Raw genomic sequence first — 57,671 nt, forward strand, 5'->3', positions numbered from 1 at the left:
TGGAAACTTCATCACAAATATGGTTTCCGGACTCATTGCATATGCCTTTTACCCAACAAAACCAAACATCAATATAGACAACCTTCAAAGAATTGGATAGTCCTTATATCGAACTCACGTTATTTATAATATATTTTGCACCAAAGAAGGAGCCTATTATTAGGAGAGCTCCAATAATAGATAATGCAATTTTTCTAGAATTCATAAAGGGTCTATAAGTTGGTTTGACTGCAAAACTATCTATTAGTTTAAGGGATTCTTGTTAAATGTATCTTAAAGTTCCGAAATACGGGGATAATCAAAAAACAAAACAAAAAAGGAATACAATTTGTATTCCTTTTAACCAAACCAACTTATTTTTAAACAATTACTAGTCTTCCTTTTCATCCTCAAACTTCGTATCTGCCATCCTTGATTTAACAGCATCAAAATCTTTGTATTGATTGTCTTTTTTTATTTCTTCCCTATCATAATCAAAAACAAGGAACTGACCTGAGTCCAAGCCTTCCATATTATCGAAAGAAAAGATATTGTTATTCTGAATTTGAAGTACTTTAAGGCTTGCCAATTGTCCAAACTCTTTTGGAATTTCCCCGCCAAGTTCATTGTTCGCCAGTACCAACTCCTTTAAATTTCCCAATTTTCCCAATTCTCCAGGAATAGAACCATACAATTTATTTTCAAAAAGTCCCAAACTCTCCAATCTTGAAAGCTCCCCTAAGGAATTTGGAATACGACCCGTAAGATTATTACTGGATAGGTTAAGCTCCTTTAAAGTTTGAATGTTTCCAAGACTTTCAGGTATTTTCCCACTTAGGAAGTTATTGAATGCCGAAAGTTTTACCAATGATTCCATATTCCCTATTTCTGAGGGTATCTCACCTTCCAGCCTATTCATTTCCAATTTCAACACCTCCAATTTGCTTAACTGGGCTATAGTTTTCGGAATTTCTCCGCTTATGGTGTTGAAGGCAAGGTTTAGACTTACCAAATGCTTTAGATCCCCTATGTTTTCGGGTATACTACCCACAAGGTTGTTCCTAAACAGGTTAATCTCCACAACATGCCCATTATACACTTTTACTCCAAACCAACTGTCTACAGGGGCATCAACATCCCATGTATTATTCCATTTTTGACCTTGGGTACTTTTATAAAGTTCCAATAGTACGTTTTTTTCGCTTTTTGGAACCATGGCATTTACCGTTGCAGTAAATACAAAACAAAATACAAACACCAATAAAATGCAAGCTCTTGTTAATTTCTGTAGTATCATATACGCGTTCATTTAATTAAAACTATCCTCAAATCTGGTATCGGCCGTTCTTACGTCCTTATTACTATTAATTTTGTTAAAATCAAAATTTCTATGATTACTGCCATCATAATCAAAAAGGGCAAACTTACTACTCCCGGCATCAGCACTGAAATCACTTTTACCGAATCTATTGTTTTGAAGTTGCACCAATTTTAGGTTGGGAAGATCCAAGATATCGCCAGGGAATTCTCCCCTAAATCTGTTTTCCGCCAAAACAAGCATTTTAAGGTTGGTCAAATTATCCAGACTGTCTGGCACCACACCACCAAAATTATTATCACCCAATTCCAGACGCTCTAAATTTTTTAAATTTCCAAAGGTCAAAGGAATTGAGCCACTTAAGCCATTATGGGAAAGCAAAATTACCCTTAACCCTTTAATCCCGCCCATGCTTTGTGGCAATTCGCCAGAAAGGTCGTTGTAAAAAAGATCCAATACAAGTAGCTTTTCCATGCTCCCGATATTTTTGGGAATTGAACCTGTCATCTTATTTTTCCCCAACCTAAGTACAGCCAATTCTTTCAAATCCGTAATACTTTCCGGAATATACCCTCCAATATTATTTAGGGCCAGGTTCAATACTTTTAAATTCTTTAGATCTCCTATGGAATTTGGTATGCTCCCCCCAAGGTTATTGTTCATTAGGTTAATGGAAACTACCTTATTGTTCTCCAGGGTAACACCTTCCCAGGTAGAAACCGGGGCATTTAGATCCCAACTTTTTATCCAAGACTCGCCCTTGGTATTGTTATAAAGGTCTATAAGCACATTCTTTTCCAGGTCGGTAACCTGCCCTGACAAAAGTTGTCCAATTAAAACCACAAATAGCATAAGTATGCTTTTTTTCATAATTTTCACTTTTTACCCTAATTTAAGGAATAAGAATTACCTTACAAAATAAGATTATTGTTCGATAAACAGCAAAAATAATCGATGAAAAACGTTCAAGAACCCCGTATTTGTTGTGAAAGTGTAAAAAGTTGTGGTGAAAGAAATTTAAATTCCCTGGTTTTTTTCCTACAAAGAGAATCCTTCCAGTTCCAAAGTAATATTTTCCCAAGTTTTCATTAGGCTTTCCAGGTTCTTTTTTTTCTTCTGATAAGAGTCGAAAAAATTGGCCTTTGCAATCGTTGCATCGTAATTCATTAGTAGGTCATGATCAATTCCGGCTATCTCCTTTTCCAAGCGGGCAATATCGCTTTCCGTTGAACTGAGCTTATTTTTTAGGGATTTAATCCTTTTTTGATCTTCGAAATCGATATGTTTCTCCTGTTTTTTTTCTTTCTTCTGGACTACCGTTTGCTTCTTTTCTATGGCTCGGAAATCTTCCACTTTCCGCTGTTCCAAATAGAAATCTATATCCCCAAGATATTCTTTAATGCCACCATCCTTAAATTCATATACCTTGTTGGTCAGTCCCTGTAAAAAATCCCGGTCGTGACTCACCAATATCAAGGTTCCATCAAAATTTTGAAGGGCCTGCTTAAGGACGTTCTTGGATTTGATGTCCAAATGGTTTGTTGGCTCATCCATTACCAACACATTAAAAGGCTGTAGTAACATTTTGGCAAGGGCCAATCTGTTCCGTTCACCTCCGGACAGTACCTTCACATATTTCTCAACCTCGTCGCCCCTGAATAAAAAAGAACCCAATATATCCCTAACCTTACTTCTGTTCTTTTCATTGGCTGCATCTATCATGGTGTCCAAAATAGTCTTTTCACCGTCCAAATATTCTGCCTGATTTTGCGCGAAATAACCAATTTGTACATTATGCCCTAATTTTAGATGCCCCTTATGGTCCAAATCTCCCACTATTATTTTTGCCAGAGTGGATTTCCCTTGACCATTTTGTCCTACGAAAGCGGTCTTGGAGTCCCGTTCTATTAACAGGTCTATTTTCTTTAGCACATGATTATCCCCATAGCTCTTGGATAAACCTTCTATTTCGGTTACAACCTTGCCCGGCGTAACCGAAATTTGAAATCTCAAGTTCATTACGCTATTGTCGTCCTCGTCCACCTCAATCCGCTCCATTTTATCGAGCTTCTTGATCAGCGATTGTGCCATGGAGGCTTTGGTGGATTTGGCCCTGAACTTTTCAATCAATCTTTCGGCCTGCTGAATCTCCTTTTCTTGATTTTTTTGGGCATTCAATTGCTGTTGCTTTATTTCGTTCCGCAGTACCAGGTATTTGGAATAGGGTTTATTGTAATCATATATTCTTCCCAGGGATATTTCAATAGTCCTATTGGTAACATTATCCAAAAACATTTTATCATGGGAAACAATCATTACCCCCCCTGGGTAATTCTTCAGGAAATTCTCCAACCAAATTATTGATTCGATATCCAGGTGGTTTGTTGGTTCATCCAACAAAAGCACGTCATTGCTCTGCAACAATAGCTTTGCCAATTCTATCCGCATTCGCCAACCACCGGAAAAGGTTTCGGTTTTCCTATCAAAATCCTCGCGTTTAAAACCCAGTCCCAATAATACTTTTTCCGTTTCGCCCTGATAATTGTAACCTCCCAATATTTCATAATGGTGGGTTACATCATTCAAGTCTATGATCAATTGATTATAGGCCTCACTTTCATAATCGGTGCGTTCCGCTAGCTGATGGTTAATTTCGTCCAACCTCAATTCCAAGGCCTTGATCTCCTCAAAGGCCTGATGTGCTTCCTCAAGGACCGTCCTGCCCAAATCAAAATCGATATCCTGTCGTAGGAACCCCATTTTAATATCTTTGTCCGAGGCAATAGTTCCCGAATCTATGGGCATATCTTTCGATAAAATTTTCAAAAGAGTAGATTTACCCGCTCCGTTTTTTCCTATTAGACCAACCCGATCCCCGGAATTTAAACGGAAGGATATTTCTTCAAACAGATATTCTCCTCCAAAAGAAACGGAGAGATTGTGGATATTAAGCATATTTGGTGACTAATGTTACACTAATTAATGCTACAAAAATGTAATTTTGTAGAAACTTTTTGCAAATGTTAAAAAAAGGAAACAAACTCTACAGCATTTTAACAGGAACTTGTCCTAAATGTCATGAAGAGAGTATGTATCAGGACAAAAACCCATACCATCTGGGCAATATCTTTAAAATGAACGAGCGTTGTTCCCATTGTGGAACCAAATACAAAATAGAACCCTCTTTTTTTTACGGTGCCATGTATGTTAGTTATGGCGTAGGTGTAGCCTTTGCCGTAGCCACTTTCGTAATTGCCTTTTTATTTTTCAAAGCCACTTTGATAAACACTTTTATTGCCATTATTGTGACAATGATCGTATTTATGCCTTTTATTATTAGGGTTTCGCGAAATATATGGATTAATTTCTTTATAAAATACGATCCCAAGGCCAGTACTAAGATAGGTTCCTAAAATGCTTCTTGGTAAAACGGGATAGGTCCATTGCGGGCACTAGCGCCTCTTTTTTTTCAATTAGGGCATATAGCTGCATGGAAGCCATTGGTGCGATCATGACCCCTCGGGAACCCAAACCATTGAGTAAATACATGTTTTCATGCTCTGGGTGCCTGCCTACAAGTGGTTTCCTATCACTTACCGTTGGCCTAATCCCCGCTACGTGGTCAACAACTTCATAAGGACATTTTAAAAAGGTGTCCAATTTTTGCAGGAGCTCCTGTTTGCATTCTTCAGTGGGCGTATTACTCTTGTCCTTCCATTTGTAGGTTGCTCCTACCCTATATAGATCCTCGCCTAAAGGAATAATAAAAACAGAGGATTTTATAACCCTTTCCTCCTTTAAGCTTGGGGACTTGATAGTCAACAATTCTCCTTTTGTACCGTTGAGTGGCAAATAATTGAAATACGGATTATTTTTTAGGCCATACCCTGTAGCAAAAACTATATTTTTAGCCTTTAAACCACGGTATTCCACAAATCCGCCCTGTAGTTTCAGCGCTTCAAAATCAAAGGATTCCCGAAGTATTAAATTGTGTTCTGCCAGATACCTTTTGTACTGCGATACCAAAACAGAGGTATCTATCCTACCCGTATGCAACACTTCCCCATAGCCAAAGGGAGCATCAATGTGCGGATTATCATTTGGAAGTAATTTTGGCCCCATAAAACGACTTAAATTAGGCTTGTCCGAAGCCTCGAACCAAAGATTCTGTTCGTTGATACTGGCAAAACGCCTTAGGATAGGAATCTTGTAATCCAATTGGATATTTAATTTACTTTCCAATTCGGAATAGAAGGGAATGGCCAGGTCCAATTGTTCTTTGGCATTCCATGCCATTGTAAATCGCTTAAGGGTAACGGGGTTGTATAGCCCCCCTGCTACCACGGAAGAAGTTTGGGATTCATCACTGATTACTTTAAACGACTTTTTATTTCTCTCCAATACCTCACCAAAGGAAATACCGGCCAAGCCCAGCCCCACAATTAGATAATCTACCATTTTACAAAAGTAGAGAAGGAATTTTGAATCTTCATCAAATTGAAATAATAATCCTAATCGTCCAAATAATATTACTACACAATAAGGCCAAATGACAAAACCTTCCGCGAAACCATTTAAAAAAAGAGCGCCACATCCTAGGATGTGGCGCATAACTTTATATGTGAATTGGAATATTATTAAGGCTAGTAGGCCCACATATCTTGTTCCCTATCTCGGATAACCTCCTTAATTCGTTTGGATTCCAATAATTGAAACAAGGCATTATCAGCTATATAGTCCTTAACCTCACGGTCTCCATGCACATTATCCTCTTTGTAGATCGTTGCATTGAATCTTCTTGCGTTCAGCAACATATCAAAAGAAATAGGCTGTGCGGAATTACGTTGGTTAAACACTTTGGCTTCATGTAATATTTGTCTTGCACTAGGATACCAAACCCAGAACAATGGAACTTTTGCCTCTGCCAAATCCATAGACTCATCATCTATGAAGTTAACATCCGGAGCAACAGGTGCAATACCCAACAATCGGTATTTTAATTCGCCCAATCTTTTATCGAAATACCATATTCCTTTAATAAGGTACTCCTCCAAATCGGCAGCGGTAAGGTTCCTACGGTTAATATATTCTGGAGAAATAGGCTCCCCGGCATTATATTGCTCATATCCGTAGTCTGTTGTATCCACTTTCTGCAAAGTTGCAGCCAAATCGCTAAACTTTCTTTTTTCGGTAAAATAGGAGTCCACATAAACATCCTCCAATTTTCCATTTTTAATGTTTTTGATCAACACATCGTATAAGGACCTTCTATCCGGGCCTATATCAATGGTGTCCAAAGGATAATAGAGTGGAAAGTTAACACGCTCGTCCAAATCGATTACCTCCCAAACGGTTTTGGACCAGAGAATATCCCTGTCGTCCACATAGGCGTAAGGTAAAGGAGCATCATTATCTTTCTCGATCTGCGCCTGGGTCTTCTTACCTATCTCTTCCGGTAATTTGGCATTTAAAATATTTGCCTGGGCGGAAATAGACAATGGCAACAGGACCACTACTCCAATTAATAAAACATTTTTCCAATTCATCTGTTTAAATTTATTTTTTTAGTCTTCAGTCCCACTAAAGTCGGACTGGTGAATCGGCCATGGCAAACATTCCAATTTACCACGGCCATTCACTACATTTTTACTAGTTTGTTATCTCCACAACAACAGGAGATACCTTTTTAAGCTTATAGCTTTTATTGTTTGTAATATAAGCTTCGATATCAAAAATCTGAACGGCATCACCACGGCTTGCTCTTTTAAGGGCAGACTTGGCTCTAGCATCCAATTTGTTACCTTTTACATCTACAGTTGGCTGTCCTGGCACTTTAAATTTGAATCCACTAACCGCAAGGTTAAGGTCAAAATCAAAGTCTTCCAACAAAGCTCCAATAGTAGAGATCTCCAAGTTGTTTTTACCCATTCTAGCACTTCCGGATTCTCCTCTTACAGATCCCGAAGGTCTTGGAATATCCTTAATTCTGAACTCAGAAGAAGTTTTGATCATTTGTCCATCGGGCAACTTACCTGAAGCAGTAATGGAAACCGTTCTTCCTTTACCAGGATTCATAGCGTATTTACTTCCACTTTGCTTACTAAGCCCTGGAGCGGATGCAGTAACATTATTATCCGGAATACCAGGAATGGAAATGGTTATAGGATTGGAAACACCACGATAAACAACGTTCATCTTATCAGCTGAAATAACTGCGGCATTTGGTTTGGTAATAGTGGCAAATGTAGAGGATACTGGCACTTCTGTACGCTCTCCATCCTGCATAAACACCAAGTTACCTTCAATCTTATGATCACCAGCACTTCCAGCACTTACGGTCAACCTTACCTTACCGTCCTCGATTACATAATCGGTTCCTTCACTTAACTTTCTTCCATCTAGGGTCAAGTTAACTTCATTAGGTTTTGTAGTGGCATCTTTACGACCCAACACAATATTTCCTGCAAATTTTTCACCTGCATAAAAAGCAGATTTTTCCTGCTCCAACAAAGTGGTATAATTGGTCATGGAAACCTCACTGCTCAACTGACCTTGCAACATTGCCTTTAAGGCATCTTCCTCAGTAGCTTTTACGTCTGCCTGAAGCGAAGTAATCTTGGTTAAGGAGGCTACCAAAGGATATCCTTCAAAGTTATAGTTTAACCAATCTTGCTTGGTCCCGTCCCTCTTTTCAACCTTGCCATTCTCATCACCGGTTTCGAACCTAGATTTTACGGAAGACTTTACAGACTCCAATTCTTTAGGCATAACAGCGGTAATCTGAGTACGATAGTTGACCAAGCGGTCCAAAAACTCTTTTCCATCCGCACCAAGTTGGTCTCCCTGGAAAAAACGCTGATCCAAATAATCGGTCTTGTCCATTACTTGATAATCTTTAGGATCCTCAACATCGGCCATCATCTCCTTTTTCAAGTTTTCCAAATATTGGTAATACTCTGCAGACAATTCCTTTATTTTCTTGGCATCCTCCAAAAGAGGGCCAAATTTTTCAGCATTTTCAGATGCTTTAGTTTCAAGACCACTTAGGAAAGCCATATTGTTTTCCGTGGTTTTTATGTTAGAAGCTTCTAACTTTTCGTTCATAAGACCGAAAGCCGATAGAACTTCTTTTCCCATATTTAAGGCCAACATCGCGATGAAGATCAAGTACATTAGGTTGATCATCTTCTGACGTGGTGTTGCTTTTCCTCCTGCCATTTTTCTAATTAGTTTTAATTATTAATTGATTTGGGTTTGGTTATTGAATGGTAACTAATTAGTTTCTATTCATTGCAGATAACATACCACCGTATACTCCGTTCAAAGAAGAAAGGTTGGTTGCCAAAGACTCCATCTGCTCTTTAAGGGCACTTGAATTCTGTACTACTTCCTCATTGATGGATGCTTGTCTGCTTGCGCTTTCCAATTGTACTTTGTAAAGACTGTTCAAAGATTCCATTTGAGCGGCAGCTTGTACCATTTCATCGGAATACTTTTTGGTAGATTCCATAGCATCAACAGTTGGAGCTATACCCTTGGCTGCACCTTCAAAGTTTCTAATGCTAGATCCAAGACTTTCCATAAGGCTGGCATCTACACCGGCTTCTTTTAACAATTCATCCAATTTTTTGGACAAAGAAGCTTCTGCCTCCTTTATTTCAGCTTTGGAATTTGATTTTCCCGAAGAAGCACCTCCGTTTAATTCTGGGTATACCAATGACCAATCGTACTCGTCATCTACTGGTTCAAATGCACTGATAGCAAAAATTAATGCCTCGGTAATAAGTCCGATTGCCAATAACAATCCTCCCGTAAGTGGGCCAAATTGCCAGTGAAGAATCTTGAATAATGCTCCTATAATTACTACAGATGCACCAAGCCCATAGGCCATGTTAAATAATTTCTTAGTTGATTTTGACTGTGCCATAATTTTAAATTTAATTAAGTAATGTTAATAATAAGTATTTGGTTTATCGTTTGATTCAAATATAAAGGTCTTCTTTATTTTATATCCTAATTGGTAGAGTCTTCCTCTCCCATGTAATCCTGTACGGTTCTAAAACCGATATAACTACGTGCCGAATCCTGGTATTCATAATCCCTGGTACTTACCTGTAGGAAATAAGCAACATCTTTCCAAGATCCACCTCTAATAACTTTTCTTGCATTTTGGGTAGATTCCGCATTTGGGTTCATGGTAGACACATATTCATATGAATTTGGGTCATAGCTACTATTGGTCCATTCGGAAACGTTACCCGCCATATTATAAAGGTTATAATCGTTGGGCTCATAGGCTTTGGCCTCTACCGTGTACAACGCTTGATCCGCCGCATAATCCCCACGCTGTGGTTTAAAGTTGGCCATAAAACAACCCGTATCGCTGATCACATAAGGACCACCCCATGGGTATGTACCACCTTCTATACCCCCTCTGGCCGCATATTCCCATTCCGCTTCTGTTGGCAATCTAAAGCGGTTGACAAATTGCTTGCCCCTACTTTTTTGATCGTCGTTCTTGAATTTTGTTCTCCAGTTACAAAAAGCCTGGGCCTGTTGCCACGTAACCCCAACAACAGGATAATCACTATAGGCATCATGCCAGAAGTAATCGTTGTGCATTGGTTCATTATAAGAATATGAAAAATCTTTTATCCATACCGTAGTATCCGGATATATTTCCAATTCTTCCTGTTTTATGAAATCTTTTCTACTCCCCTTTTTGGCACGGGCCGCAGCCTCAATATCCATCCAGGTATATTTGTATTTCAATTTGGTTACATCTATATGACGTTGGCCATTATAGGATTCCTCCTGAGAGATATACAATGAATCCATTACCTCGGCATAATACTCATCCGGATATTTGGAAGTATCCCAAGTTAGGTCTTGTTTCCTGTCCAATGCCCTGCCTTCGTAGCCTGTTTCTCCCATACCTGCATAATTGTTCAGCATGTACTTATCGTAGGCAGACAATCTTGTAGTATCGGCATCCTTAAAGGCATAATCACCTATGCCTCCATCTTCAGGTCCCAATCCCAACTCATCGGCCAAAATAGCCAAACGGGTTCTTGCAATGGAATCCTTTACCCATTCTACAAATTGACGATATTCACTATTCGTAATTTCGGTATCATCCATGTAGAAAGATCGAACAGTTACAGTCTTTGTCGGGGCATTTAGTACCTTAGCCTGATCTTCCTCACTCTTACCCATGATGAATGCTCCTCTAGGGATCAATTCCATACCATAGGGTTTTTCGGGATACCACTTTTTTCCTTGAGCTCCGACCAGCTCTCCTTTTGTTTTGGACCCACAACTTGAGAGTAAAAAAACAAATGCTATAGATGACAACAATAGCTTCTTCATACGTTAGGTTAAATTTCGATTATGATTATAAATGCAAACACAAGTATTATTCTCTAAAACTTATTTTTAAATAATTTATTGTATAAAATTTGTTTTTATACCCTAAATTTATTATTTCAATTAAACCCTTTTTTGTAGGCTTTAAACCACCGCTCAGGAATATTTTGATTACATGCATCCAGATAATCCAACTCAGTGCATGGTAATAACGCGGGTGAATTTGTTTTAGTATGTGAAGTTAAAATTGAAGGTACCTCTACCCACCATCTTTCGCTGAGATGACTTTTATAAAAGACAAGGGACTCATCTTCTGTAGGTACGGTATACTTGGTGAAGTCGTTACTATTACTATTGGGGGTCTCTTTAATCCTAAAGTTTAGGCCCTCTATAAAATACCATATTATTTGGGCAACAAGTTGAAAGGCCTGATTGCTATTCTCGCATTCGTAAATCCCAAATACGGATACATTGTCGCTAATTCCGGCATATCTTGCGATGGCACATATTTCCCTTCCATTAAAACCGTTGGGAGAAAAGTTTCGGGAATATCCTATATCCGCAGCACGTATGGCACGGGCATCCAAACTAACCACATGGGCATTTCTTAGTACAGGTTCTGCCAGGGTAATATTGGAAATTAATTCGCCCAACCTATAGGAATCAAAGAAAAGTCGCTCCATAAGGTCCAATTCTTCCTGGGAATTAAAATAACTTTGATAACCAATATTGGAGAAATTGAAAAGATTGTTGGGCTTGTCGGTAATTATTTTACTCATATAGGAATGGGAGGAAATAAGGTCTTCATCCATCCCAAAGTCGAACCTACTATCTATGGAAACCAGATTAACCATATTCTTAAGTCCGTCAAAAGCCCTATATGTAGGATAGGTAAGGTCTTGGGTTGCTCCAATGACAATAGGGATAATATTTTCTTCCAGCAAGCCGGCAACTATTTCCTTGACCACAAAATAAGTGTCCTCTACGGTCTCTCCTTCCTCTATATCTCCCAAATCCACGATGGAGGAATTCCAGTTCCCCATCATTAAATTATACAATTGTAGCCTTATTTCGGAAATATCCAGGCGCTCCGGTTTTTTTTCAAAAGCATTTCTAGATTCATTGACCCCTAGTATAGCTACACTTACATTGGCCAGCACCGGAAGACCATGCCGGGCAGTGTGCATGTAAACGTGTTTCCCCAATGCTTGGGCCGGAAGTAATTCGCAGTGGGCCAATACCCTGTCACTTACGGGTACTAAAAAATCGAATGCCATATTATTTCTTAGCCTTAGGTTTTGCTTTTGTTTTTTTCTTAGGTGTCTTTTTCTCAATTAATTCCTGAGCAGCTTTAAGGGAAATCTTGGTGGCATCCACATCTTTGGAGACCTCCACCTTAACCTTGCCCTTAATTATGGTATGCCTTCCCCATCTCGCTTTTTCTATTCGTATACCTTCTTCTGGCCATTCCTGGATCAACTTATCAATTTCCTTTTGTTTTTTGGCCTCTATAATCTCTTCAATATCCTGTTTTGACAGGGTATCAAAATCGTATTTCTTACTAACATTAATAAACATTCCGTTCCATTTTATAAATGGACCAAATCTTCCAACCCCTTTGGTAACCTCCTTATCCTCATAAATTGCAATAGGGGCATCGGCCTTTTGTTTTTCCTTGATAAGTTCCACTGCCCGATCCATATCTATCTCCATGGCATTTTCGTCCTTGCCCAGGGACACAAACTTTTTACCAAACCTTATATAGGGACCAAAGCGACCCACGTTGGCCTCCACGTCCTCCCCTTCATAAACACCTAGCTTTCGCGGTAATTTAAACAGGTCCATAGCCTCTTCGTAGCTAATGGTATTTAAGGACTGGTCCGGTAACAGGCTTGCAAACAAGGGTTTTTCCTCATCATCTACGGTACCCACCTGTACCATAGGCCCAAAGCGGCCCAACCTAACCGAAACCTGTCTTCCCGACTTAGGGTCGGTACCCAAAATACGTTCTCCACTGGCCCTGTCCGCATTTTCCTCCACATCCAAGACCTTGGGGTGAAAATCCCCATAAAAATCCTTCAAAACCTTTTGCCAATCCTCATCACCTGAAGCGATCTCATCAAAATCCTCTTCCACTTTGGCAGTGAAATGATAATCCAAAATTGTTTCAAAATGTCCTACCAAAAAATCGGTTACAATAATTCCTATATCCGTAGGCACCATTTTCCCCTTATCGGAGCCTACATTTTCCTTTAAATCCTTAGTGGTCAGTTTATCGGATTTCAGAAGTAGCTGTACATAATTTCTTTCGGTGCCTTCTATGGTGCCCTTTTCCACATAGCCTCTATTCTGGATCGTGGAAATTGTAGGCGCATAGGTAGAAGGTCTTCCTATTCCAAGCTCCTCCAGTTTTTTTACCAAAGAGGCTTCCGTAAACCTATAAGGTGCCCTGGAAAAACGCTCTGTTGCAGTTATATAATTGTTAATGAGCTTTTCGCCTTCCTTCATTGCGGGAAGCATCCCTTCCTGTTCTTCACTTATATCTTCTTCATCCGTGCCTTCCAAATATACCTTTAGGAAGCCATCAAATTTGATTACCTCCCCGTTAGCGGTAAATTCTTCCTTATGTGTATTGGTCTTTATTTTGACATTGGTACGCTCCAATTCCGCATCACTCATTTGTGAGGCCAGGGTACGCTTCCAGATAAGCTCGTAGAGTTTGGATTGATCCCTTTCCAATGAAGGGGACTGATTGGTCATTTCCGTAGGGCGGATGGCCTCATGGGCCTCCTGCGCTCCTTTGGATTTTCCGGTAAAATTCCTAACCTTACTGTACTCCTTGCCGTAGTTACTAATAATGGCATCCTTTGCCGCATCTATAGCATCCTTGGATAGGTTAACACTATCCGTTCTCATATAGGTAATTAACCCCGCCTCGTACAAGCGTTGTGCCACCTGCATGGTCCTTGAAACCGAAAAATACAATTTCCTTGACGCTTCCTGCTGTAGTGTTGAAGTTGTAAATGGGGCCGCCGGCGATTTTTTGGCCGGTTTCTTATCCAGGGAAGCAACGGAAAAATTAGCTCCTATATTTTCCTTTAAGAAAGCTTCCGCCTCCTTCTGGCTGGCATAGGTCTTATTTAATTTGGCCGTGAATATACTTCCTTCATTGGTTTTGAACTCGGCCGATATCCTAAAAGCCGCTTCCGGCTTAAAAGCTTCTATTTCCCGCTCCCTTTCCACAATCAATCTCACCGCAACGGATTGAACCCTACCTGCAGATAATCCAGGTTTAATCTTTTTCCATAAGACTGGAGAAAGTTCATACCCCACCAATCTATCCAAAACCCTCCTTGCTTGTTGGGCGTTTACCAAATCATAATTAATTTCCCTAGGATTCTCAATAGCCTTCTGAATGGCCGATTTGGTTATGGAGTTAAAAACTATCCGCTTCGTTTTATTCTTGTCCAATTTCAACTCCTCTGCCAAATGCCAGGAAATTGCCTCCCCTTCGCGGTCCTCATCACTGGCCAACCATATGGTATCTGCCTTGTCCGCCAAATCCTTGAGTTTTTTAACAAGGGCCTTTTTATCTTTGTCAACAATATATTTAGGGGCAAAATTATTCTCCACATCCACTCCTAATTCCTTGGAAGGCAAATCGGCAATATGTCCAAAACTGGACTCTACCTTATAATCCTTTCCTAAAAATTTTTCAATTGTTTTTGCTTTAGCCGGGGACTCTACGATTACTAAATTCTTTGCCATTAACTAGTTTTTGGTGACACAAAAGTATACCAATTTTTTTATTTAATGGGCTTTCATTTGTGCCACCATAAAAAAACACCCCTAATTTAAGGGGTGTTTTAAAGTATTTCGGTAGCATTAATTAAGCTTAAATGTGCTGATCAGCTTTATTTTATTTTCCAAATATTCATATTGATATATAATTTCCTCCCCTATCATCAATAAATTATCCTCCATAGGAATAACGTCAAAGGTATCTACATCCTTAATATGGTTAAGCTGTACCAAGTCCCGAACATTCGTCTTGTCATAGACCTTTAGTCCAGAAGCCCCATCGCACACAAATAATTTTTCATCCTTTACCCCCAGGCCGTAGGGGCCATCCATCGGATAGGTCTTTACCAACTCGGGCTTGGTGATATCTGAAATGTCCACTATAAAAAGTCCACTTTCCGTAGCACCGCACATATTACCGCCCCTCAAGGTTACATAGGCATAATCCCCATCAACAACCACGGGATCACAGGCCGTACCATGCTCAAATTCAGAAATCAAAGTAGGCGTGGCCGGAGCGGAAATATCATATATATACATCCCCCTCATACTCCCCAAAAACAATTGATCCCCCCTGTTAAAAATAGTTTCAATATCGAAACCGGCGTACACGTCTTCCAAATCCTTAGGGTTTTCCAGATCCTGAATGTTGAATACATTGATAGTGTGACTGTCTACGGCATATAAATAGTCATTTACGATCTTAAAACGTGCCAAGGACCCTCCCTGGCCTGTAGAGGTCGTATTTTGGGCGGCATTGGAAAGCATTACATCAAATTCACGTGAAAAATCCACCTGCACTTCCTCTATCAACCTTCTTTCCTTAACAGTTTCCCATCCTATCACAATATCATTTTCATAATCTATATCCTGCCACGCATAAATATCTGCCTCGAAAGGAAAAACCACATTGTCCCTCAGTACATTTTCCAAGCGGTTGACTGTTTTGATATTGTTGATATCGGAAATATCCAGAACGATCAAATCCATAATGCTATCGGCATAGAGGTAATTGCCTTTTACGGAAACATCTACGTTGCCGGGTATTTTTATAAATGCAATCTTTTTGGGAGCCCTTGGATCCGAATTATCAATTACATGCACCCCTTTGTATTTCTCGTTGACAAATATATATTCCCCATAGACATAAATTTTACCGGATTCCTCCAAGGGAATTGGAGCAATGATATCTATAGCCTGTTTAAATTCGGCCTTGCCCATCGTTAAGGGTTTGGCCACCAAGTACTCCGCATATTTGCCATCATCCCCATCATTGCAAGAAACCAGCGCTAAAGCAGCCAACATAAATAAAAACAGATTCATCCTTTGCATACCTATATAATTTTATGGGGTCGTTTTTTACTAGATACCCTGTAACCCATAAAGTTGCGTTGATTTTTGACAAATATTTAACTGTCAATATGTCATATTTAGGCATATAGTACTATCTTTGCACACTCTTAAAGATGAGGTTGAATGCACAATAAAATGGAGAAGATTATAGATGAATCCGTACAAGGAACTGCCATAACCCTTGAGGGAAAAGAAAATAGCACTAGAAAATTATACATAGAAAGCTATGGCTGCGCCATGAATTTTTCGGATAGTGAAATTGTAGCCTCCATATTGTCCAACGAAGGGTTTAGTACTACCCATGAACTGGAAGACGCCGACCTGGTATTGGTCAATACCTGTTCCATTCGCGAAAAGGCAGAGCTTACCATACGCAAGAGACTGGAAAAATTTAATGCCGTAAAACGGCATAGGCCACATATGAAAGTGGGGGTGCTTGGGTGCATGGCCGAAAGGCTAAAAACCAAGTTACTGGAAGAAGAAAAAATTGTGGACATGGTAGTAGGCCCGGATGCCTACAAGGACCTGCCCAATCTTATCCAAGAAATAGATGATGGCAGAAATGCAGTAAACGTACTCCTATCCAAAGAAGAAACTTATGGGGATATTTCCCCTGTACGTCTCAACTCCAATGGCGTTACTGCCTTTGTATCCATTACCCGTGGTTGCGACAATATGTGCACCTTTTGCGTAGTACCCTTTACACGGGGCAGGGAACGCAGCAGGGATCCACAATCCATACTGGAAGAAGTAAACAACCTTGCCCATAAAGGATTTAAGGAGATTACCCTTTTGGGGCAAAATGTGGACAGCTACCTTTGGTATGGTGGCGGATTAAAAAAGGGATTCGAAAAAGCCTCCGAAATGCAAAAAGCCACAGCCGTAAATTTCTCGAACTTATTGGAAATGGTGGCCTTGGCACAACCAAAATTGCGCATTCGATTTTCCACTTCCAATCCACAGGACATGACCTTGGATGTGGTTCGGGTAGTAGCAAAATATCCAAATATCTGCAACTATATACATTTACCTGTGCAAAGTGGCAGTAATAGGATCCTAAAGGCAATGAACAGATTGCACACTAGGGAGGAATACCTGGAACTGGTGAGGAACATTAAGGAAATAATTCCAGATTGCACCGTCTCACAAGACATGATCACAGGATTTCCGACCGAAACAGAAGAAGATCATCAGGACACCCTTTCCTTAATGAAAGAGATTAAGTATGATTATGGTTATATGTATGCCTATTCCGAAAGGCCCGGGACGGCTGCGGCAAGGAATATGGAAGATGATGTGCCACAAGAGGTGAAAAACAGAAGACTAACTGAAATCATTGCCCTTCAAAGGGAGCATAGCCATTATAGAAGCAAACAACAGCTAGGAAAAACAGTTGAAGTCCTGATCGAGGGTTCCTCCAAAAAATCGGATTTGGATTGGATGGGAAGGAATTCCCAAAGTTTTGTAGTGGTTTTTCCAAAGGAAAACTACAAAATAGGAGATTTTGTGAATGTCGAAATTACCGATTGCACCTCCGGCACCTTAATAGGAAGGCCATTGGGACTATCCAATAACAATTAAACAATGGAATCGATTCAATCAATAAAACAGCGGTTTGAAATCATTGGCAACGATGTAAAACTTAATCGTGCCATTGAAAAGGCCATTCAAGTGGCCCCTACGGACATCTCCGTGTTGGTTACAGGGGAAAGCGGTGTTGGTAAAGAGGCTATTCCAAAAATTATACACTCCCTTTCCCATAGAAAACACGCCAAATACATTGCGGTCAACTGTGGGGCCATACCGGAAGGCACTATAGACAGCGAACTGTTTGGTCATGAAAAAGGGGCTTTTACAGGCGCAACAGCTACCAGAAGTGGTTATTTTGAGGTAGCCGATGGCGGTACCATTTTTTTGGATGAGGTAGGGGAACTTCCCCTAACCACCCAGGTACGTCTCTTGAGGGTTTTGGAAAACGGGGAATTTTTAAAAGTAGGTTCTTCACAGGTCCAAAAAACCGATGTCAGAATTGTGGCCGCCACCAATGTTAATATGTTCGAGGCCATAAAAAAGGAAAAGTTTAGGGAAGACCTGTATTACAGGTTAAGTACGGTAGAAATCAACATCCCCCCATTGCGGGAGCGCAAGGAGGACATCCATCTATTATTTCGGAAATTTGCATCGGATTTTGGGCAGAAATATAAAATGCCAACGATCCGCCTGGAGGACGATGCCGTACAATTGCTATTAAAATATAGATGGCCGGGAAACATTAGACAATTGAGGAATATTGCCGAACAGGTTTCCGTCTTGGAGGAAAGCAGACTTATTACCTTGGCCACTCTAAACAGTTACCTGCCCAATTCCAGCAATAGCAATTTACCCGCCATTGTTGGAAAGGAAAAAAAAGAGAGCGACTTTAGCACGGAAAGGGAGATATTGTACAAGGTGCTTTTTGACATGAAAGGCGACCTTAACGATCTTAAGAAATTAACACTGGAGCTGCTCAAACACAACGACAGCGAGAAAGTACAGGAAGAAAATGAAAATCTTATCCGCAAAATCTACGGGGATGACGAGGAGGAATATGCCGAGCAAGAGGAAAGTCCCAGTGAAATTTTACAACTTCCCGAACCCTATATAGAAAAACCGATAATTAAATCTCCCCAACAAGAGGACAAGTATCATTTTGCAGAGGAAATACAAGAGGAAGAAACCCTATCTTTACAGGACAAGGAAATAGAACTCATTAAAAAATCCTTGGAACGCAACAAAGGCAAAAGAAAAGCTGCTTCCGCAGAATTGGGCATCTCGGAACGCACCCTGTACAGAAAAATAAAACAGTACGACCTTTAACGGTAGGCAGTAGGCAGTAGGCAGTAGGCAAAAAATAAAAGAATTTAGAAAAAAACGAATGAATGATTAAAGCAAAAAATCTTATAATTCTATTGGTATTAACCAGCTGTGTTGCTGGTTGTGGCATATATAACTTTACCGGGGGCGATGTAGGGACGGCGAAAACCTTTCAGGTCAATTATTTTCAAAACTATGCATCCCAGAACCCAGGGTCTACTTTCGAGCCCGGAATGGATAGGGATTTTACACTTGCCCTACAGGATCTAATATTGAACCAGACCAGTTTGGACCTTGTTAAATCCAACGGGGATTTGCTCTACGAAGGCGAGATCGTGGAATATAGAATATCCCCCATGTCGGCCACCTCACAACAAACCGCAGCACAGAACAGACTGAGTATTGGTGTAAACGTAAGGTTTTTCAACAACACCAAGGAAGATGTAGACTTTGAACAACGATTCTCCTTCTTTTACGATTATCCAGCCAATTCCCAATTGGCCAGTGTTAAGGATGAGGCCCACCAGGTAATATTTGAACGTATTACCCAGGACATTTTTAATAAATCATTGGCAGATTGGTAATTTATGAACGTACAGGACTTTACATATTTATTACAAAATCCGGATGAAGTGGTTTCCCCTGTGCAGACCAACCAACTGGAAGATGTATTGGCAGAGTACCCATACTTTCAAGCAGCAAGGGCCATGCACCTTAAAGGCCTTAAGAACCTCAACAGTTTTAAATACAACAATGCCCTTAAATTGACCGCCGCCTATACAGCGGATAGGGATATTCTTTTTGATTTCATCACCTCCGTTGACTTTTTACAAAATACCATTGCCGATTCAATTCTGGGCAAGTCCACCACTTTAAACGATACACCCACCATATCCGAAGAGATCGTATCCGATTTTAAAAAAGAAAGTTCACTGATAGAAGAATCGGATGACGAACCCTTACCAAGGACTGTAAAGGATGCCGACAACATTTTGGACCCCTCACTGTTTTCTTCCAAAGACCCCAAAATAGACAAGTCCATTTCGGACGATAAAAAAAAAGCTGAGGAAACACTGGAAATCGGGAAACCGTTAAATTTCACCAAGAAAGAAAAATATTCCTTTGGGGAATGGCTTCAATTAACCTCAAATAAGGTAGAAAAGAAAAAATCCGAACCCGATACCCCCAAAAAAGGGGCCGCTAAGACCGAGGCGAAACCAATTCCAAAAGAAAATAAATTAAAAAAGAAAAAATTTGATCTAATTGATAAATTCATCGAAGCCAACCCAAAAATTGTACCCAAGGAAAATACGGTCAAAGTGACCATCAAGGATTCCCTTAGCTTCGACAAAAATGAATTGATGACAGCCACTTTGGCCAAAGTCTATTTAGAACAAAAGAAGTACAAAAAGGCTATTCAGGCCTACAAAATTTTAAGTTTGAAATATCCAGAAAAAAGTAGTTTCTTTGCAGACCGAATAAAAGCGGTAGAAAAGATACAACAAGAAAATAATTAAATAATGAATACAACATTTACAATATTCTTGGTCCTGATCATCCTAGTTTGCATCCTATTGATGCTTGTTATTATGGTGCAAAACCCTAAAGGTGGAGGATTGTCCTCATCCTTTGGTGGCAGCGGCAACCAAGTTGTAGGGGGCGTAAAGAAAACAGGGGACTTTTTGGATAAGAGTACTTGGACGTTGGCGGCCATACTGGTTGTCTTAATATTGCTTTCCAATGTAGCATTAAAGGGAAGTTTCAGTGATTCCGATTCAAAATTGCTTAATGGCGACCCTATTGAAACAACTGCGCCGGATGCTTTGCCAGAAACTCCAATTTCTGCACCTGCCACTAATGGTACAAACACCACTGAAGGTGACCAATAACAGGAGAAAACGACTTTAAAATATAAAAAATGCCAGCTTAAGTGACAAGCTGGCATTTTTATTTAACAAAGTGTCAGTTTTTAGGCAATGGCATAATTTCTGCCTATTAAAATCAAACTTAAAAACATAAAATCTAAATAATATGGCTAAAGTTAGCATTAAACCATTAGCAGATAGAGTTCTAATAGAACCTATGGCTGCTGAAACAAAGACTGCATCTGGTCTTTACATCCCTGATACCGCAAAGGAAAAACCACAAAAAGGCAAGGTAGTTGCCGTTGGACCTGGTACAAAAGATGAAAAAGTGACAGTTAAAGTTGGAGATACGGTGCTATACGGCAAGTATGCCGGTACTGAGCTAAAGCTTGAAGGTACCGAATATCTTATGATGCGCGAGAGCGACATTTTAGCAATTATATAATATTGCACTTTTTCCCCGCATACTGGGAAAATTCCAAACTACAAACTAAAGAGTATAACTAATTTCATTCCGTTTTATTTGGAATGACAAATGAAATTAAATTATGGCAAAAGATATAAAATTTGATATCGATGCAAGAGATGGCCTGAAGAGAGGTGTCGATGCATTGGCTAACGCAGTAAAAGTTACTTTGGGACCTAAAGGTAGAAATGTAATCATCAGTAAATCGTTTGGAGCACCAAACATTACCAAGGATGGTGTTACCGTAGCCAAAGAAATTGAATTAGCGGATCCACTAGAGAATATGGGGGCCCAAATGGTAAAGGAAGTTGCATCCAAAACCAATGATTTGGCAGGTGATGGTACTACTACTGCCACCGTTCTTGCACAAGCTATCGTAAAAGAAGGCTTAAAGAACGTAGCGGCAGGTGCCAATCCAATGGACCTAAAAAGAGGTATAGACAAAGCTGTAGAGGCTATTGTTGAAGATTTGGCCAAGCAGACCAAAAAAGTAGGCGACTCTTCAGAAAAAATCAAACAAGTAGCCGCCATTTCCTCCAATAACGATGAAACCATTGGTGATCTTATTGCCCAAGCTTTCGGAAAAGTTGGAAAAGAAGGAGTTATTACTGTTGAGGAGGCCAAAGGAACAGATACTTATGTTGATGTTGTGGAAGGTATGCAATTCGACAGGGGATACCTTTCTCCATACTTTGTTACCGATTCTGAAAAAATGACAGCCGACTTGGAAAATCCTTACATATTACTATATGATAAGAAGATTTCTTCCATGAAGGATTTGTTACCAGTATTGGAGCCTGTAGCACAATCCGGAAAACCTCTTTTGATCATTGCAGAAGATGTGGATGGAGAAGCTTTGGCCACATTGGTGGTAAACAAATTAAGGGGATCCTTAAAGATTGCCGCAGTTAAGGCACCAGGATTTGGAGATAGAAGAAAGGCTATGTTGGAAGATATCGCTATCCTTACAGGTGGAACCGTAATAGCTGAGGAAAGAGGCTTTACAATGGAAAATGCCACCTTGGATATGCTTGGTACCTGTGAAAAAATCACTATTGACAAGGACAATACAACTATTGTAAACGGTTCAGGGGATCCAAAAACCATTAAAACAAGGGTTAACCAAATCAAATCCCAAATAGAATCTACCACCTCGGATTACGACAAGGAAAAATTACAGGAACGTTTGGCCAAATTGGCCGGTGGGGTTGCTGTTCTTTATGTTGGCGCTGCTTCCGAAGTAGAAATGAAAGAGAAAAAAGATAGGGTAGATGATGCCCTTCACGCTACAAGAGCTGCGGTTGAAGAAGGAATCGTTGCCGGTGGGGGTGTTGCCCTGGTTAGAGCAAAATCCGTACTTTCCAAAATCAAGACTGAAAATGCAGATGAGGAAACAGGTGTACAAATCGTTGCCAGAGCAATAGAGTCACCTTTGAGAACCATCGTTGAAAATGCCGGTGGGGAAGGATCTGTAGTAGTTGCCAAAGTTTTGGAAGGCAAAGGCGATTTTGGTTATGATGCCAAATCGGAGAAATATGTGGAAATGATCAAGGCGGGTATCATAGACCCTAAGAAGGTAACCAGAATTGCATTGGAAAATGCCGCTTCTGTTGCCGGAATGATCTTAACTACCGAATGTGCCCTGATAGACATCAAAGAAGATGCTCCTGCAGGCCCACCAATGGGTGGTGGAATGCCAGGAATGATGTAAGTTTTAAAATTTACAGCAACAAAAAAAACCGCATTTGGAAATCCAAATGCGGTTTTTTGTTTTTACCAGGCTTATAAAGACCAAACTTTAATGATGCTGTCCATCGTCGCTATTATCCTCGCGATACCTGCAACAAGGGTGAACACTTTCATAAGCTTCCTCCGTAGCCTTTAATTCCTTGGTATCATGACCTACCTCGACTATGGCCGTTTTTACCAACATGGAATTTGTTTTTCGCTCATCGATGATCAACGATAATTGATGGGTCGGGATGTCCCATAAAGCGTATTTAACCCCTTTTACGGCCAAGGCGGCTTCCTCTATCCTCTCTTTGCACATGGCACATTTACCATTCACCTCGAAGCTCATTTTTTTATTTTTCTCTTGGCCATAGCCAACTGCCGTCAAAAAAACAAACACCGCTCCTAATACTATATTTCTCATATCTCCACTTTTTAAGTTGAATAATTAATATTGAATAAATTTATAATTTATATCTAAATCCCGCATAAAACATTCTGCCCATTATAGGGCCATGTACTATGGTAGTATCAAAATTTGGACCAAATGGGTCGTCCGCACTCAACACAGGGTCATCCTGGGTGTAATCGGCCAAATTCTCGCCTCCTATATATATTTCAAAATTATCGTTGAACACTCTCGTTATTTGGGCAATCATCATACTGTGGGATGGGGAAAATTCTGCCAATCTATACGCTTCTGGATTATTGGAGGTATTTGGCAATCGCTGTTTTCCCAGCGAATGGACCGTATAATCCATACGCCATAAGGAACCATTTGTCTTAGGTACTGAAGTATAACCAAGGTTGGCAAAAAATCGATGTTGGGCCTGTAAAGGCTTTTGAAGGGTACCGCTGCGATAATCGGTTTCCACATCATAATATTTATAAGCCGTCCTTAACTCAAGATTCTTTAGAACATTATAATTTATTTCAAATTGAAAGCTTTTGGCCACACTTTCTCCCTCCAAGTTATAAAATGACACCTCCAATGGGTTCTCCCAATCCACCACCACTTGATTTTTAAAATTGGTAACGTAATAATCCAAGGTTATATTACCCTTTCTGCCAAACCAACTAAACCCCTGTATAAAACTAGTTCCATAATTCCAGGCATCTTCTGGATCCAACCCATAAATACTACTACCATCCCCAAGAACCCTTATCCGTCTTGAGGAGGCAAATAATTGTTGGTTTTCGGCAAAGATGTTGGCTGCCCGTTTTCCACGGCCCAAAGACCCCCTAAAGCTCCCTCTATCCCATGGCATATACCGCAGGTGTAATCTAGGCGTAACAAAAGTCCCCAAATTATTGTGGGTGTCCACTCTTATGCCCGCAGTTAAACTCCATTCCTTTAAATTGTCATAGCTATATTCAAAAAAGGCCCCAATAGATTTGTCCACCCTAGAATAATCTTGCGTGTTCACCATTTCGCCATATCCATCATAAGCAAAGGTGAGGCCCGTTTTATACTTGCTCTTGGTATCCCCTATTATGGAGTTGAACAGCAGGTTGGAATAGATGCTTTCGTGATCAATATTATATTCATTAAACCCAAAATAAGAATCCTGTTTATGAATATTGTAGGCCGTTTGAAAACCAAGACTTTGAAAAGGTAGCTCTGGAAATACATAACCTAATTTCAGCGAAGTATCAAACCTCCTGGTATTTATTTCACCTCCCCACGAATTGGCAGTGAATTTATCGATACTCGGGACAAAATTTGTCTGTCCCAGCTGTTTGTCGTCGTTTAAGAAACGAAGATTGATAAAGCTGACCCATCCGGTACTTGGGTTTTGGTATTGCCACCTATTCAAAACATTTATTTGATTGCCCAAGGGGGCATCCAAAAATCCGTCCCCATTATCATCCTCCTTCACATCCCTTCTATTGGTATGGAGATAAAGCCCCGTACTCCACTTATCGGTCAACTGTTTATTGAAATGGGTATTCAACTCCAGCCTGCCATTCAAATTGCCATATCCATTAACAAATAGGGCATTATCCGTCAAAGGTTTTACCAATTCCGTATTTATCTGGCCTGAAATACTCTCATAACCATTTACCACACTGCCCGCCCCCTTCGTAATCTGTATACTCTCCACCCAAGTCCCAGGGGTGAAGGTAAGTCCATAGGCCTGGGAGGCACCCCTTACCATAGGGATATTCTCTTGGGTTATTAACAAATAAGGACTGGTAAGTCCCAACATTTGTATTTGCTTGGTACCGGTCAAAGCATCTGAAAAATTGACATCTATGGCCGGGTTGGTTTCAAAGCTCTCAGAGAGGTTACAGCACGCCGCTTTTAGTAATTCGGCGCTATTTATGGTGACCACATTCTGTGGGCTGAAATAGGATTTCTGTACGGCGTCCCTTTTCTTTTGAACCACCACCTCATTTAACGCATTGGAAGGTTTTAGCCAGTGATTTACCTTTCCAGGGGAATCAATGATCAAGGTATCCGACTCAAATCCCACATAACTAATGACAAGCCGATTATACTCCTTCTTAAATGGGATTGAAAAGCTACCATCGGTCTTCGTTATGGTCCCTGTCTGGGAATTTAACCAATAAACATTGGCTCCGGCCAAACCTAGGTGCTTATTTTCAGGATTGTCCTCCATCACCATACCCTCAATAGTGTTCTGGGAGATTGCCAATAACGGAATCCATAAAAATATACTTACAAAAAAATTCTTCACTTGATATATTTTAATATTAGTAGATAATTGAAATCAATAAAACATCGGATCCTCCAAATCCAAAAAAAGGGAACCCGAGCTTACTACCAATAAAAAATCAAATGAGGAAAACTTGGTCCAAAATATGGATATCTTTGACCAGTATGGGAGGTGGGTAATCGGCATGGGGAACACGGTGCTGCTCCCTTGGCTGAAATAAATTTACATAATAGGAAGTATAGGCCACCAAGAAAAGCTGCTGGACCACACCAAGATCGTCATAGGAAATACTTAGGTTATCCTGCCCCACTACCAAAATGGTCTCATCACTGCAGCAAGTATCTGATTTTTTCTTAGGGGACAAATTCTCTTCCTCCAACCCCAAATCCATACCACAGGTATCCGCTTCATGAAAAAAAGCGACGTCTACCAAAGATCCAAAGCAAAAATGCTTCTCAACGGTCCAGGAAACGGTGGAGACCAGCATAAAAAATGCCATCAACACGGCCAGTATTTTATGGATCATTACTTTCATCAAGGCAAAAATAATCAAAAGTTATTACTCTATATTTCCCTATTGCAACATTAACTAAAATTTAGGGGAAAAATTGTCCTTATCAATAACAGTTAGGAAGTTTAAAGAGGTTATGGATCAAAGAATTTGCAAATAGCCTTATTTTTGTGAAAATTTATCACATGCTTACTATTTTAAGACCAAAGATTTCGGAAATTACGAACAGTACCCAGAAAACTGCAACCGAAAAAATGCAGGCCATATGCGAATTGTTAAAAGAGAATGTCCCCCATTACGATTGGGTAGGCTTCTATTTCAAAAATGGAGATAGGGAAGAGCTCAAATTGGGTCCATATGCCGGCGCCCCTACAGACCACACCATAATTCCTTTTGGCAAAGGAATTTGCGGACAGGTAGCCGTCTCCAATCAAAACTTTGTGGTTCCGGATGTAAAAGCCCAGGACAACTACATAGCATGCAGCATAACCGTTAAGGCGGAAATTGTAGTTCCGTTATTTTTAAATGGCGTAAATATTGGTCAAATAGACATCGACTCCAATACTCCCGACCCATTTTCAAAGGAGGATGAGCACTTTTTGGAATACGTAAACCAAGAGGTGTCCAAGATTCTTTGAAACTTTAGGGCGATTGTTAATAAACGTGCTGATTTTTAAGCACAAAAAAATTACTTTTGTGTCCTTATAATCCATAACAACAATCACAACAAAATGAGTACCACTAAAAAAGCTTCGTCAGCCTTAATATCCGTTTTTCATAAAGATGGCCTAGAGCCCTTGGTAAAAAAGTTTAATGAATTGGGAATTACCATCTATTCTACAGGCGGTACGGAAACATTCATTAAGGATTTGGGAATCGATGTAGTACCTGTAGAGGACGTTACCAGCTATCCGTCCATTTTGGGCGGCAGGGTTAAGACATTGCACCCTAAGGTATTTGGTGGTATTTTGAACCGTCAGGACAATAAGAGCGATCAGGAACAATTGAAGGAATTTGAAATCCCCCAATTGGATATCGTAATTGTAGATCTTTACCCATTTGAAAAAACTGTTGCCAGTGGGGCCTCCGAACAGGATATCATTGAAAAAATAGATATAGGCGGTATTTCATTGATACGCGCCGCGGCCAAAAATTACAAGGATACACTTTGCGTGTCCTCCATGAACGATTATGACGAAGTTTTGGAAATGATTACCAACGGTAACGGCAGCACCACTTTGGAAGACCGTAGACGTTTTGCTACCAAATCTTTCAATGTTTCATCGCATTATGATTCGGCCATTTTTAATTATTTCAACCAAAACCACGAAGAAGCTGCGTTTAAATTAAGTGAAACCAACGGGCAAGTACTGCGTTATGGAGAAAACCCACATCAAAAAGGATTTTACTTTGGGGATTTTGACGCAATGTTCAATAAACTTCATGGAAAGGAACTTTCCTACAACAATTTGTTGGACGTGGATGCAGCTGTAAACCTTATCCAAGAATTTAAGAACGATGCCCCCACCTTTGCCATATTAAAGCACAATAATGCCTGTGGTCTCGCCACCAGACCAACAATTCACCAGGCCTATGTTGATGCCTTGGCAGGAGACCCTGTTTCAGCTTTTGGTGGAATATTGATCAGCAACGTAGAAATAGACAAACCAACCGCCGAAGAAATACACAATCTATTCTGCGAAGTGGTAATTGCCCCTAGCTATACCCCAGTGGCCCTGGATATCTTAAAAGGCAAGAAAAACAGAATAATTTTGGTACAGAACGAAGTTGACCTTCCAAAAATGACGGTAAGAACATGTTTAAACGGAGTTTTAGTGCAGGAAAAAGATGAAAAGACCGATAAAATTTCCGACCTTACCAATGCTACCAACAAAAAGCCTACGGATAGGGAACTGGAAGATTTAATCTTCGCTTCAAAATTGTGCAAACACACCAAAAGTAACACCATTGTACTTGCTAAAAACAAACAATTGTGCGCCAGTGGAACCGGCCAAACCTCCCGTGTAGATGCCCTAAACCAAGCCATCCACAAAGCCCAATCCTTCAATTTTGACCTAAATGGAGCGGTATTGGCCAGTGATGCCTTCTTTCCGTTTCCAGATTGTGTGGAAATTGCGCATAAAAGTGGGGTAACCAGCGTTATACAACCTGGAGGCTCCATAAAGGATCAACTTAGTATCGATTATTGTAATGAAAATGGAATTGCAATGGTTATGACTGGCACACGTCATTTTAAACATTAATTTTATTACTTTTAACGATCAAACTGACATTTAAACCGAAATATAACAACACATAATGGGATTCTTTGATTTCTTAACCGAGGAGATTGCAATAGACTTAGGTACTGCCAACACCCTCATCATTCACAACGACAAAGTGGTGGTAGACAGTCCATCTATTGTAGCCAGGGACAGAATAAGTGGCAAAATCATTGCTGTTGGCAAGGAAGCCAACATGATGCAAGGAAAGACCCATGAAAATATAAAGACAATACGTCCTTTAAAGGATGGGGTTATCGCCGATTTTGACGCCTCCGAAAAGATGATCAATATGTTCATTAAGAACATACCCGCTTTAAAGAAAAAGTGGTTTCCGCCAGCCTTGAGAATGGTTATCTGTATCCCTTCGGGAATTACAGAGGTAGAAATGCGTGCCGTTAAGGAGTCTGCTGAACGTGTTAACGGCAAGGAGGTCTATCTAATTCACGAGCCAATGGCAGCTGCCATAGGTATCGGCCTGGACATTATGCAACCCAAAGGGAACATGATCGTTGATATAGGAGGTGGAACAACAGAAATTGCGGTAATTGCCCTGGGCGGGATTGTTTGCGACAAATCGGTCAAGATAGCGGGGGACGTTTTCACTAACGACATTATTTATTACATGCGTACGCAACACAACCTTTATGTTGGGGAGAGTACCGCTGAAAATATTAAAATTACCATTGGATCCGCTACGGAAGACTTACAGACCCCTCCGGATGAAATGTCCGTGCAGGGTAGGGATCTATTGACCGGTAAACCAAAACAAGTATCCATTTCCTACCGTGAAATAGCCAAAGCCTTGGATAAATCCATTTTAAGGGTAGAGGATGCCGTTATGGAAACACTATCCCAAACACCACCAGAACTGGCAGCTGACATTTATAATACGGGTATTTATCTAGCTGGCGGCGGGTCTATGCTCAGGGGACTTGATAGACGTTTGTCCCAAAAAACGGATCTCCCGGTCTATATAGCTGAAGATCCACTAAGGGCGGTTGTAAGGGGTACCGGTATTGCTTTAAAAAACTTGGAGCGATATAAGAGTATTTTAATTAAATAGCCTATTCAACCCCCTACAATCGGCACTACCTTTTGGAAGGTTATAATTAGTAAACAGGCCTTAATGCCTTACTGGGCAATTGCCCAAATAAGGTTTTATAAAACAATTTAAGTGAATGCAGCAGATTATCAACTTTATATTAAGATATAAAAATTTCTTGCTCTATCTTTTCCTGTTGATTATATCCCTGGCCCTTACAGTACAATCCCATTCATACCATCGTTCCAAATACTTTAATTCCTCTAACTGGCTTACCGGAAATATTTATGAGACCACAAGCAGTATCACCACCTATTTTGGTCTTGGGGAGGAGAATAAAAAATTGGTAGAGGAAAATAAACGATTGCGGAACCTCCTGTTCAACCAAAAAAAGGAAGATTCCATGCAATTGGACACGACCAATGTTACATACAGGGTCATAGCTTCCCAGGTAATCAAGAACAGTTATAGCCTGCCGAGAAACTATATTACGATCAAAAAAGGAATGGCACAGGGAATAAAACCCGATATGGGCGTTATCACAGCCAACGGCATCCTTGGAATAGTGGAGAATACATCCCAAAATTTTGCAACGGTACAGAGCATTCTGAACACCAAATCCAGGATCAACGCAAAAATCAAGAACACCAACCATTACGGATCATTGGTTTGGGACACAAAAGACTATAACACAGTACAACTTGCCGACGTTGAAAGATTGGTACCCTTAAAAATTGGGGACACTATTGTTACCGGTGCCAGTTCCAGCATCTTTCCAGAAAACATTCCCATAGGTATCGTCAAAAATTTTGATCTAAACAATTCCCAAAGCTCATATAGCATAGACATTAAGCTCTTTAACAATATGGCCGCAGTTAGGAGCATTTACATAATAGAAAACATTCAAAGGGAGGAAATAATAGAATTAGAAGCCAAGACCAATAATGATTCGCAATAGCTACTTTATCAACATAATTAGATTTGTACTATTAATTTTGGTACAGGTATTGGTTTTTAATAAGCTCAATTTTTTTGGATATATAAACCCAATGGTGTATATTCTATTTCTCTACTGGTATCCCATTAAGGAAAAAAGGCAATTGTTTCTATTGTTAAGTTTTCTACTTGGCTTCTTAATAGATTTATTTTCGGACACCGTAGCCATTCATGCAGCAGCCACCGTAACCATTGCTTATTTAAGACCGACCATAATGCGGTTTTGTTTTGGGGTGAATTATGAATTTCAAAATTTTAAACTAACCAACACCACTAGGGCACAACAAATTACATTTTTAACGTTATTAATTATAATACACCATTTGGTTTTCTTTACCCTAGAAATTTTCAGTTTTGAAAATACGCTGTTAATTTTGAAGAAAGTTTTAACTATCAGTATAGCCACCTTAATATTGTGCTTACTATTAAGTTCACTTTTTAGTGTTGAAAAAGAATGAGAAAAATTCTATTATCTTCCATTATACTATTGGTCGGAATAACTTTTATCGGCAGATTGTCCTATCTCCAGATATTTAGTTTTTCCCCCAATCAGATATTGGAAGATCCGGCCATAAAAGCAGTATATGATTATCCGGAAAGGGGCTATATATATGATAGAAATGGGAAACTTCTCGTAGCAAACCAACCGGCCTATGATGTAATGGTTATACCAAGGGAGGTAAAACCATTGGACACCCTTGAATTTTGTAAGCTCTTGGGAATAGATAAAGAAAGGTTTGTGTCCCAATTAAAGAAAGCCAGGGTCTATTCCCCAAGGCTTCCCTCTGTTTTGGTTCCACAACTATCCAAAGAGGACTACGGCAGGCTTCAGGAAAAAATGAGGCGATTTGAAGGCTTCTATATTCAAAAAAGATCATTGCGCTATTACGATACCAATAGCGGTGCCAATGTTTTGGGATACATCAGTGAAGTCAACGAATGGGATCTGGAACGAAACCCATCCTACGCTGCCGGGGAATTAAAGGGAACTACGGGTATCGAAAAAGAATACGAGACCATCCTAAGGGGTCGAAAAGGCGTGAAATATATCCAGAAAGATAGGTTTAACAGGGATATTGGCCCTTATAAATCCGGTACTTTGGATACCCTTCCAGAGCAGGGAAAACAAATAACCGTCACTATAGACAAAATTCTTCAGGAATACGGTGAAAAGCTGATGATCGGGAAACACGGGGGTATAGTTGCCCTGGAACCGGCCTCTGGAGAGATTTTGGCATTAATTTCCGGTCCAACCTATGACCCAGCCTTATTGGTAGGTAGGGAAAGATCAAAGAATTACAGCAAATTACACTATGATACCATTTCAAAACCCACCTTTGACCGTTCCATCTTAGCTTCCCAATCCCCCGGATCGCCATTTAAAACCATAAACGCCCTAGTAGCCCTTCAAGAAGGTGCCATTACACCAGAAACCACCTTTCATTGCTACAATGGTTTCTACGTAGGCAAAAGGAAAAGAGGATGTCATTGCGGAGGAGGTACCCGAAATTTGAATTCCGGCATTTACCTCTCCTGTAATGCCTATTTTGCAGGTGCCTTTCGCAAAATTTACGACCAATTTCCAACTTCGGCCGAAGGCATGGATGTTTGGGAAAAACACGTAAAAAGTTTTGGACTAGGAACTTTCTTGGGGTATGACCTTCCCACTGGAAGACCTGGACGAATACCCAACAAGGAATATTACAACCGCATCTATGGGGACAACAGATGGTCCTCTTCTACCATAATATCCAATTCCATAGGACAGGGCGAGGTAGAGGTTACTCCTATTCAACTGGCCAACATGACCGCTGCCATTGCCAATAGAGGGCATTATTTTACGCCTCATGTACTTAAAAAAATTGGAGCTGACGATATCAGTATCCCTGAATTCACAGAGGCCAAACACACCACTATTGATAGAAAATATTTTGAACCGGTTGTACAGGGAATGGCCGAAGTGTACAAAAAAGGTACGGCAGCGAGGCTGCAAATAGAAGGAATAGAAATTGCCGGTAAAACCGGTACTGTAGAGAACTTCACAAGAATCAATGGTGTACGGACGCAACTAACGGACAACTCCGTTTTTGTTGCCTTTGCACCCGTTGACAACCCTAAAATTGCCATTGCCGTTTACATTGAGAATGGATATTTTGGATCGCGTTATGCAGGACATATTGCCTCCCTAATGATTGAAAAATATCTTAAAGGCGAAATAACCCGTGTAGACTTGGAGAAAAGAATGTTGGAAAAAACCTTGGAAGATGAATATGCAAAACCCTATAGCGGACAACCCTTTAAAATAAATGAGCGTGTCTGGTAAAAGTGTCCTTAAACGCTTGGATTGGTTTAGCGTTCTAATTTACATTTCCCTAGTTTTTATTGGTTGGATAAATATTTATTCCAGCACCTTCACTGACGACAACCCGTCTATTTTCAATTTTGCCTCCTTACATGGAAAACAATTGTTCTTTATAGGGACAAGTGCCGTGGCCATAGTTATTATATTGGCATTGGAAGCCAATTTCTATGAACGATTCTCCAGCCTATTTTATATAATATCCACAGCACTGCTCTTGGGACTTTTTGTATTTGGCAAAACAATTGCCGGGGCAACTTCTTGGTACGACCTTGGCTTTTTCAACCTACAACCCTCGGAATTTGCTAAAGTTGCCACCGCACTTGCCCTGGCCAAATATTTAAGTGATATACAGACGGATATTAAGCGGCAGAAAGACCAAATAATCGCAATTCTCATTTTATTGATTCCTGCATTCCTGATCATTCCCCAGCCAGATCCAGGAAGTGCCCTCGTCTTTTTTGCCCTGATCTTTGTGATTTTTAGGGAAGGTCTCCCGCTCTATTACCTTGGAATAGGGTTTATGGTAATTCTTATTTTTATTTTAACGCTGATGTTCGGTACCATATGGGTAAGCATAATCCTAGGGCTACTATTGGCGCTATTCCTATTATTAAAAAAACCATCCTTCAAAGTACCTATAATTCCGGTTGGCCTTATATACGTAGCCATTGTTCTCTTTTCCCTTTCGGTCAATTTTGTTTTTAATTACGTTTTTGAACAAAGGCATAGGGATCGTTTCAGTCTTTGGCTTCGTTTGGAAAAGGATCCCAAAAAATTGGAGGAAATCCGTAGGGACATAGGTTACAACACCTATCAATCTGAAAAAGCCATTGAATCGGGCGGAAAATACGGTAAAGGGTTTTTGGAAGGAACAAGGACCAAGGGCGATTTTGTCCCGGAACAACATACAGATTACATATTTAGCACCGTAGGCGAGGAATGGGGATTTGTAGGTACTGCCTCCGTGGTAATTCTTTTTACCACCTTACTACTACGGCTGGTATATTTGGCCGAGCGACAGAAAAATGACTTTAGTCGTATGTATGGGTATGGGGTCATCTCCATTTTGTTTGTACATTATTTCATAAACATAGGTATGGTCATAGGAGTTCTGCCCACCATTGGAATACCACTGCCGTTTTTTAGTTATGGGGGTTCCGGTTTGTTATTTTTTACGGCGCTGTTGTTTATCTTTCTAAAATTGGATGCCAACAGGCTAAACGAACTCACTTAAAATCTCCAACTGCCGCTGTTGATACCGGCTTCCAACCTTGACTCTTGTTCATCGGGCAAACCGAAAAAGAAATCGATCCCCGTCAATTTTTCAAGGGTATCCACAGGAACCATAAATTGATCCAAGTTTCTGGTATCCTCCCTATTTTTGAAAAGAAATCCTATGATTTTTAGGTTTTCACCCTCACCTTTAGCTACTATTTTATAAAAATATTTTGGAACGGCCACATCCTCCTCCCCTATACTTGCCAAGCCCTTATCCAAAACTCCCGCAGTAATTACAAATAAAGGTCCGTCCCTTCTGGCCCAATACCTCACCTGCTGCTCCAATCTATTCCAGACTCCTGCGTTAAATTCCCTGTTCTGTGGTGTAATATTGCTCGTATAAAAGGTTTCATTATAGGCGTTTTCGGAAAATCTACGATCACCAGCAGGACACAAATGGCCCCTATCATATCCCGAACCCTTATAGTTCCTCCAATCTGCCGATTTACTGCTCACCTTGGGGTCCTCTACAAAAAATGGCCTTTTCCTATCATCATTGGTTAAGTGGGACTTCTCCAAAACATAGGCTACCCACTCTGCCTGTTCATAAGCTTCATTATAGGATAGGGAAAAATGGGCATGCCGTACTATTTCACCTGTGCTGGAACTGGGCCATAGCCATTCAGGTATTTCTGTCCTTTGGCCCTCCCCTTCAGGTAAGGAATAGGGGGCGGGAGTATAAAAATTATCGAATATCCAAAACAAGACTACACAAACCAGCATCAGGGTGGTATATATTATCCTATTTTTCCTATATTTATTCATAGTGTAAATATAGATAAAACTACCATTCGGGAGTTTCCATAAGTGTAAGTAATGGCCTTATTTTACGACCAACCTCATGTAACATTATGTAGTTGGCCAAATCATTCTCAACACCCCAATGCCACTAAAAACGCATACGTTGTATATTACTGATTACTAAATAAACATTAAAAAGAAAGGAAAATATTCATGCTAACTTGGAAAGACATCATTAATTACAGTGTTAAGGGAAACCCGGTACCCGACAAAAGAGTGGATAAGACAGAAAAGGAATGGCGAGACCTATTAACTCCCGAACAATTTAGGATTACAAGAAACAAAGGAACAGAAGCACCACATAGTGGTGCGCTCTGTAGTACACATGAGGCAGGGAAATACAGTTGTATATGTTGCGAAAGTCCCTTATTTGATTCCACCATAAAATTTAATTCGGGTACCGGCTGGCCCAGTTTTACACAGCCCATAAAAGAAAACGCCATTAAATACCATAAGGACACATCTTTTGGTATGGTAAGGGTAGAAGTAATGTGCAATACCTGTGATGCCCATTTGGGACATGTATTTCCGGACGGACCGGAACCCAGCGGCTTGCGTTATTGCATTAATTCGGAATCTATGAAAATAGTTAAAGAAAGTATATTGGATGAACAATAAAAAGTTGGAGACCGCCACCGTGGGTGGTGGATGTTTTTGGTGTGTGGAAGCCATTTTTCAGGAAGTTAATGGCGTACATAAAGTAATTTCGGGATATACTGGTGGAAATGCACCTGGCAGACCCACGTATAGGGAAGTTTGTTCAGGACTTACCGGTCATGCAGAGGTAGTACAAATACTATATGACGCCAACATTATCTCCTATGAGGATATTTTGGTCATATTCATGACCACCCATGACCCTACCACCTTAAATAGACAGGGAGCAGATGTAGGGACCCAATATCGATCTGTAATATATTATCACAATGACATCCAAAGAGAAATTGCCGGCTTGGTAATAAAAGAAGTGGCACCATATTACGAGCAGGCCATTGTTACTGAATTAAGTCCTTTGGAAACCTTTTATGAAGCAGAGGAATATCACCAGGATTATTATAGAAATAATCAATCGCAGGGCTACTGCAACGCGGTTATTTCCCCAAAACTAGGTAAGCTAAGAAAAATGCATGCCGATAAAATTAGAAAAACAAAGGTCTAAGCACTCCTAGTTTTACAATAGTCCGGTTTAGGATACATTTCAATAAACTGTATAGGCTGCTTGTAAAAGGACTATATAGAAGGTTAACAGTATTCATTCAAGACTGTGGGCATTGAATACTAATTGTACCCACTGTGGTATTTACTCCCATTAATTTTTAAATGGAACAAAAAATGTACAACAACATAAATACAGATAATTTGACGGTACAGCACGACAAAGAGAATAAGAGATTCACCATGGCCATTAACGATGAAATTGCCAAAATAGAATACGAGTTACGGGATGATAAAATGTATTTGACCTATTCGGAGGTTCCCCATAATCTTAGGGGCAAAGGATATGGCAAGGAATTAGTGGAACGCACCTTTGAACAATTAACCAAAGAAGGATATAAGGCGGTAGCTGTATGCTCCTATATAAAGGCTGTTGCCAGAAGAAATGAAAATTGGAACTCGATAATTGAATAAATATCCTATGAACCTTACTGTTAAGGATACCTTTAATACCGAACTCCCCGCCGACCCCGTCCAAGAAAATACAAGAAGACAGGTTATGCAGGCATGCTATTCCTTTGTAAGGCCAAAATCCACGACAAAGCCCAGTATGATCCATACATCCGCTGAATTGGCCATGGATTTAGGATTGACCCAGGATGATCTGACCTCCGAAGAGTTCAAAAATATATTTACAGGAAACGCCGTTTTGTCCGGCACCCATCCTTATGCCATGTGCTACGGAGGACACCAATTTGGCAATTGGGCCGGACAACTTGGAGATGGCCGTGCCATTAATTTATTTGAAGTTAACCACAACAATACACAGTGGGCACTCCAACTTAAGGGCGCTGGGGAAACTCCTTATTCCAGAACTGCAGATGGCCTTGCAGTACTGCGTTCCTCCATTAGGGAATACCTTTGCAGCGAAGCCATGTACCACCTGGGAGTGCCCACTACCAGAGCACTATCGATAGGCCTAACAGGAGACCAAGTGCTAAGGGACGTACTATACAATGGTAACCCGGAATACGAAAAGGGAGCTGTAGTGTGCAGGGTAGCACCCACTTTTTTGCGCTTTGGAAATTTTGAAATTTTTTCTTCAAGACAGGACACAAAAACTTTAAAAACACTCACGGATTATACCATAAGACATTTCTTTCCCCATGTAAAGGAGGGTACCAAGGAAGGCTATCTTCATTTTTTTAGGGAGGTTACCAATAAGACGCTGGACATGCTCATACACTGGCAGCGGGTAGGTTTTGTACATGGCGTAATGAACACGGACAATATGTCCATCCTTGGCCTCACTATAGATTACGGCCCCTATGGATGGCTCGAAGGTTACGAGGAAGGTTGGACCCCCAATACCACCGACCGACAGTATAAACGTTATAGATATGGGAATCAAATAAATATTGGTCTTTGGAACCTATATCAATTGGCAAATGCGCTCTTCCCTTTAATAGAGGATGTTAAAGAACTTGAAGACATCTTAATGGAATACCGTAACAATTATTCCACAAAATATCTCTCGATGATGAAATCTAAAATTGGTCTTTTCAAATCCGCCGAAAATGACGCGGAGCTTTTGTCTAGGCTGGAGGACAACTTACAATTGACCGAAACCGATATGACCATCTTTTTTAGAAATCTAAGCCGTATCACAAAGGATAGTCCCACAAATGAGGACTTTTTGTCCCCGGTGTTCGATGCCTTTTACGCACAAGAGGAAGTTAAGGGCGACACCCTTGAAAAATGGAAGCAGTGGTTTATCCACTACAAAAATAGATTGCAAAAGGAAAGTATCGACGACAGGAAGAGAGCAGAAAAAATGAATAATGTAAACCCAAAATATGTTTTAAGAAATTACATGGCACAATTGGCGATAGATGCTGCGGACCAGGAGGATTACTCCTTGTTGGATGAGTTTTTTCAATTATTAAAACATCCGTACCAAGAACAAACGCAAGCCGAAAAATGGTTTGCCAAGCGGCCCGAATGGGCCAGGCACAAAGTGGGATGCTCCATGCTCTCCTGCAGTTCATAGCCCCAGAAACATTATCCTCCAGACAACGTGCTCTTAAAACAAATTAAATCCATCCCTTTGGGCTACTCTACAGTTCTGTTTCAAAATAAGAAATATGGCGTTACCCGAACCGATTTTAATGAAGGTAGGAGTACTAAAGTATATGCCGAAGCGTTGGGAGGTAACGATTACATCAGTTTTAACTTTTATATTTCGGAAAAGGGAGGGCAACTAAGGCCCTGTGAAATGCCGAGAGACAAGGTAATCGACTTTTTAAACAATTATATGCCAATTTAATCGGCAGCACACTATGGGAATTCATAAAAAAACCTGCTCTAAGAGCAGGTTTTTTTATATTATGATTAAGTTATAATTAACCTTTAACGCTGGCCAATTTGGAATTCTTTATATTATTCAATTTTAGATCCTGCAAGACATTGACCGCTTCCTCCACATACACATCCTTGGCCAAATCCTTGTGCCAACGGTCACGCTTTTCCCTTAAAACGGAATCCTGGGTAAATAATTCCTTTTCATATTGCAAGGATTCAAATGTTAGGTGGGAATCATAATCCGAAATGGTTTTAAAGTACTTGGCCTTTTCCTTATCCAATTCCAATCCTTTCTTATATTCCTCGTATTTCAATGAAACCACGGTTTCATCCTGTGCTTTTTTGATCCATTGCGCATTTTCCTCAATCAATTTTATTTGATTGTTCTGGGCCATTCTTTTAGTACTATTGGCTATAGTGGCCTCATAGTCAATATAGCCATCCCAAGGGGTATACTCCGCTGGGGAAATCTTATCCCAGGTCAAAGGATTTTCCTGATCCCTCTCCCCTAGATCAATATAACTGTAACGGTCCGGAACAACAACATCGCTCTTAACCCCTTCCAATTGGGTAGAACCACCATTAATTCTATAGAATTTTTGGGTAGTAAGTTTTATAGCTCCCAAATCTCCGTGCTCATTTCCTCTTACAATATTCTCCAAGGGGATTACATTTTGAACTGTCCCCTTACCGAAGGTTTGTTTGCTACCAATCACCACTCCCCTTTTATAATCCTGCATGGCCGCGGCCAAAATCTCGGATGCAGAAGCCGATAATTCATTTACCAAAATCACCAAAGGTCCATCCCACTGAATACGCTCGTCCTTATCGTTATAAACTTCTGGTTTTTTATCGGTAGACCTTACCTGTACAATGGGTCCGTCCTTAATAAATAATCCAGCCATTTCAACAACTGTTTTAAGGGATCCACCCCCATTATCACGAAGATCCAGGATTAGGCCTTCAGCTCCGGCCTGTTTTAGTCTTTCTACTTCTTTTGCCACATCCGTAGCTGCGTTTCTCTCATTATAGTCTTCAAAATCCACATAAAACTTGGGTAGATTGATAAGTCCAAATTTTTGGTTGCCCTTTATTACGGCTGCAGATTTGGCATAGGACTCTTCCAATTCCACAACATCCCTGGTAAGGGAAATTACCACGAGGGAACCATCCACTTTTCTAACAGTCAAATCTACGACAGTACCTTTGGGACCTTTAATAAACTTAATGGCATCATCCAAACGCATACCCACAATATCCACTGGTGTTTCCCCGTTTTGCCCAACTTTTAATATCTCATCCCCAACTTCCAATTGCTGATCTCTCCATACGGGGCCGCCAGATATAATCTCCACTATTTTTGTCTGATCCTTTTTCTTTTGAAGTCGGGCGCCAATACCTTCAAATTTACCAGACATACTGGTATCAAATTTTTCTTTGTCATCCGGAGCAAAATAGAATGTATGTGGGTCAAATACTTCCACTATGGTATTCAGGTATTGCACAAACCAATCCTTGCGTTCCAAATCATCCACGAAATCGAAATAATCATCCAAGGTATTTTTGGTAGATTCCCTTGCCGCCTTTTCAGCCTGCTCCGGACTTAATGGTCCGGTTGTACTGTTGTCATCTTCAAAGGCATCAGCCATATCCCCTTCTGTACCGGCCTTGTCTGATTCCTTGTTCAAATTCAATTTGGAATCGTACGTTCCCAAAGTGGCATATTTCAATTGTTTTCTCCACCGCTCTTTCAAGTCTTTGCGAGAAGCCACATATCCTTGTTCATCGTAATTGATCTCTATGGATTCATCCACTGAGTAATCAAAAGGTTCATCCAAAACCTCTTTATAAATTTCTTTGGCGTCATCCATTCGCTCCAATAGGCGCTGGTAGACCATATCGAAAAAAGTTATATCGGTATTCTTTATCTGATCATCCAACTGAAACTTATATTTTTCAAATTCCTGAATGTCACTTTCCAAAAAATAACGCTTTGTGGGATCCAAAATATCCAAAAATCCTTCAAAAACACTAATGGAAAAATCATCGTCAATGTCCTTTGGCTGGTAATGGCCACGTTCCAATACATAGGTAATTAGATCCAACAACAATTTGTCCTTATCATCGGTTTCAAATGATTTGTTGGTAAAACTGCATGAAGCTACTGCAACAAGCATGACAATCAATGCGTAGGCTAAATTTCTTTTCATCTATTCTTTTTTATTGTTTTTCCACATTTGGAGTAATTTCTAAAACCGTAATCACCCCTCCTTTTTGTACTCTTACAATCATCTAAAATTAATCAAACCACCACTGCAATCCAAGTTTTGACTTTTAAAAGTGGTCTATTATGCCATTTACCTTAAGATAACGAAAAAATCGTGCCATATTATACCAATATGCCATTAATCTTTTGTTAATATCCCAATTGCCAAGGACAGGTGGCAAATCTGGGATGTAATTTGTCATTTTCACAATTTAAACGTAAAATTTCGGTGTCCGCCCGGCTTTATTCGAAAAGCCATAATAGATTAAAAACGTATTTTTGCAGTATAAATTATATACCATGGCGAAACCTTTGATCCTTGTCACCAACGATGACGGAATTACAGCTCCCGGATTAAGGGCGTTGATTGAATTTATGAAGGAATTGGGAGAGGTAATCGTAGTGGCCCCGGACAGTCCACAATCGGGAATGGGACATGCAATAACCATAGACAACACCCTGTATATAAAAAAGATTAAAGTAGATCTGGAAAACGGCGCAAACGAAGAATACAGTTGTAGCGGAACACCGGCCGACTGTGTTAAGCTTGGCTTGCAGGAACTCTTGGACAGAAAACCGGACCTATGTGTTAGCGGCATAAACCATGGATCCAACTCGTCAATCAACGTCATTTACTCTGGCACTATGAGTGCCGCTATTGAAGCTGGGATTGAAGGAATACCGGCAATAGGCTTTTCCCTTTGCGATTATTCCTGGAACGCCAACTTTGAAGCCAGCAAGGAAGCTATTCAAAAAATAGTCCGGGAAGCCTTAAAAAATGGTATCCCCAAGGGGGTTGTGCTCAACGTCAACATTCCCAAAACCGACAAGAAAACACCCAAGGGCATAAAAATTTGCAGGCAGGCAAGGGCCAACTGGAAAGAGAAATTTGACAAAAGAACCAATCCCAATGGCAAGGAATATTACTGGCTTACAGGAGAATTTGAACTTTTGGACAAGGGAGAGGATACGGATGAATATGCCCTGTCCCAAGATTACGTTTCGGTAGTCCCCACCCAATTTGACCTAACGGCCCACCATGCCATTCAACATATTAACAATTGGAAGCTAAATGATTAAAAAAGAAATATTAATCGGAATAACCGTTGGCATCATTGCCAATACCATCGGAACTTTACTGTATATATTGCTCTTCTCGGACTTTGGAATAGTAGAAACGTACCAAGCCGCCGTACAACAGGGACATGTAGGCAGTTTATTGGCGCTAGGGGCCATTCTAAATTTGGTTGCTTTTTTTGGTTTTTTAAAAATTCGTAGGGATTATAGGGCAAGGGGTGTAATGATCGCCACCCTATTGACCGCAATGCTAATATTGTATTATAAAGTCTTTTAGGCCGCGGGATGGGGCCACCCAAAGACCAACGGCAGTATTACCAATAAACCACAGAAACTAAACGGATGAAATACTATATCATAGCCGGCGAGGCATCGGGCGACCTACATGGGTCCAACCTCATAAAAGCCCTTAAAAAAAAGGATTCGGATGCCGACATACGTTGTTGGGGCGGCGATTTAATGAAAGCAGCAGGAGGGCACTTGGTAAAACATTACAAAGAAATGGCCTTTATGGGCTTTTTGGAAGTGATATCGAATATCAATCAAATTTTCAAAAATATCGCCTTTTGCAAAGATGACATAAGCAATTTTAATCCAGATGTAATTGTCTTTATAGATTATTCCGGCTTCAACCTTAGAATAGCTTCTTGGGCAAAAAAGAATAATTTTAAGACCAATTATTATATATCACCACAAATATGGGCCTCTCGGGAAGGTCGGATACACAAAATAAAAAGGGATATAGATGCCATGCATGTCATTCTTCCTTTTGAAAAGGAATTTTATGAAAAAAAACACCATTATCCCGTTAATTTTGTTGGTCACCCCCTTATAGATGCCATTGGGGATATTCCAAGGGCCAGCGATCAGGAATTTAGGGAAGAGCATAATTTGGATTTGAAAAGACCTATTATTGCGCTTTTACCCGGTAGTAGAAAACAAGAGGTTCAAAAAATGCTTTCCCTAATGTTATCGGTTACCAAATCTTTCCCAAAATTTCAATTTGTAATTGCCGGGGCACCCAGTTTGGATTTGGAGTTTTACCAGCCTTTTCTAAAATCGTCCCAAGTAAGTCTAATTTCCAACAAGACCTATGATCTATTAAGCCTGTCCTATGCAGCCCTAGTGACCAGCGGAACCGCCACCTTGGAAACGGCCCTTTTTAAAATACCCCAGGTAGTTTGTTACCGTGCCAATTGGATCTCCTATCAAATTGCAAAAAGAATCATTACCCTGAAGTTTATTTCCTTGGTAAATCTTATAATGGACAAAGAGGTTGTAAAAGAACTAATCCAAGGCGACTTGAATACCAAAAATCTGACCGAGGAGCTCGATAAAATCCTGAACGGACCCGAAAGAAAGAAACAGTTTGAGGCCTATTACGAATTGGAAAAGAAACTTGGGGGCAAGGGTGCCAGTGAAAAAGCGGCATCACTAATTATGGAAAGTGCCCAATTGGATCGGTGAAAAATTTTAATGGTCGGTGGAACAGCAACTATAAACTTTATTATTTACCATAAAGCAACCCATAACCCTATGGTTAAAAAAAGCACTTATTGTTGATTTACCCTGAGGCAACTATAAGGGTTTTCTGAAAAAAATGACGGATTTTAAATTAATTATTTAAATTTGATATCCAAGAGCACTAACCTTTACTTGGATGATTCAAAGATTTCTTTCTTTATTCTTAATTGTTTCACTGGTTGGATGCGGTGCGGCCAAGAAGAAAAATACCTCTCGTGTAGAAAGAAAAATAACGGTGGAAGCTTCAGAAAAACCAACCGAAATAAAAGGCAAAACACCCAGAGGCGGTGAATCCATAAACAAACCAGCGAGCAGAATAACCGAACGGATCATAAATACCGCCCTGACATTTTCGGGCACGCGCTATAAATTTGGTGGCACCACCAAAAAGGGTATGGATTGCTCCGGATTGCTTTATGTTGCCTTTGGGGAGCACGATATTCAATTGCCAAGAGCCTCGTATCAAATGGCTGAGGAAGGGCAAAAAATAAATTTAAAGGAGGTAAGCAAGGGCGACTTGCTTTTTTTTGGAACCTCTAGAAGAAAAAACAACATAAACCATGTAGGCCTAGTGGTCCAGGTTGATGGGGATGATATAAAATTCATTCATTCCACCTCATCCCGAGGTGTTATCGTTTCCTCTTTGCAGGAGGGTTATTGGAACTATGCCTTTATCAAGGCTACCAGGGTCCTGTAGGATGCGCCTGCTGCAGTTTACAACCGTAAAGCTTACTATATGCCTGATCTTTGGAATATTAACTGGATATTACCTACGTCCGTCCCTTCCAATATCTTTTTTCCTAGCTGTGGCTTCATTGATCCTTTTAGGAGTTGTATTTGTATACTACCGTAAATTGCCCGTATCCCTTTTCGCAATTTTCGCTGGGCTTTTGACCATTGCTATTGGTATATTAAGCATAACCCTTAATGATTCCAGGAATCTTGACAGGCACTACAGTCAACATAATCTTGACAAAGATAGGGTCTACACCCTAAAAATTCGGGAAGTATTAAAGCCCAATAGCTTTTCGGATAGGTACGTGGCCCATGTTAGCGGTATGGACAGCTTAAAGGTTTCCGGCAAAATACTTTTAAATATAGCTGTTGATTCATCGATCCGCCCCCTTATGGTCGATGACGAAATACTGGCCTTCACTACCCTCCATCCCATTAACCCTCCCTTAAACCCGCATCAATTCGATTACCAAAAATACCTGTCCAATATTGGAATAGCGCATCAGGCAAAACTTAAAGGGGAGAATTTCTACCTAAAACCCAAGGCCTCCGCTACCATCAATGGAATAGCCTATAAGATAAGGGAGCACATTATTAGAAATTTAAAAAAAGAGGAGTTTGGCACGGAAGAATTGGGTGTCATCCAGGCCCTTCTTCTTGGCCAGCGAAATGAAATTACCTCAGAAATCGATACCGATTACAAAGAGGCGGGAGCCTATCATATCTTGGCATTGTCCGGTTTACATATCGGAATTCTTTTGGGATTGCTCCACTTTATATTGAGGCCAGTGGAAATCCTTCCAAAAGGAAGAAGCATAAAATTGGTTGTCATCGTATTACTTTTATGGGCATTTGCCCTCTTGGCGGGACTCTCCGCCTCTATCCTAAGGGCAACAACCATGTTTACTTTTGTTGCCTATGCCCTGTACTTGAACAGACCTACAAGTCATTTTAATATCCTGGCATTGTCACTGTTCTTTATTTTATTATTGCTGGATCCCCTACTATTATTTCAGGTGGGGTTTCAATTAAGTTATGCCGCTGTTTTTGCCATAGTCTGGATATACCCCTTATTACAAAAGCTTTGGATTCCCCAATATTGGATAGTCAAAAAGGGATGGGAACTGGTTTCCGTAAGCATTGCCGCTCAACTGGGTGTATTCCCAATAAGTCTATATTACTTTCATCAATTTCCAGGTTTGTTTTTAATTTCAAGCCTATTGATCCTTCCATTTTTGACCTTTGTTTTGGGATTTGGAATATTGATAATAGCACTCTCCCTGACCAACGGTTTACCATCTGTTCTCGTAACTATGTACGACACTTTAATAGGTGCGATGAATTGGATTATTGGTCTTCTTGCACAGCAGGAAAACTTTCTTTTTAAAAATATTTCTTTTGATGGCATTCAATTGATCCTAAGTTATGGTATTATCATAACAATGGTAACGGTCTTTATGAAAGCAACCTATAAAAGGGTCATGGTATCCTTGTTCTTCATCCTTTGTTTTCAAACCTATGTCTTTGGCTTAAGATATCTTGCTCGGAACGAGGAAACTTTAGTTATAGGCCATATTGCCCGCAATAGTGCCATTATCCACCGAACAGGACAAAAACTAACCGTATATACCACCAACCCCAAAGCCACGACAAGACTGGTCAACGATTATGCCACTGCCCATAACATCTTGGCGATGGAACATCTACCATTAAAAAACAGCTATCTCATAGAGGGGAAAAGAATGGTTGTATTGGATAGTACCACTATAGCCCTTCCAATAAATCATGATGTTTCTACCTTAGTACTTACCCAATCCCCTAAAATTAATTTGGAAAGGCTTTTGGATTCGATGGCGCCCAATATTGTTATAGCAGACGGCAGCAACTATAGAAGTTATATACATCGATGGAAGGCTACATGCCACAAAAAAAAGCTAGCCTTTCACTATACGGGAGAAAATGGTGCCTTTCACTACGCTTTGAAATAGTTATCTAATACCGTGCATTAATTTCTTTAAAAGCGGGTTTAAAACAATTGAAATAAGTCCAACACCCACGGGAACTAGGGTGAAGATCAAAAAGAAGGTCCCTATGGAATATTGTTCGGATATCCTATCGATCATTCCTCCCATGGTGCCTGCAGCCTTTTGCCCGATTGCAATGGCCAAATACCAGATTCCGAACATAAAACCGATCATGCGTGCCGGGACAAGCTTGCTTAAATAGGAAAGTCCAACCGGGGAAATGCACAGTTCACCCATGGTATGCAGCAAATACGCCAAAATTAAAAATATCATGCTAACAGAAGCTGTCTGCGCCCCAGAAGGTATTCCCGATGCTCCAAATGACAATACGGCAAAGCCCAACCCCAATAAAATAAGACCTATTCCATATTTCATAGCAGCACTAGGGTTATATTTACTTTCCCACCATCTGGAAAAAAATGGTGCCAGGGTTATAATAAAAAATGAATTGAGAATCCCGAACCAAGTTGCATCTACTTGATTGCCTTCTTGGGAAAATTTATCCGTTAATCTAAAGATCACTAGTATCCAAAGACCAAGAAAGGCGATGGCCAATACAATATTGGATAAGCCAATACGGGTAAAGGTCTTTTTTGCCAATAAAATCAACACCCAACTAATTATTGCCAGTGGTACTGTTGTCAACAACGCATCTACCACCTTAAAGACCATGGCCGATTGACCAACGAGTTCCCTATTGGTATAATCCCTAGCGAAAATGGTCATAGACCCCAAGGACTGTTCAAAAAAAGCGAAAAAGAAAACCGTAAAAAACCCAAAAATTGATACGGCTATAATTCTATCCCTTACCACAGGAAGATATCTGGCAATTCTGGCAACCAATAAGATTAAAAACAGGAGTAGGGAACATAGGATAATTACATTGGTACCACTAAGGCCTCCTATGTTAAAAGGCGCCAAACTGGTACCTTGTATTTTTTCCAAGGGATCATTAAATAAATAGAGTAATCCACCAATAGAGGATAAAACGATCAAAATCTTATCAAAAAGACTAAAAGGGTTCAACTTGGTTTCAATTTCATGATTCCCATCTTCCTTTCCCGCGTTCTCTGCTGCATTTGTAGATATCGAGATTTCCTCCTTCTTTAGGGGCTTAGCACCAATATTCCCGAACAAATCCTTGGCCAGCCAAAATTGGAGCATTCCAAGCATCATAAAAATCCCAGCTAGCCCGAAGCCCCATGACCATCCATAATTCTCGGCCAAATACCCACAAAGCATCATTCCAAAAAAGGCACCGGCGTTAACACCCATATAAAATATGGTATAGGCACCATCCTTTTTAGATTCCTTACCATGGTACATTTCAGAAATAATGGATGTTATATTGGGCTTAAAGAACCCTGTACCAACAACCAACAGGGCAAGGCCAAGATACAAAGCGGCCGTAGTTTCAATGGTCATGGCAACATGGCCCAAAGTCATAATTAAACATCCTATGACGACTGCCACCCTGTAACCTGTTATTTTATCCGCTACCCATCCACCAATTATAGGTGTTAAATACAAAAGGGAAGCGTAGGTTCCAATTAAGGCCAGAGCGTGTTCCCTTGGCCATTCCCACCCAGGATTGTCACTCACAATGGGTGCTGTTAAAAATAACACCAATAAAATACGCATCCCGTAAAAGGAGAAACGCTCCCACATTTCGGTAAAAAACAACACAAATAGTCCTGTTGGATGCCCCAGAACTTTGTCCTTAAATAAATTTTCAATATCGGTATTCATATACCACTGTATTACAAATTATTAATTTAGGATTAATGACAACTTACAGCTGTATTGAACAATACAACAACCTTATCCCTCTATTCAAAAACCCAAAAGATCAAAATACAATTTGGCGATTTATGTTATTCGTGTACAATTCTCTTCTCATTATCTTCTGCACCATGTGTCAATGCCTTCAATTTTTTCAAGAAAACCCTAATAAGCAATCCGAAAAGAATACAGAAAATGGCAATTCCTGTAAATACCGTATACTCTCCAAGATGTGAAGCGGATTCTCCCAGCAATCCCGCCAATTTATTTCCAAAACCTGTTGTTGCAAAATATAGGCCCATCATCAAGGAAGCATATTTGGCAGGAGCCAATTTGGTTACAAACGACAGCGAAACTGGAGACAGGCTCAACTCGCCCACAGTATGGAACAAATACGCCAGCACCAACCAATACATGGCAGAAGATCCAGAACTTTCAAACTGGGCAGTTGCCGCCGTCATAAATAAAAATCCAGTGCCCATAATAATCAGTCCAACGATCATTTTAAAAAGGGAAGACGCTTCCTTTCCCTTCAATTTACGACCCGCCCAGAAATTGGCCACCAGGGCTCCTAACACAATAATAAAGAAGGCGTTAAGAGATTGGAACCATGAAGCAGGCACCTCCCAACCCATCAACATTCTATTGGTTTTCTCCGAAGCATAGATATTCATTAATCCACCTGCTTGTTCAAACGCTCCAAAAAATACGATTACCATTAAGAAAGAGAGGATCAAAACAATTACCCTGTCCTTTTCTGTTTTATTAAGTGGTCTCGTTAAAGCCTCTTGATCTTCCACATTGGCAGATTTCCCAAGAAAGTCGCCCACACCCACCAGGTATTTCTGGCCAAGAACAAACTGTATTAGTCCCAAAAGCATACAAATACCGGCCAATCCGAATCCATAATGCCAACCATACACCTCTCCTACATAACCAACAATTAAACTGGAAAGGAATGCACCTATATTTATACCGATATAAAATATGGTAAACCCCTTATCCCTTCTAATATCACCTTTAGGATAAAGTCCGCCCACCATGGTAGATATGTTCGGCTTTAGCATACCCACACCGGCTACAATAAAACCAAGTCCCGTATAAAAGGCCCACATCTGTTCAATGGCCAATACACTGTGACCTATCACCAATAGCACCGCACCTACAATTACCGCCTTCTTTTGTCCCAGTATTCTATCCGCAATAATGCCCCCTGGAATAGACGCCACAAAGACCGACATAGTGTACCAACCATAAAGTGAAAGAGCCTCTATATTGGTCCAACCCAAACCTGGGTTCCTATTCGTTGTCTCCGTAATTAAATATAATACCAAAATTGCCCGCATCCCATAATAGGAGAATCGTTCCCACATTTCAGTAAAGAATAAGATGTAAAGTCCAACCGGATGGCCGAATAATTCCTTTTGATGTGCTTGTTTAACCGTTGTCTGCATAAGATAAGAGATATGAATTATAGATTTTCTTTTATAAAATTGGTCATTTTCGTGTACAGGTGCAGGCGGGTGTTACCACCTTTTATACTGTGATTTTTATCGGGATATATGGCCCAATCAAACTGCTTATTGGCCTGTACCAATGCCGTTACCATCCGCATTGAATTTTGCAGATGTACGTTGTCATCTGCTGTACCATGAACCAATAAATACTTACCCTTTAAAAGCTCTGGATAATTAAAAGGGGAATTTTCATCATAACCACTGGGGTTTTCCTGGGGCGTGCGCATAAAACGCTCTGTATAAATGGAATCATAGAACCTCCATGAGGTTACCGGTGCCACTGCAATGGCCATTTCAAAGGTATCATTTCCTTTTAACAAACAATTGGTAGACATAAATCCACCATAACTCCAACCCCAAATTCCCGTCCTTGATTCATCGATATAAGGCAGTTCACTTAATTTTTTAGCTGCTGCTATTTGGTCTTCTACCTCATATTTTCCCAGTTCCAAATAGGTTACCTTTTTAAAGGCCGATCCTTTATATCCCGTTCCCCTGCCATCTACACAAACCACAATATACCCTTCATTGGCCAACATTTGATACCAATAATCGTTGGTGTTCAGCCAACTATTGGACACCTGTTGCGACCCCGGCCCACTGTATTGGGTCATAAATAATGGGTATTTTTTGGTTACATCAAAATCTTTAGGTTTTATCATCCACATATTCAAGTCATTGCCATTAATGGCAATGGTAGAAAATTCTTTTGGATTTATACTATAATTCTCCAATTTAGAAATTAGCTGCCGATTAAATAAAATATCCTTAATTTTTTTTCCGTTCATAGAATTATGTAACGCATATTCAGGGGGATTGGCAGCACTGGAGTAGGTATTGATGAAATAGGTGAAATCGGCGCTAAAATCGGCGACATTCCATCCCAATTTGGTGGTCAGACGCCTTTTACCCCCTCCATCGCTACCCACGCTATACACATCCCGATTCATTGATCCATTTTCCGTGGATTGATAATAAATTAGATCTTTCTTTGGGTCGTAACCATAAAACTTGGTCACCTCCCATGGACCTTGGGTAACCTGATTTTTTAAATTGCCCACTGCATCATACAGGTAAATGTGCTTATACCCATCCTTCTCACTCGTCCAAACAAAGCTGTCATCGGCCAAAAATGTTAGATCGTCCGTAACAGTGACATAAGCATCATCGGTTTCTTCCAACAAAAGACTGCTGGTATTATTTATTGTACTTACCGTAAATAGCCTTAATTGATTCTGGTGACGGTTCAAAACCTGGACGCTAAGAAAATGGGGATCCTTCGTCCATTGAATTCTAGCTATATAATACGGATCGTCTAAATCAGCACGGGTAATTTGGTAAGTGTCCATATCCACAATATGTAGGGAGACTTCTGAATTATTTTCCCCGGCCTTTGGATACTTGAACACAGTTTGGGACTGGTAAAGTTCGGAACCGTAAACGTCCATTGAAAATTCCGGGACTTTGGATTCATCAAATTTTATGAATGCCAATTTAGAACCATCGGCATTCCACTCAAAAGCCCTTACAAAGGCAAACTCCTCCTCGTAGACCCAATCCGTTATCCCATTGATAATCCTATTTTTTACCCCATCCCTAGTAAGTTGGGTGGTACTATCGGTGGCTATATCCCAAACATAGATATTATTGTTCTTTACATAGGCAAGCTTGCTTCCATCAGGAGAAAAGGACGGTTCCTGGATTTTGGAACTTGATACAGCGGAGATATCTTTGGTTTTGAGGTCGTATACATAGTAAATCCCTAAAGTAGATCGTCTGAAGATAGGCTCAATGGCCGTGGCCAACAATAATTTGGATTCATCTTCACTAAATTCGTAGGACATAAAATATGGTACCGAACTTGAGGATGAAACTATTGTTTCACGCTTTTTTTGGGTTTTGTAATCATATATTTCTATAGACGAGGTGGCTGTTGCCTTATCCACATTTAAAATGGTGTATTGTTTCCCATTTTTCAAGGACCGCAATCTATCCAAACCCTTTACACTAAAAGTACCATCATAAATTTCCTGCAGGGACAGCTGTTTGTTTTGAGCCATCAGCACTGAAAAATGACACAAAAAAAATACTATTGGCAATAGTAAGGGGGGTTTTCTCACAAAAACAAAGGTTTATTGGATTTATTATTACTGAAATACATCAATAATAATTTCAGTATTTTCAAAAATTTATTCAAATCTTCAAGTTTACTAAAAAATCCACAAAGAAAATGACTTACCAGTAAAAAAATAACATTTTTTAACCTTTTGAAACCTATTTTAAGATGTATAGTGGATTGACGCCATATTACTATCTTTACACAAAGAAATCGCAAGCCTAATGACCAAACCTATAGAAGGATTTTCCAAGCTGACCAAAGAGGACAAAATTAACTGGATTGCCCAACATTATACCCAACATCCCAAAGAAACAATTGCCGTTCTAAAACAATATTGGAACGAGGATGATAAATTACAGAATTTACATGATGAATTTATTGAAAATACCATCACCAACTTTTATTTACCACTGGGCATTGCCCCCAATTTTCTCATAAACAATAAGCTTTACGCCATCCCCATGGCCATTGAGGAAAGTTCCGTTGTTGCAGCAGCCAGTAAGGCAGCCAAGTTTTGGCAGACCCGTGGGGGCTTTAAGACTACCGTTCTGGGAACGGAAAAAGTAGGTCAAGTACATTTTATGTACCAGGGCGATATAGAAAAACTTACCAAATTTTTCAAGCATGTAAGGCCAAGATTGATCAGCAGTGTTGCTCCCATTGTTAAAAACATGGAAAAACGAGGCGGTGGAATCAAGAATATTGAATTACGGGATAAAACATCCGAACTGGATAACTATTTCCAATTACATTGCACTTTTGAAACCTTGGATGCCATGGGGGCAAATTTCATAAACTCCTGTTTGGAAGGGTTCGCTCAATGCCTAAAGGAGGAAGCACAACAATATGGTCCCTTTTCCGATGGCGAGAAGGATATCGAAATAGTCATGAGCATTCTTTCCAACTATATCCCCAATTGTGTGGTACGGGCAGAGGTTAGTTGTCCAGTTTCCGACTTAAAAGGCCACCATGGAATTACCACAGAAGATTTTGCGAAAAAAATGGTCCGTGCCGTTAATATTGCCAAAGTGGAGCCCTACAGGGCCGTAACCCATAACAAAGGGATCATGAATGGAATTGATGCCGTAGTTTTGGCTACAGGAAACGATTTTAGGGCAGTAGAAGCAGGAGCACATGCCTATGCTTCCAAAGATGGGCGCTATACCAGTCTTACACACGCCAGTATAGAAAACGGAATATTTAGATTCTGGATAGAAATTCCCATGGCCCTAGGAACGGTGGGTGGCCTAACCAGATTGCATCCATTGGTAAAACTTGCCTTGGAAATTTTACAAAATCCTAGCGCAAAAGAACTAATGCAAATTATAGCCGTTGCCGGACTCGCCCAAAACTTTGGTGCGGTACGCTCTTTGGTAACCACGGGTATACAACAAGGGCATATGAAAATGCATTTATTGAATATATTGAATCAATTGGGCGCAACGGAAGATGAGAAATTAAGCTTGGTAGACTATTTTAAAAGGCATACAGCCTCCCATAGCGCGGTAGTGGAAGCCTTTGAAGAGCTGAGAAACAAAAGATGACAAAACAATATTACAGTAACGGAAAACTATTGATTACCGCAGAGTATCTGGTCTTGGATGGTGCCCAAAGTTTAGCGGTACCTACCCTTTACGGACAATCACTTTCTGTAAAAGAGACCCAGGATAGGTTGCTGACATGGAAAAGTTTGGACGATAAAGGAAAACCCTGGTTTGAAAGTGATTATGAATTGGAGGACTTTGACCCAGTTACCAAAAACACAGTTTCCGAGGAGGCATTGGCTATTTCGGTTACCCTCAAAAAAATTCTCTTGGAAGCAAGAAAATTGAACCCTAGTTTTTTGAGCACTTCCCAAGGCTATGAAATTACCACGGCGCTGAACTTTCCAAGGGAATGGGGTTTAGGGTCATCGTCTACCTTGATCAACAACATTGCCCAATGGGCCCAAATAGATGCCTATGTGCTTCTGTGGAACGCTTTTTCGGGCAGCGGGTACGACATTGCCTGTGCTCAAAACAACTCACCTATTATTTACCAATTAAAGAACAGCAGACCAATTGTACATTCAGCATCCTTCAACCCTACATTTAAAAGCGACCTTTACTTTGTATACCTAAATCAAAAACAAAACAGTAGGGACGGCATTGCGCAGTATCGGAACAAAGAATTCAACGCCTTTTCCGCCATATCTCAAATTAATAGTATCACCCAACGAATATTGACCTGTACGCGGCTGTCCCAATTTGATAAGCTTATTAAAAAACATGAATCAATTTTAAGCGAGATCCTAGGAACGCCCACAGTTAAAGAACGATTGTTTTCTGACTTTAAGGGGGCAATAAAAAGTCTAGGGGCCTGGGGAGGAGATTTTATATTGGCAACGGGCAACAAGACCACTCCGGATTATTTTAAGGAAAAGGGATATGCCACAGTTATTCCTTATTCCAAAATGGTAAAATAGCCAAACTACGTTCGTAGGGATAAAACCGAAATTCCAAAAACAACAAAGCCTCCCGTTTGGGAGGCTTTGTTGTTTTATAAGGAACTTACGTTCCACTAATAAAATGTTGCTCTTTTATCCTCTATTGTGGACGACTCCTTTAAGGCATTGTAAACGGCGAAGTTTACTCTGCCGGCAGCACTGGCCTGTAAATTATTGGCATAGGTACTGTAGTTATCCAATTTGGCAGCTTCTTCTTTTTTGGTGACCGTCAACATATATACGCCACTATCTCCTTTAATTAAACCAGAGGTTGCCCCTTGCTCCATAGCAAAGGCAGTACCCACTACAAAAGCCTCCGAACCTGCACCTGGAATAATAGGTGACTTCATGGTCAAGGCAGAAGCCGTAGAAGCTATAACATTATTATCCTTAGCGAAATCTTCCATAGATTTACCTTTATTGGCTTCTATGATTTGTGCCGCCTTTTTTTCCTTTCGTATTTTTGGAAGTACCAAAGCCGAAGCGTCTTCCACGCTCATAAGTCCTTCAGCATACTTTGCAGTCAACCTCACAACGGCATATCCGTTGTTTATATTGAACCTTTTAACCTCGCCCAATTTGGTGTCATCGTTAAAAGCCCATTGAACAATGGCACGTTGTGCCGAAAGTCCCGGTAGGTTTTCATCCATTTCCTTAATTTTATTTACCGGCCTTACCACAAAATTACTTTCCTTGGCAGCAACGGCAAAATCCTTATCCGAGATAGTTTCCATTTCAAATTTGGTAGCCTCGGTGAACAAAGTATTGATAGTTTCTTCGGACGGCTCTATTTCCCTCGCCAAAGTAGCTATTCTAACAATATCCTGTTTGTCGTCTATTCTAATGATATGAAAGCCAAAATCAGTTTCTATCAAATCAATTGTGCCAACTGCATTATTAAAAATAAAATTGTCATATTCTTTAGTCAATTGGCCCTCTTGAAAGTAACCTATATCCCCACCTTGAGGCGCAGAAGATCCGTCGGAATTGTCCCTTGCCAATTCTGTAAAAACGGCAGATTCATCTTTAATTTCTTTATAGAGTTCCTTAGCCTTTTTCTCCGCTTCCTCTTTGGTGCGGGTAACCTCCGGATTGGCACGTTGGGCGCCTGCATAAGAAATTAGGATATGACTTGATTTTACTGTACCATTTGCCTTTCTATCCATCATTTTGGAAACCTTAAAGTAATCCCCATCGCGATAAGTACCGAACATACTTCCCTTTTCCAAGGACATAAGTGTATCAGCAAATTTAGCAGGTAAATCTTTCTTTGCCTTATAAATGGTATCGTATTTTAGATCCGAATTTCTGTCCAAAAAGGCAACCATATCCGTAGTATTCCTGAAACCTTTAATGGTATCGTTGGTATCCTTTTGAGCATTGTACTCAACGCGGTCCTCCAAAAGTTTTGTAATTTCCTCCTTTACAGCATTTTCATCTTCCAAAGAAGCTTTTTCCTCGAAATAGACAAATTCAAGATCTCTGGCCTTGTCTTGTTTATAATCCTTTTTGTGATCATTGATATACGCTTCTATCTCTTTCTTGGTAACCGCTATGGATGAATCCGGAATGGAGGTAAAAGGTACGCGCACATACTTAATATCCACTTTATCATTGGCCAACTTATAATCCAATTCCCCTTCTTTCAGGGTGGAACCAACACCTGCTTTTATAAGGTTAAAATAAGTCTGTTCCTTGGCATTCTGTATAATGGCCTGTTCATCCTGTAACCACAAAGCGTAGCGACCTGGATTGTTTGCCTTCCAATCGGCTACGGATTCCCTAAACTTGTTTTCATCGAAAACACCGCTGGCATTATGAAATTCGGGATTTTGAACATAGGAAGGAATGGTCTTAATATAATTTATTATCTGATCCTGTTCAATATTAATACCCAACTCCTCAAATTGTTGGTCAAGAATGGTATTTCTCACTTCCCTATCCCATACTTGATTGACCAATTGCATGGAAGAAGCAGTAGGACCGGCCATTCTAGAATACGCCTCCACATTCCTTCTAAATTGATCTATGGAAATTTCATCCCCATTGATCTCGGCTACGGAAGAACCAACCTTTCCACCACCCATGTCATTGCTGCTAAACACCCCTGAAATTACGAATGCGAACAAAGCCAAACCAATAATTAAAATTAAAACGGTAGTTCGTTTCCTTATATTCTCTAAAATTGCCATTATGTAAATTGTTTATATTTATCCCGTTACTATCGGGAGGCGAAATTACTACTTTCTTTTGAAATAATAAAAACTAAAAAAACCTTAAATACCTATTCATCATCAAGCACCATCAAGGATACCATATCTATTTTATTACTTGAAACCTCCAACACTGCAAAAAGAAAATTACCAACCTTAATCTCTGAGTTTTTCTCTGGGATCTCGCCCGTTTCATTAATGATCAACCCCCCCAAGGTTTCGTACTCATCACTTTCCGGAAGCTCCAATTTGTATTGTTCATTAATATAATCCACTTCCAACCTCCCCGAAAACTTATAGGAGTTTTGATTTATCTGCTCCTCATACAAATCAGTGGTATCATGTTCATCCTCTATGTCGCCGAAAAGTACCTCCACGATATCCTCGACCGTCATTACCCCAGAAGTACCGCCATACTCATCCAGAACCACCGCGATGCTTTTCCTTTTTTTGGTCAAAATATTAAGAATATCATTGATGAGCATTGTTTCCGGCACAAACTCCACTGGCAGCAGGATACTTTTTATGGTTTTGGGTTTCTTAAAAAGCTCATAGGAATGCACATAACCAATAATGTTGTCTATGGTATCCTTGAATACAAGAATTTTGGAGTAGCCTGTTTCCGTAAAAAGTTTTGCCAAATTTTTAGGGGTCTCATGAAGTTCCACTGCCGCAATCTCGGTTCTTGGCACCATTACTTCCCTGGCCTTAACTCCAGAAAACTCCAAGGCATTTTGGAAAATCTGTATTTCAGAATCCACCTCATCTTCCTTCTCCACAGCCTCCATTTGTTCGGTAATATAATCTCCCAATTCTATTTTACTAAATGCCAATTGCACCTCATCCCCATCTGTTTTAAAGAGCACTTTAAGAATTATATCGGAAATCCAAATAACGAAATCCGAAATTACAGAGAATAATACATAAAAAATATAGGCGGGAATAGCCAACATCCTCAGCATGGTATTACTATAAATCTGAAATAACACCTTGGGCAAAAACTCGGCCGTCAATAAAATAATCAAAGTAGAGATAACGGTTTGGGTCACCAAGCTGAAATCCGTAAGCATTAAACTTAAGAATCCACCTTGATCCGCCTCGATTCCTGCAAATAGGTTCATAAGCAGGTCTCCCATAAAAAGTCCGTAGACCACCAAGGCTATATTGTTGCCAATAAGCATGGTAGCAATAAACTTGGAAGGTTTTTTGGTAAGGCGGGTCAGCACTTTAGGCATAAAGCCTTCCTGTTTTTTTTCTATTTCTATATGAATTTTATTCGCAGAAATAAAGGCTATTTCCATTCCTGAGAAAAAGGCCGAAAACAGTAATGAAATAACAATGATAATGACACTATATGCCTCCAAGATTATTGTTTATTGTTTTTTTGACGCTCCTCGAACCTTTTCCTGTAGGTTTTTTTAAAAATGAACATCCCTATAGAAACTATCGCAAAGAAAACAAATAAATAAGCCCTGTGCCTATCTATGTTCCACTGTTCGTAAATTTCAAAAATGGAAACTACGGCCACAGCCAAATAAAGGTACTCCGTATATCTTAAAATCTTAATCATTTTCTATCTTCTTTTCTTTTATACTCATATATCCATAGGTCTTATTGGCATTAAAAAAGGTAAAATTCCTATTAAAGTCCATTCCCTCGCCATCCATTATGGTTCCTTCCTCTGGATTGGTGTATTTAAATTTCCGCTGGGTAAAAATCCAATCA

The 57,671-nt window shown here is 40.1% G+C and carries 50 protein-coding genes and 1 pseudogene (1 of these 51 running past the window's edge); 28 read left to right on the top strand and 23 right to left on the bottom strand.

Going from position 1 to position 57,671, the window contains the following annotated elements:
- Positions 1–100, top strand: a pseudogene (locus tag QSE00_RS25340) (IS982 family transposase); the annotation flags it as partial.
- Between the two features lie 270 nt (positions 101–370).
- On the opposite strand, the gene QSE00_RS03335 reads toward QSE00_RS25340, so the two are convergent.
- The 3 genes from QSE00_RS03335 to QSE00_RS03345 form a co-directional block, all read right to left on the bottom strand.
- Positions 371–1,276, bottom strand: coding sequence for a leucine-rich repeat domain-containing protein (locus QSE00_RS03335; RefSeq protein ID WP_286104860.1), 906 nt, complete (start codon positions 1,274–1,276; stop codon positions 371–373).
- Positions 1,277–1,288: 12 nt separating this feature from the next.
- Complete coding sequence (locus QSE00_RS03340; protein ID WP_110354675.1) at positions 1,289–2,167, bottom strand: hypothetical protein; 879 nt, start codon at positions 2,165–2,167, stop codon at positions 1,289–1,291.
- Between the two features lie 168 nt (positions 2,168–2,335).
- Positions 2,336–4,252: an ABC-F family ATP-binding cassette domain-containing protein gene (locus QSE00_RS03345; RefSeq protein WP_286104862.1), complete on the bottom strand. Its 1,917-nt coding sequence runs from the start codon at positions 4,250–4,252 to the stop codon at positions 2,336–2,338.
- Between the two features lie 65 nt (positions 4,253–4,317).
- Here QSE00_RS03345 and QSE00_RS03350 point away from each other — a divergent pair, with 65 nt between their 5' ends.
- Entirely contained in the window at positions 4,318–4,710 is a 393-nt protein-coding gene (locus tag QSE00_RS03350; protein WP_110354673.1) for a DUF983 domain-containing protein, read from the top strand.
- Here the strand turns inward: QSE00_RS03350 and QSE00_RS03355 are convergent.
- The 8 genes from QSE00_RS03355 to QSE00_RS03390 form a co-directional block, all read right to left on the bottom strand.
- Positions 4,694–5,755 (bottom strand): NAD(P)/FAD-dependent oxidoreductase, encoded by a 1,062-nt coding sequence (locus QSE00_RS03355; RefSeq protein ID WP_286104863.1) that lies wholly within the window; start codon positions 5,753–5,755, stop codon positions 4,694–4,696. The genes QSE00_RS03350 and QSE00_RS03355 overlap by 17 nt on opposite strands.
- A 185-nt stretch (positions 5,756–5,940) precedes the next feature.
- Positions 5,941–6,843, bottom strand: coding sequence for a type IX secretion system ring subunit PorN/GldN (gene porN / locus QSE00_RS03360; RefSeq protein WP_110354671.1), 903 nt, complete (start codon positions 6,841–6,843; stop codon positions 5,941–5,943).
- Between the two features lie 103 nt (positions 6,844–6,946).
- On the bottom strand, positions 6,947–8,515 hold the full coding sequence (porM, locus tag QSE00_RS03365) for a type IX secretion system motor protein PorM/GldM (protein WP_110354670.1): 1,569 nt from the start codon (positions 8,513–8,515) through the stop codon (positions 6,947–6,949).
- 58 nt (positions 8,516–8,573) lie between these two features.
- Positions 8,574–9,224 carry a type IX secretion system motor protein PorL/GldL gene (gene porL, locus QSE00_RS03370; protein WP_110354669.1) on the bottom strand — a complete coding sequence of 217 codons (651 nt, stop codon included), beginning with the start codon at positions 9,222–9,224 and terminating at the stop codon, positions 8,574–8,576.
- An 86-nt stretch (positions 9,225–9,310) separates the two neighbouring features.
- Complete coding sequence (porK, locus tag QSE00_RS03375; protein WP_286104865.1) at positions 9,311–10,666, bottom strand: T9SS ring complex lipoprotein PorK/GldK; 1,356 nt, start codon at positions 10,664–10,666, stop codon at positions 9,311–9,313.
- 116 nt (positions 10,667–10,782) lie between these two features.
- Positions 10,783–11,940 (bottom strand): formimidoylglutamase, encoded by a 1,158-nt coding sequence (locus QSE00_RS03380; protein ID WP_110354814.1) that lies wholly within the window; start codon positions 11,938–11,940, stop codon positions 10,783–10,785.
- Position 11,941: 1 nt separating this feature from the next.
- The gene (topA, locus tag QSE00_RS03385; RefSeq protein WP_110354667.1) at positions 11,942–14,431 is read right to left on the bottom strand and encodes a type I DNA topoisomerase; all 2,490 of its coding nucleotides are present in this window, start codon (positions 14,429–14,431) and stop codon (positions 11,942–11,944) included.
- Between the two features lie 117 nt (positions 14,432–14,548).
- Complete coding sequence (locus QSE00_RS03390; RefSeq protein ID WP_286104866.1) at positions 14,549–15,796, bottom strand: LVIVD repeat-containing protein; 1,248 nt, start codon at positions 15,794–15,796, stop codon at positions 14,549–14,551.
- Between the two features lie 156 nt (positions 15,797–15,952).
- Here QSE00_RS03390 and miaB point away from each other — a divergent pair, with 156 nt between their 5' ends.
- From miaB to groL, 7 genes are all read left to right on the top strand, one after another.
- The gene (miaB, locus tag QSE00_RS03395) at positions 15,953–17,398 is read left to right on the top strand and encodes a tRNA (N6-isopentenyl adenosine(37)-C2)-methylthiotransferase MiaB (RefSeq protein ID WP_286104998.1); all 1,446 of its coding nucleotides are present in this window, start codon (positions 15,953–15,955) and stop codon (positions 17,396–17,398) included.
- 3 nt (positions 17,399–17,401) lie between these two features.
- Positions 17,402–18,673 (top strand): sigma-54 interaction domain-containing protein, encoded by a 1,272-nt coding sequence (locus QSE00_RS03400; protein ID WP_110354665.1) that lies wholly within the window; start codon positions 17,402–17,404, stop codon positions 18,671–18,673.
- A gap of 62 nt (positions 18,674–18,735) precedes the next feature.
- Entirely contained in the window at positions 18,736–19,254 is a 519-nt protein-coding gene (locus QSE00_RS03405; RefSeq protein WP_110354664.1) for an LptE family protein, read from the top strand.
- A 3-nt stretch (positions 19,255–19,257) separates the two neighbouring features.
- The gene (locus QSE00_RS03410) at positions 19,258–20,187 is read left to right on the top strand and encodes a hypothetical protein (protein ID WP_286104867.1); all 930 of its coding nucleotides are present in this window, start codon (positions 19,258–19,260) and stop codon (positions 20,185–20,187) included.
- Between the two features lie 3 nt (positions 20,188–20,190).
- Positions 20,191–20,559, top strand: coding sequence for a preprotein translocase subunit SecG (secG, locus tag QSE00_RS03415; RefSeq protein WP_286104868.1), 369 nt, complete (start codon positions 20,191–20,193; stop codon positions 20,557–20,559).
- A gap of 142 nt (positions 20,560–20,701) precedes the next feature.
- Positions 20,702–20,980, top strand: a complete 279-nt coding sequence (locus QSE00_RS03420; protein WP_072860635.1) for a co-chaperone GroES — start codon at positions 20,702–20,704, stop codon at positions 20,978–20,980.
- A gap of 103 nt (positions 20,981–21,083) precedes the next feature.
- The gene (gene groL, locus QSE00_RS03425; RefSeq protein ID WP_110354661.1) at positions 21,084–22,712 is read left to right on the top strand and encodes a chaperonin GroEL; all 1,629 of its coding nucleotides are present in this window, start codon (positions 21,084–21,086) and stop codon (positions 22,710–22,712) included.
- Between the two features lie 87 nt (positions 22,713–22,799).
- Here the strand turns inward: groL and QSE00_RS03430 are convergent, their stop codons facing one another.
- The 3 genes from QSE00_RS03430 to QSE00_RS03440 all read right to left on the bottom strand — a co-directional run bounded on the left by QSE00_RS03430 (position 22,800) and on the right by QSE00_RS03440 (position 25,948).
- Positions 22,800–23,156: a heavy-metal-associated domain-containing protein gene (locus tag QSE00_RS03430; RefSeq protein WP_110354660.1), complete on the bottom strand. Its 357-nt coding sequence runs from the start codon at positions 23,154–23,156 to the stop codon at positions 22,800–22,802.
- Between the two features lie 40 nt (positions 23,157–23,196).
- A complete protein-coding gene (locus QSE00_RS03435; RefSeq protein ID WP_286104869.1) occupies positions 23,197–25,434 on the bottom strand; it encodes a TonB-dependent receptor domain-containing protein in 2,238 nt (745 codons plus the stop codon).
- A gap of 97 nt (positions 25,435–25,531) precedes the next feature.
- On the bottom strand, positions 25,532–25,948 hold the full coding sequence (locus QSE00_RS03440) for an HYC_CC_PP family protein (RefSeq protein ID WP_286104870.1): 417 nt from the start codon (positions 25,946–25,948) through the stop codon (positions 25,532–25,534).
- A gap of 161 nt (positions 25,949–26,109) precedes the next feature.
- Between QSE00_RS03440 and QSE00_RS03445 the strand changes: the two genes are divergently transcribed.
- From QSE00_RS03445 to rodA, 7 genes are all read left to right on the top strand, one after another.
- Positions 26,110–26,562: a GAF domain-containing protein gene (locus QSE00_RS03445; RefSeq protein WP_110354658.1), complete on the top strand. Its 453-nt coding sequence runs from the start codon at positions 26,110–26,112 to the stop codon at positions 26,560–26,562.
- Between the two features lie 93 nt (positions 26,563–26,655).
- The gene (purH, locus tag QSE00_RS03450) at positions 26,656–28,188 is read left to right on the top strand and encodes a bifunctional phosphoribosylaminoimidazolecarboxamide formyltransferase/IMP cyclohydrolase (RefSeq protein ID WP_110354657.1); all 1,533 of its coding nucleotides are present in this window, start codon (positions 26,656–26,658) and stop codon (positions 28,186–28,188) included.
- A gap of 55 nt (positions 28,189–28,243) precedes the next feature.
- Entirely contained in the window at positions 28,244–29,272 is a 1,029-nt protein-coding gene (locus QSE00_RS03455; RefSeq protein ID WP_069858480.1) for a rod shape-determining protein, read from the top strand.
- Positions 29,273–29,387: 115 nt separating this feature from the next.
- The gene (gene mreC, locus QSE00_RS03460) at positions 29,388–30,209 is read left to right on the top strand and encodes a rod shape-determining protein MreC (protein WP_110354656.1); all 822 of its coding nucleotides are present in this window, start codon (positions 29,388–29,390) and stop codon (positions 30,207–30,209) included.
- On the top strand, positions 30,196–30,705 hold the full coding sequence (mreD, locus tag QSE00_RS03465) for a rod shape-determining protein MreD (RefSeq protein ID WP_110354655.1): 510 nt from the start codon (positions 30,196–30,198) through the stop codon (positions 30,703–30,705). Before mreC ends, mreD begins: the two co-directional genes overlap by 14 nt.
- Positions 30,702–32,570 (top strand): peptidoglycan D,D-transpeptidase FtsI family protein, encoded by a 1,869-nt coding sequence (locus tag QSE00_RS03470; RefSeq protein WP_110354654.1) that lies wholly within the window; start codon positions 30,702–30,704, stop codon positions 32,568–32,570. Before mreD ends, QSE00_RS03470 begins: the two co-directional genes overlap by 4 nt.
- Positions 32,560–33,843 carry a rod shape-determining protein RodA gene (rodA, locus tag QSE00_RS03475; RefSeq protein ID WP_286104872.1) on the top strand — a complete coding sequence of 428 codons (1,284 nt, stop codon included), beginning with the start codon at positions 32,560–32,562 and terminating at the stop codon, positions 33,841–33,843. Before QSE00_RS03470 ends, rodA begins: the two co-directional genes overlap by 11 nt.
- Here rodA and QSE00_RS03480 read toward each other — a convergent pair.
- Positions 33,840–34,652 carry a DNA/RNA non-specific endonuclease gene (locus QSE00_RS03480; RefSeq protein ID WP_286104873.1) on the bottom strand — a complete coding sequence of 271 codons (813 nt, stop codon included), beginning with the start codon at positions 34,650–34,652 and terminating at the stop codon, positions 33,840–33,842. The two genes, rodA and QSE00_RS03480, sit on opposite strands and share 4 nt — an antisense overlap.
- A 189-nt stretch (positions 34,653–34,841) precedes the next feature.
- Between QSE00_RS03480 and msrB the strand changes: the two genes are divergently transcribed.
- From msrB to QSE00_RS03505, 5 genes are all read left to right on the top strand, one after another.
- Complete coding sequence (msrB, locus tag QSE00_RS03485; RefSeq protein ID WP_110354652.1) at positions 34,842–35,306, top strand: peptide-methionine (R)-S-oxide reductase MsrB; 465 nt, start codon at positions 34,842–34,844, stop codon at positions 35,304–35,306.
- Entirely contained in the window at positions 35,296–35,847 is a 552-nt protein-coding gene (msrA, locus tag QSE00_RS03490; RefSeq protein WP_286104874.1) for a peptide-methionine (S)-S-oxide reductase MsrA, read from the top strand. Before msrB ends, msrA begins: the two co-directional genes overlap by 11 nt.
- 173 nt (positions 35,848–36,020) lie before the next feature.
- Positions 36,021–36,317: a GNAT family N-acetyltransferase gene (locus QSE00_RS03495; RefSeq protein ID WP_286104876.1), complete on the top strand. Its 297-nt coding sequence runs from the start codon at positions 36,021–36,023 to the stop codon at positions 36,315–36,317.
- Positions 36,318–36,324: 7 nt separating this feature from the next.
- Complete coding sequence (locus QSE00_RS03500) at positions 36,325–37,893, top strand: protein adenylyltransferase SelO (RefSeq protein ID WP_286104877.1); 1,569 nt, start codon at positions 36,325–36,327, stop codon at positions 37,891–37,893.
- Between the two features lie 57 nt (positions 37,894–37,950).
- On the top strand, positions 37,951–38,169 hold the full coding sequence (locus QSE00_RS03505; protein ID WP_258364754.1) for a peptide methionine sulfoxide reductase: 219 nt from the start codon (positions 37,951–37,953) through the stop codon (positions 38,167–38,169).
- Between the two features lie 76 nt (positions 38,170–38,245).
- On the opposite strand, the gene QSE00_RS03510 is transcribed toward QSE00_RS03505, so the two are convergent.
- Complete coding sequence (locus tag QSE00_RS03510; protein WP_110354648.1) at positions 38,246–40,414, bottom strand: carboxy terminal-processing peptidase; 2,169 nt, start codon at positions 40,412–40,414, stop codon at positions 38,246–38,248.
- Positions 40,415–40,770: 356 nt separating this feature from the next.
- On the opposite strand from QSE00_RS03510, the gene surE reads away from it, so the two are divergent.
- From surE to QSE00_RS03535, 5 genes are all read left to right on the top strand, one after another.
- Positions 40,771–41,550, top strand: coding sequence for a 5'/3'-nucleotidase SurE (gene surE / locus QSE00_RS03515; protein WP_110354647.1), 780 nt, complete (start codon positions 40,771–40,773; stop codon positions 41,548–41,550).
- On the top strand, positions 41,543–41,824 hold the full coding sequence (locus QSE00_RS03520) for a hypothetical protein (RefSeq protein ID WP_110354646.1): 282 nt from the start codon (positions 41,543–41,545) through the stop codon (positions 41,822–41,824). The genes surE and QSE00_RS03520 overlap by 8 nt, the downstream gene beginning before the upstream one ends.
- A gap of 65 nt (positions 41,825–41,889) precedes the next feature.
- Positions 41,890–43,014 (top strand): lipid-A-disaccharide synthase, encoded by a 1,125-nt coding sequence (gene lpxB, locus QSE00_RS03525; RefSeq protein ID WP_286104878.1) that lies wholly within the window; start codon positions 41,890–41,892, stop codon positions 43,012–43,014.
- A 193-nt stretch (positions 43,015–43,207) separates the two neighbouring features.
- Positions 43,208–43,768 carry a C40 family peptidase gene (locus QSE00_RS03530; protein ID WP_286104879.1) on the top strand — a complete coding sequence of 187 codons (561 nt, stop codon included), beginning with the start codon at positions 43,208–43,210 and terminating at the stop codon, positions 43,766–43,768.
- A 1-nt stretch (position 43,769) separates the two neighbouring features.
- A complete protein-coding gene (locus QSE00_RS03535; RefSeq protein WP_286104999.1) occupies positions 43,770–45,794 on the top strand; it encodes a ComEC/Rec2 family competence protein in 2,025 nt (674 codons plus the stop codon).
- Here QSE00_RS03535 and QSE00_RS03540 read toward each other — a convergent pair whose 3' ends face one another.
- From QSE00_RS03540 to QSE00_RS03550, 3 genes are all read right to left on the bottom strand, one after another.
- Positions 45,795–47,579: a peptide MFS transporter gene (locus tag QSE00_RS03540; RefSeq protein WP_286104880.1), complete on the bottom strand. Its 1,785-nt coding sequence runs from the start codon at positions 47,577–47,579 to the stop codon at positions 45,795–45,797. It abuts the gene before it with no gap.
- Positions 47,580–47,704: 125 nt separating this feature from the next.
- On the bottom strand, positions 47,705–49,066 hold the full coding sequence (locus tag QSE00_RS03545) for a peptide MFS transporter (RefSeq protein WP_110354642.1): 1,362 nt from the start codon (positions 49,064–49,066) through the stop codon (positions 47,705–47,707).
- 17 nt (positions 49,067–49,083) lie between these two features.
- On the bottom strand, positions 49,084–51,189 hold the full coding sequence (locus QSE00_RS03550; protein WP_286104881.1) for a S9 family peptidase: 2,106 nt from the start codon (positions 51,187–51,189) through the stop codon (positions 49,084–49,086).
- Positions 51,190–51,469: 280 nt separating this feature from the next.
- On the opposite strand from QSE00_RS03550, the gene QSE00_RS03555 reads away from it, so the two are divergent.
- Together QSE00_RS03555 and QSE00_RS03560 are read left to right on the top strand one after the other, a co-directional pair.
- On the top strand, positions 51,470–52,792 hold the full coding sequence (locus QSE00_RS03555) for a hydroxymethylglutaryl-CoA reductase, degradative (RefSeq protein WP_110354640.1): 1,323 nt from the start codon (positions 51,470–51,472) through the stop codon (positions 52,790–52,792).
- Positions 52,789–53,712 (top strand): GYDIA family GHMP kinase, encoded by a 924-nt coding sequence (locus QSE00_RS03560; protein WP_286104882.1) that lies wholly within the window; start codon positions 52,789–52,791, stop codon positions 53,710–53,712. Before QSE00_RS03555 ends, QSE00_RS03560 begins: the two co-directional genes overlap by 4 nt.
- Before the next feature lie 95 nt (positions 53,713–53,807).
- Here the strand turns inward: QSE00_RS03560 and QSE00_RS03565 are convergent, their stop codons facing one another.
- The 4 genes from QSE00_RS03565 to lptC form a co-directional block, all read right to left on the bottom strand.
- Positions 53,808–55,925, bottom strand: a complete 2,118-nt coding sequence (locus QSE00_RS03565; protein WP_286104883.1) for a peptidylprolyl isomerase — start codon at positions 55,923–55,925, stop codon at positions 53,808–53,810.
- A 92-nt stretch (positions 55,926–56,017) separates the two neighbouring features.
- Positions 56,018–57,310, bottom strand: a complete 1,293-nt coding sequence (locus QSE00_RS03570; protein WP_286104885.1) for a hemolysin family protein — start codon at positions 57,308–57,310, stop codon at positions 56,018–56,020.
- Positions 57,311–57,312: 2 nt separating this feature from the next.
- Complete coding sequence (locus tag QSE00_RS03575; RefSeq protein ID WP_286104886.1) at positions 57,313–57,516, bottom strand: hypothetical protein; 204 nt, start codon at positions 57,514–57,516, stop codon at positions 57,313–57,315.
- A protein-coding gene (lptC, locus tag QSE00_RS03580) for an LPS export ABC transporter periplasmic protein LptC (RefSeq protein ID WP_110354635.1) crosses the window boundary here: on the bottom strand, positions 57,509–57,671 show its 3' portion. Its footprint extends 452 nt past the window's final position; only the last 163 of its 615 coding nucleotides appear in the window; the start codon falls outside the window, past its right edge; the stop codon is at positions 57,509–57,511. Before lptC ends, QSE00_RS03575 begins: the two co-directional genes overlap by 8 nt.

It is taken from the genome of Arenibacter flavimaris, assembly GCF_030291335.1.
In the GTDB taxonomy this organism is placed as follows: Bacteria; Bacteroidota; Bacteroidia; order Flavobacteriales; family Flavobacteriaceae; genus Arenibacter.

Bases quoted from the DNA above. Each gene is read 5' to 3' on its own strand.
- QSE00_RS03335 (WP_286104860.1), bottom strand. From the start codon at position 1,276: ATGATACTACAGAAATTAACAAGAGCTTGCATTTTATTGGTGTTTGTA.
- QSE00_RS03340 (WP_110354675.1), bottom strand. From the start codon at position 2,167: ATGAAAAAAAGCATACTTATGCTATTTGTGGTTTTAATTGGACAACTT.
- QSE00_RS03345 (WP_286104862.1), bottom strand. From the start codon at position 4,252: ATGCTTAATATCCACAATCTCTCCGTTTCTTTTGGAGGAGAATATCTG.
- QSE00_RS03350 (WP_110354673.1), top strand. From the start codon at position 4,318: ATGTTAAAAAAAGGAAACAAACTCTACAGCATTTTAACAGGAACTTGT.
- QSE00_RS03355 (WP_286104863.1), bottom strand. From the start codon at position 5,755: ATGGTAGATTATCTAATTGTGGGGCTGGGCTTGGCCGGTATTTCCTTT.
- porN (WP_110354671.1), bottom strand. From the start codon at position 6,843: ATGAATTGGAAAAATGTTTTATTAATTGGAGTAGTGGTCCTGTTGCCA.
- porM (WP_110354670.1), bottom strand. From the start codon at position 8,515: ATGGCAGGAGGAAAAGCAACACCACGTCAGAAGATGATCAACCTAATG.
- porL (WP_110354669.1), bottom strand. From the start codon at position 9,224: ATGGCACAGTCAAAATCAACTAAGAAATTATTTAACATGGCCTATGGG.
- porK (WP_286104865.1), bottom strand. From the start codon at position 10,666: ATGAAGAAGCTATTGTTGTCATCTATAGCATTTGTTTTTTTACTCTCA.
- QSE00_RS03380 (WP_110354814.1), bottom strand. From the start codon at position 11,940: ATGGCATTCGATTTTTTAGTACCCGTAAGTGACAGGGTATTGGCCCAC.
- topA (WP_110354667.1), bottom strand. From the start codon at position 14,431: ATGGCAAAGAATTTAGTAATCGTAGAGTCCCCGGCTAAAGCAAAAACA.
- QSE00_RS03390 (WP_286104866.1), bottom strand. From the start codon at position 15,796: ATGCAAAGGATGAATCTGTTTTTATTTATGTTGGCTGCTTTAGCGCTG.
- miaB (WP_286104998.1), top strand. From the start codon at position 15,953: ATGGAGAAGATTATAGATGAATCCGTACAAGGAACTGCCATAACCCTT.
- QSE00_RS03400 (WP_110354665.1), top strand. From the start codon at position 17,402: ATGGAATCGATTCAATCAATAAAACAGCGGTTTGAAATCATTGGCAAC.
- QSE00_RS03405 (WP_110354664.1), top strand. From the start codon at position 18,736: ATGATTAAAGCAAAAAATCTTATAATTCTATTGGTATTAACCAGCTGT.
- QSE00_RS03410 (WP_286104867.1), top strand. From the start codon at position 19,258: ATGAACGTACAGGACTTTACATATTTATTACAAAATCCGGATGAAGTG.
- secG (WP_286104868.1), top strand. From the start codon at position 20,191: ATGAATACAACATTTACAATATTCTTGGTCCTGATCATCCTAGTTTGC.
- QSE00_RS03420 (WP_072860635.1), top strand. From the start codon at position 20,702: ATGGCTAAAGTTAGCATTAAACCATTAGCAGATAGAGTTCTAATAGAA.
- groL (WP_110354661.1), top strand. From the start codon at position 21,084: ATGGCAAAAGATATAAAATTTGATATCGATGCAAGAGATGGCCTGAAG.
- QSE00_RS03430 (WP_110354660.1), bottom strand. From the start codon at position 23,156: ATGAGAAATATAGTATTAGGAGCGGTGTTTGTTTTTTTGACGGCAGTT.
- QSE00_RS03440 (WP_286104870.1), bottom strand. From the start codon at position 25,948: ATGAAAGTAATGATCCATAAAATACTGGCCGTGTTGATGGCATTTTTT.
- QSE00_RS03445 (WP_110354658.1), top strand. From the start codon at position 26,110: ATGCTTACTATTTTAAGACCAAAGATTTCGGAAATTACGAACAGTACC.
- purH (WP_110354657.1), top strand. From the start codon at position 26,656: ATGAGTACCACTAAAAAAGCTTCGTCAGCCTTAATATCCGTTTTTCAT.
- QSE00_RS03455 (WP_069858480.1), top strand. From the start codon at position 28,244: ATGGGATTCTTTGATTTCTTAACCGAGGAGATTGCAATAGACTTAGGT.
- mreC (WP_110354656.1), top strand. From the start codon at position 29,388: ATGCAGCAGATTATCAACTTTATATTAAGATATAAAAATTTCTTGCTC.
- mreD (WP_110354655.1), top strand. From the start codon at position 30,196: ATGATTCGCAATAGCTACTTTATCAACATAATTAGATTTGTACTATTA.
- QSE00_RS03470 (WP_110354654.1), top strand. From the start codon at position 30,702: ATGAGAAAAATTCTATTATCTTCCATTATACTATTGGTCGGAATAACT.
- QSE00_RS03480 (WP_286104873.1), bottom strand. From the start codon at position 34,652: ATGAATAAATATAGGAAAAATAGGATAATATATACCACCCTGATGCTG.
- msrB (WP_110354652.1), top strand. From the start codon at position 34,842: ATGCTAACTTGGAAAGACATCATTAATTACAGTGTTAAGGGAAACCCG.
- msrA (WP_286104874.1), top strand. From the start codon at position 35,296: ATGAACAATAAAAAGTTGGAGACCGCCACCGTGGGTGGTGGATGTTTT.
- QSE00_RS03495 (WP_286104876.1), top strand. From the start codon at position 36,021: ATGTACAACAACATAAATACAGATAATTTGACGGTACAGCACGACAAA.
- QSE00_RS03500 (WP_286104877.1), top strand. From the start codon at position 36,325: ATGAACCTTACTGTTAAGGATACCTTTAATACCGAACTCCCCGCCGAC.
- QSE00_RS03510 (WP_110354648.1), bottom strand. From the start codon at position 40,414: ATGAAAAGAAATTTAGCCTACGCATTGATTGTCATGCTTGTTGCAGTA.
- surE (WP_110354647.1), top strand. From the start codon at position 40,771: ATGGCGAAACCTTTGATCCTTGTCACCAACGATGACGGAATTACAGCT.
- QSE00_RS03520 (WP_110354646.1), top strand. From the start codon at position 41,543: ATGATTAAAAAAGAAATATTAATCGGAATAACCGTTGGCATCATTGCC.
- lpxB (WP_286104878.1), top strand. From the start codon at position 41,890: ATGAAATACTATATCATAGCCGGCGAGGCATCGGGCGACCTACATGGG.
- QSE00_RS03530 (WP_286104879.1), top strand. From the start codon at position 43,208: ATGATTCAAAGATTTCTTTCTTTATTCTTAATTGTTTCACTGGTTGGA.
- QSE00_RS03535 (WP_286104999.1), top strand. From the start codon at position 43,770: ATGCGCCTGCTGCAGTTTACAACCGTAAAGCTTACTATATGCCTGATC.
- QSE00_RS03540 (WP_286104880.1), bottom strand. From the start codon at position 47,579: ATGAATACCGATATTGAAAATTTATTTAAGGACAAAGTTCTGGGGCAT.
- QSE00_RS03545 (WP_110354642.1), bottom strand. From the start codon at position 49,066: ATGCAGACAACGGTTAAACAAGCACATCAAAAGGAATTATTCGGCCAT.
- QSE00_RS03550 (WP_286104881.1), bottom strand. From the start codon at position 51,189: ATGGCTCAAAACAAACAGCTGTCCCTGCAGGAAATTTATGATGGTACT.
- QSE00_RS03555 (WP_110354640.1), top strand. From the start codon at position 51,470: ATGACCAAACCTATAGAAGGATTTTCCAAGCTGACCAAAGAGGACAAA.
- QSE00_RS03560 (WP_286104882.1), top strand. From the start codon at position 52,789: ATGACAAAACAATATTACAGTAACGGAAAACTATTGATTACCGCAGAG.
- QSE00_RS03565 (WP_286104883.1), bottom strand. From the start codon at position 55,925: ATGGCAATTTTAGAGAATATAAGGAAACGAACTACCGTTTTAATTTTA.
- QSE00_RS03575 (WP_286104886.1), bottom strand. From the start codon at position 57,516: ATGATTAAGATTTTAAGATATACGGAGTACCTTTATTTGGCTGTGGCC.